The following is a 41263-nucleotide window of genomic DNA, read 5'->3' as shown; positions in this document are numbered from 1 at the left end:
GCGCCAGCGCGTGCTGGCGCCCCAGGCCGCCGCCGGCGCCGGTCACGATGGCCACGCGGCCGGTGAAGTCTAGGGTCATGGAAGTCTCCTGTTCTAAAAAATGAGAGCTGCAGGCCGTTGCGGGACAAGGGGTTGTGGCACTTTTTATGCCTGATTGCAGACGGGCGCCGCAGGCGCGGCATGCTGGCGCAGCACGGGCGCCCCTGCAAGCCCCCAAGCGACACCGCGGGTTATCCCTGGGTTGGCTGGACAAAATTGTGGATAAGTCCGGACAAGAGCTGTATGGCCTGCGCAAGCCCTTGATTTGCAAGACGCCGTCACGGCCTGCCTGTTTTTTGGGCAGGCGGGCCCAGGTTATCCCTCCATACACTGAACAATGGTGGGGATAACTTCGGCAAAGCCTTGAACGGTGCACGCAAGTGCTTGATTTTGCAAGGCTGCGCTCCGGCTGCCCAAAAAATGGGCAACCTTTGCCCGGTGGCGCGCGCGGGGTGCGGCCTGCGCGGCGCCGGCACGGGGCAATGCCCCCCGCCACCGGCCATGGATCGCGGGCGGCATAAAATCCCGCGCTTGCAGCCCCGCCGTGGGGCTGGTCCACCCCACTGCCGTGCGGCGCTGCCGCTGCCGCGGCCGCTCTTTGTGCATGCAGTCCTGTCTGCCGGAGCGTCCGCCGCGCGACCCGCACACCTGAGCCGAGCACCCACGCATGAACACCCCCACCCCGCCCGCTCCCATTTCGCCGGTGCAGGACATCGTCGCCGAGCTTGCCGCCGGGCGCATGGTCATCCTGGTCGACGAGGAAGACCGCGAAAACGAAGGCGACCTGGTGCTGGCCGCCGACCACGTCACGCCCGAGGCCATCAACTTCATGGCCCGCTTCGGCCGCGGCCTGATCTGCCTGACGCTCACGCGCGAGCGCTGCGAGCGCCTGCAGCTGCCGCCCATGGTGGCCAGGAACGGCACCAAGATGGGCACGGCCTTCACTGTCTCCATCGAAGCCGCCGAGGGCGTGACCACCGGCATCTCGGCGGCCGACCGCGCCCGCACCGTGGCCGCCGCCGTCGCCCCGGGCGCCCAGGCCAGCGACCTGGTGCAGCCGGGCCACATCTTCCCGCTGCAGGCCGTCGATGGCGGCGTGCTCATGCGCGCCGGCCACACCGAAGCCGGCTGCGACCTGGCCGCCATGGCCGGCTGCAGCCCGGCCGCGGTGATCTGCGAGGTCATGAAGGACGACGGCACCATGGCTCGCCTGCCCGACCTGCAGCAGTTCGCCGCCGAACACGGCCTGAAGATCGGCACCATCGCCGACCTGATCGAACACCGCGGCCGTACCGAGTCGCTGGTCACCCGCGTGGGCACGCGCACGCTGCGCACCGCCGCGGGCGAGTTCACCGCGCACGCCTTCCGCGACACGCCCAGCCAGGCCGTGCACCTGGCCCTGGTCAAGGGCCAGTGGGCCCCCGAGGAAAGCGTGCCGGTGCGCGTGCACGAGCCGCTGTCGGTGCTGGACGCGCTGGAGACGGGCCGCTCCATGCACTCGTGGGGCCTGGACGAGGCGCTGCGCCACATCGACGCGCACGGCCGCGGCGTGGCCGTGCTGCTCAACTGCAACGAGGGCGCCGAGCAGCTGCTGGCGCAGTTCGAGGGCAGCGCGCGCGCCGCGCAGGCCCCCGAGCGCGGCCGCATGGACCTGCGCACCTACGGCGTGGGCGCGCAGATCCTGCGCGAATGCGGCGTGGCGCGCATGCAGCTGATGGGCCAGCCGCGCCGCATGCCCAGCATGGTCGGCCACGGCCTGGAAATCACCGGCTACATCACCCAGGAATGAACAGCACCGCTTGCGTGCAGGAACCACTTCATGTTTGACGCAGAAAAAGGATTGGCGCAGGACCTCGACGGCACGGGGCTGCGCATCGGCATCGTTCAGGCCCGCTTCAACGAGAGCATCACCAACACCCTGGCGGCGGCCTGCCGCGCCGAGCTGGTGCGCCTGGGCGTGGACGAGGGCGACATCACCCACGTGCTGGTGCCCGGCGCGCTGGAGGTGCCGCTGGCGCTGCAGGCCATGGCCCAGCGCGGCGAAGACGAGGACGACGGCGAGCCGTTCGACGCGCTGATCGCGCTTGGCTGCATCATCCGCGGCGAGACCTACCACTTCGAGCTGGTGGCCAACGAGTCGGGCGCGGGCGTCACCCGCGTGGGGCTGGACTGGCACATCCCGATCGCCAACGCCATCATCACCACCGAGAACATGGAGCAGGCCATCGCCCGCCAGAGCGACAAGGGCGTGGACGCCGCGCGCGTGGTCGTGGAGATGGCGCAGCTGCTCAAGGGGCTGGCGCAATGAGCGAAGGCAGCCCGGCGTCCCGCCGCCCCCCGCGCCAGTCGCGCACCGGCACCACCAGCACCGGGGCGCGCAAGGCGGGCTCCAAGTCCACCCGCAGCCGCGCGCGCGAGTTTGCCGTGCAGGGCCTGTACCAGCACCTGCTGGGCAGCGGCGATGCCCAGTCCATCGACATGTTCACGCGCGACCTGGCGGGTTTCCACAAGGCCGACGCGGCGCACTACGACGCGCTGCTGCACGGCTGCATCGAAGGCGCCGCCCAGCTGGACGCGCTGATCGAGCCGCACCTGGACCGCAAGCTCGCCGAGGTCTCGCCCATCGAGCACGCGGTGATGTGGATAGGCGCCTATGAATTCCAGCACTGCCTGGACGTGCCCTGGCGCGTGGTCATCAACGAATGCATCGAGCTGGCCAAGGAGTTCGGCGGCACCGATGGCCACAAGTGGGTCAACGGCGTGCTCAACCAGCTTGCGCCCCAGCTGCGCAGCGCCGAGGTGCAGGCCGACAAGGGCGGCGTGGGGCAGGCGCCCCAGGGCTGACGAGCCGCACGACATCTTTTGTCTTCCATTTCCCCGGCCCGCAAGGGGCGAGCGCATGAGGTCTGACCCGGCATGAAGTTTTCCACCCGCGCCGAGCGCATCGAACCGTTCTATGTGATGGAGGTCGCCAAGGCCGCCCAGGCCCTGGCGCGCGAAGTGGCCGGCACGCGCGAGCCGATGATCTTCCTGAACATCGGCGAGCCCGACTTCACCGCCCCGCCCCTGGTGCAGGAAGCGGCCGAGCGCGCCCTGCGTGCGGGCCACACGCAGTACACCAATGCCCTGGGGCTGGAGCCGCTGCGCGAGCGCATCAGCGGCTGGTATGCCGAGCGTTTCGGCCTGGATGTGCCGGCGCGGCGCATCGTGGTCACGGCGGGCGCGTCGGCGGCGCTGCAGCTGGCCTGCCTGGCGCTGATCGAGGCGGGCGACGAGGTGCTGATGCCCGACCCCAGCTACCCGTGCAACCGGCATTTCGTGAGCGCGGCGGAAGGGCGCGCGGTGCTCATCCCGACCACCGCGGAGGAGCGCTTTCAGCTCAGCGCCGCCAAGGTCGAGGCCGCCTGGGGTTTGAGGACGCGCGCCAGCGCCGGAAAAACGCGCGGCGTTTTGCTGGCCTCGCCCTCCAACCCCACCGGCACCTCGATCGCGCCCGATGAGCTGCGCGCCATCCACGAGGTGGTGCGCGCGCGCGGCGGCATCACGCTGATCGACGAGATCTACCTGGGCCTGTCGTATGACGACGCGTTCGGGCAGTCGGCGCTGGCGATTGGCGAGGACCTCATCAGCATCAACAGCTTCAGCAAGTACTTCAACATGACGGGCTGGCGCCTGGGGTGGATGGTGGTGCCCGAGGCCATGGTGCCGGTGGTCGAGCGACTGGCGCAGAACCTGTTCATCTGCGCGTCCACCGTCTCGCAGCACGCGGCGCTGGCCTGCTTCGAGCCCGAAAGCATCGCCGAGTACGAGCGCCGCCGCGCCGAGTTCCGCGCGCGGCGCGACTATTTCATCCCCGCGCTGCAAGACTTGGGCCTGCAGGTGCCCGTCGCCCCCGATGGCGCCTTCTACGCCTGGGCAGACTGCACGCAGGCGGCGCACAGGCTGGGCGTCGAAGGCAGCTGGGACTTCGCCTTCGAGCTGATGCGCCGCGCCCACCTGGCTATCACGCCGGGGCGCGACTTCGGCACTGCCGACACCGGCCGTTTCGTGCGCTTTTCCACCGCCAATTCGATGGCGCAGCTGCAGGAATCGGTCGCGCGCCTGCGCACCGTGCTGGACTGACGCGCGATGGCGGCATTCCACTGGCCGGTGCGCATCTACTGGGAGGACACGGACGCCGGCGGCATCGTGTTCTACGCCAACTACCTGAAATTCTTCGAGCGCGCGCGCACCGAGTGGCTGCGCTCGCTGGGCCTGTCGCAGCAGCAGCTGCGGGAACTCACGGGCGGCATGTTCGTCGTAGGCGAGGCCCGCGTGCGCTACCTGCGGCCGGCGCGGCTGGACGATGAACTGATTGTTACGGCGCGCTTGGCCGAGGCCGGCCGGGCATCGCTGACAATCGCCCAGCAGGCCCTGCGGCGGCCTGTCGCCGGCGCGGGCAATGCGCCCGAGCTGATGTGCGAGGGCGAGGTGCGCATCGGCTGGGTCGAGGCGGCGTCCCTGAGGCCCGCGCGCATTCCCGGCCATATCCTGGAACAACTGTCCCCTTCTTCCTGCCCATGAATTCCCAAGACATGTCCATGCTCAGCCTGGTGCTCAATGCCAGCTGGGTCGTGCAGTTCGTGATGCTGCTGCTGCTGGGCGTCTCGGTCGCCAGCTGGGCCGCCATCTTCCGCAAGCTGTTCGGCCTGAAGCGCGTGGGCCGGCTCAACGACGAGTTCGAGCGCGAGTTCTGGTCGGGCGCCAGCCTGAACGACCTGTACAACCGCGCGGCCGAGCACGCCCAGCACGCCGGCCCCATGGAGCGCATCTTCGCCAGCGGCATGCGCGAGTTCTTGAAGCTGCGCGAGCGCCGCATCCAGGACGCGGGCACGCTGCTGGACGGCGCGCGCCGCGCCATGCGCGCCAGCCTGCAGCGCGAGATGGACATGATCGAGTCCAGCCTGTCCTTCCTGGGCTCGGTGGCCTCGGTCAGCCCGTATGTCGGCCTGTTTGGCACCGTGTGGGGCATCATGCACGCCTTCACCGGCTTCGCCGGCATGGAGCAGGTGACGCTGGCCACCGTGGCCCCGGGCATCGCCGAGGCGCTGGTGGCCACCGCCATCGGCCTGTTCGCCGCCATCCCCGCCGTGGTCGCATACAACCGCTTCGCGCGCGACATCGACCGCGTCGCCACGCGCCAGGAGACCTTCATCGAGGAGTTCTCCAACATCCTGCAGCGCAACCTGGCCACCCACCCCGCGGCCCAGGCCGGGCACTGAAAGGGGAGCGCCGCCATGCCCGCCATCGCCTCGCGCAGCGGCAGCCGCCGCCGCGCCATGAACGAGATCAACATGGTGCCGTTCATCGACGTGATGCTGGTGCTGCTCATCATCTTCATGGTCACGGCCCCCATGCTCACGCCCAGCTCGGTCAACGTGCCCTCGGTGGGCAAGGGCAGCAAGGTGCCGAAGACGCGCGCCGACGTCATCGTGGACAAGGACGGCGCCATCCGCTTCAAGGCCGACGGCAGCGAGCGCACGGTGGCGCTGCAGCAGCTGGGCAGCACGGCCAGCGCCTGGCTCAAGGACCAGCCCGAGGACACGCCCATCCTGATCAGCGCCGACAAGGGCGTCTCCTACGACTCCGTCATGCAGGCCATGGGCGCACTGCAACGCGCGGGCGTGCAGCGCGTGGCGCTGGCGGTCAGGAGCGGCGGCTGAAGGCCGCCGGCAGGTGCTGGAAGACCCCCCGGCCATGAACGCCATCGACGAGCGCGACCAGTTCGCCCCGCCCCGCCCGCCAGGGCGCGCGCGCGCCGTGGCGCTGGCGGTGCTGGCGCACGCGCTGCTGATCGGCGCGCTGACCTGGGGCGTGCGCTGGAAGGCCAGCGACGATGCCCCGGCCGTCGAGGCCGAGCTGTGGGCCGCCGTGCCGCAGCAGGCCGCGCCACGCGCGGCAGCGCCCCCGCCGCCGCCGCCGGAGCCGGCCCCGAAACCCGAACCTGCACCGCCACCGCCGCCCCGCCCGGCGCCAGCCCCGCCGCCGCCCGCGCCGGCGCCGCCCCCGAAGGCCCAGCCCGACACGCGCGAGGCCGACATCGCCCTGGAGCGCGAGAAGAAACGCCGCGAGGAAGAAAAAAAACGCGAGCAGGAGCGCGAGAGACGCGAGCGCGAGCGCGAGCACGAACTCAAGGAAGCCGAACGCAAGGAACGCCTGGAACACGAGCGCAAGCAGCAGGAACAGAAGCTGGTGCGGGAGAAGGCCCAGCGGGAGAAGGCCGAGAAGGAAAAGGCCGAGAGGCAGGTGCGCCTGGAGCGGGAAAAAGCCGAGAAGGCCGAGAAGGAAAAAGCAGAAAAAGCAGAAAAAGAGAAGGCCGAACAGAAAAAACTGGCGGAAGAAAAGCGCAAGGCCGATGAGAAGCGCAAGGCGGAGGCCGAAGCCAGGCGCGCGGAAGAGCAACAACGCCAGGAGAACCTGAAGCGCATCGCCGGCCTGGCCGGCGCCACCGGCGCCGAGACCGCCACCGGCACGGCCCAGCGCAGCGCCGGGCCCTCGGGCGCCTATGGCGGCCGGGTGGCGGCCAAGGTGCGGCCCAACATCGTCTATCCGGACACGGTGGCCGGCAACCCGCGCGCCGAGGTCGAGGTGCGCGCCGCGCCCGACGGCACCATCACCAGCGTGCGCGTCGTGCAGTCCAGCGGCAACAAGTCCTGGGACGACGCCGTGGTGCGCGCCCTGCAGAAGACCGAGACCCTGCCACGCGACATCGACGGCCGTGTGCCGCCGTCGCTGGTCATCGGCTTCAGGCCCAAGGACTGAGGGCGGATTCGGCCTCCGGGGTTGACGCTACAAAAAATAGAGCATCATCCCGTTGTCAGGTAATGATTCCGGACAAATTTATCTTCCAAAGCATTGCCACCCCAGGGCTGCATGCTAGCCTTTTTCTAGCAAACCCGGCTCTGGCAGCTGCAGCGGCAGGCGCAGCACCACCCGGGCGCCTCCGCCGGCCAGCGGCTCGAAGGCCAGGCTGGCGCCCAGCGACCGCGCGCGCCGGCGCATGTTCTCCAGGCCCGCGCCGGCCGTGCCGGGCGCCTCGGGCGCGTGGGGCGCGCCGTCGTTCTCCACCACGATGACGGCCTCGTCGGCCCCATGGGCCCGGCCATGCACGGCGATGCGCGTGGCCGGGCCGTGGCGCACAGCGTTGGTCAGCGCCTCCTGCACGATGCGCAGCACGTTGAGCGCGTGCGTGGGCGTGACGCCCGAGATCTCCGGCAGCTGCGCCATGGTCCAGTCCAGCGGCACGCCCAGGCGCTTGAGCTGGCGCGCGCTGCGCTCACGCAGGCCGGCCAGCGCCACGACCAGCTCGCGGTCGCCGATGTCCAGCGAGTGGATGACGGCGCGCAGGTCGTCCAGTGCCTCGCGCGCGCTGTGCTCGATGGCCGGCGCGCCCTCGCGCTCGGCCAGGGCAATGATGGAGGCCAGGTGGCCGCTGACGCCGTCGTGCAGGTCCACCGTCAGGCGCTGGCGCTCCTGGCTGCGTACGCGCTCGGCGGCCTCGCGCCGCTCCTCCGCGTGCAGCCGCGCCAGCTGCGCCTCGCGCTCGGCCAGCCGCTCGCGCAGCCGGGCGTTGGCGCCATCCAGGCGCATCAGGCTCAGGCCCAGGCGGCGCATCAGCAGGACGGCGATGGCGATCGTCAGCACCATGCGGTAGTACGCACCCAGCAGGATGGCGCCGTCCAGCCAGCCCGCCACCAGCGCCACGTCGTGCAGCAGGGCCAGGGCGAACAGCAGCGCCGGCGCCAGCAGCAGTTGCGCCTCGCGCACACCGCGCAGCGCCCCGCGCGCGGCCACCAGCGCCGCCCCCCAGACCGCCGCCAGCGCCGCCGGGATGCTGAACGCCAGCATGACCTGCCAGGCCGGCAGTGGCGTCAGCAGCGCCAGCGCGATGCCCAGCGCCGGCACGGCCGGCACACAGGCGCGCAGGGCACGCGGCACCGGCATGCCACTGACCAGCAGGGCGATGATGGGCAGGATGAGGGTGGGTGCGGTGCCGACCATGAGCAGATAGGGCAGCGCCTCCTGCACCCCGGGCAGGTCGGCGCGCAGGCTGGCATACAGCGGCAGGCTGAGCGCCTGCATCAGCAGCAGCCAGCCAAACAGCGGCTCGGTGGGCCGGTACAGCCAGACCACCAGCAGCGCCACCACCAGCAGGAGCTGTCCGGCCAGCACCATCAGGCGCAGGTGCTCCAGCAGGAAGAGCTGCAGCCGGTAGTGCGGCGTGAGCGCCTCGGCGCTGCCCAGGTGCGGCGCCGCCAGGTGGCCGCGCACCACGCCGGCGGCCGCCACGCGCAGGTCCAGCGTATTGGTGCCCGGCAGCAGCCGGTCGGCCGGCAGGCGCACCAGCGCCGTCACGCCCGAGGTGATGCCCGTGGGCAGCGAGCGATTGCCGGTGTCGGCCAGCTCGGCGCCGTTGAGCGCCACCACCGCGCTCTGGCTGAGCAGCGGCAGGAACAGGTATAGCGCCTCGCGCGGCGCCTCGGGCAGTTCGAACTGCAGGCGGTAGCGGCGCTCGGCATCGCCCAGGTGGGGCGGCCAGGTGTGGGGCAGCTGCACCGGCTGCCAGGGCATGGCTGCACCCTCGCCGGCCGGGGCGACCAGGGCATGGACCAGGCGCTGCCCGCCTTCGAACGTCGCCAGCCGCGGCCACAGCGGGGCACCGGCCAGCAGCAACAGGCCCAGGCAGGCCAGCACGAGCGCAGCGCCCCGCCTCACAGCCGGATCAAACCGTTGCGCGAGGCGTTGAACACGGCTTCGGAGCGGTTCGTGGCCTCCAGCTTGCGATAGACGTTCTTGATGTGCACCGGCACGGTCTGGCGCGAGATGCCCAGCTGCTGTGCGAGTTCCGCATAGGTCAGGCCCCGGGCGATGCCCCACAGGATTTCGGTCTCGCGCGGGGTCAGCGCCTCGGCGGGCGGAACGGCCGGAGCGTCGGCCCCGGCCGCCCCCAGCCGGCGCACGATGACGCGCGCGATCGACGAGGAAATGGGCGATCGCCCGGCGCGCAGCTCCTCGATGGCCTCCAGCAGCTCGATGGAGTCGGCGTCCTTGAGCAGGTAGCCGGCCGCGCCGGCCTCGATGGCCTCGATCACGGTGGCGTCGTCGGCCAGCACCGAGATCACCATGGCCTCGGCCTGCGGGTGCAGGCTGCGCAGCAGCCGGATGGCCTGGGTGCCGTGGCCGTCGGGCAGGCGCAGGTCGGTGATCAAGAGGTCGATGCGGCCGCCCTGCAGCGCTTGCAGCGCCTGGCCCAGCGTGGCGCAGGCGGCCACCAGCTGGCCGCCCGGCCAGGCCGCGAGGAGGCGCGCGAAGCGCTCGCGCAGCGGCCCGTCGTCTTCGACGAGCAGCACGCGGCATGCGCCGTCCGGCGACGAAAGCTCTGCTGGCTGCGCTGGCGTGTGCGCTGGCTTGTCCATGGGCCGCACTCTGACACAGCCGGCGCCCGCAGCTGAATACCGCTTTCATGGTATTTGCAGCGCGCCGGCCACGACGCACACTCGGCGGCACTGGAGGACAGCCATGCCCACTCCCCGCCCCAAGGCGCTTGCCGCGACGCTGGCTCTGCTGCTGGCTGCCTGCTCCGGCGGCGGCGGTGGCGGCGACCCGGCCCCGCCCCCGCCCCCTGCAGCCCAGACGCCCAACATCCTGTTCATCGTGCTCGACGACCTGGGCGTGGACCAGCTCACCTCCTACGGCTATGGCGGCGCCGTGCCGCCGCGCATGCCCAACCTGGCGGCCATCGCCCGCGCCGGCCTGCAGTTTCGCAATGCCTGGGCCATGCCCACCTGCACGCCCACGCGCGCCAGCTTCTTCACCGGCCGCTATCCGTCCAGCACCAACGTGCTCAACGCCGTGGTCTCCACCGACCTGGCCAACTCGACGATTTCGCCCTACGAAGTCACCCTGCCCAGGCTGCTCAAGACCCGGGGCTACCGCAGCGCGCTGATCGGCAAGATGCACCTGACGGGCACCGACCTGGGCGGCGCACCCAACCTGCCCTATGGCCACCAGACCCTGTGGAAGCTGGGCTGGGACCACTTCGACGGCTACCTGGACGGCGCGCCCTACCCCATCGACACGCGCGCCGGCCGCACGGGCACGCCCGAGGGCACCTACCCCTGCGGCTTCGTGCCCAACGCCAGCATCGACCCCACGCACGGCGCCGACGCCGGCGCCTGCTACCTGGCCACGGGCAGCTGCACGCAGATCGCGCGCGGCGGCGCCATCACCACGCCGGGGCGCACCTGCATGGAGCGCGGCGGCCTGTTCGAGCCGCACCAGGCCTGCCGGTCCAGCGTGCCCGCCCACCTCGACTTCGCCGCGCAGAACGGCTACTACACCGCCGAATGGATCCAGAGCGACGCCGAGGGCAACACGCGCAAGATCGGCGCCGCCGACCCCGCCGCGCGTGGCTACCGCAGCACGCTGGAGACGGACCGCGCCATCGCCTGGGCGCGCCAGCAGCCGGCCGGCCAGCCGTGGATGCTGTCGCTGGGCTATTCGGCCATCCACGCGCCGCTGCAGCTGCCGCCGGTGGCGCTGCTGTCCGAGGACACGCCGGGGCGCAACGACAACCTGGTGTGCTACCCGCGCAGCGACGGCGAGAACGAGGGCGTGCGGGCCTCGCTGAATGCTGCCGCCGACCTGGTCGATGCCCACCTGGTCACCAACCTCATGGCCGAGGCCATGGACGCCGAGATCGGCCGCCTGCTGGTCGAGCTGGGCCTGGCCGCGCGCCGCGCCGACGGCTCGCTCGACTACCAGCCCGAGAAGACAAACACCGTGGTGGTCGTGGTGGGCGACAACGGCACCTACGTGAACAGCGTCAAGTTCACCGCGCCGGGCCGCTTCGATCCGACCCGGGCCAAGGGCTTTGCCTACCAGACGGGCGTGTCGGTGCCGCTGCTGGTGGCCGGCCCGCAGGTGCAGCGCGGCGGGCGCGAGGTGCCGCACCTGGTCAATGCCACCGACCTGTACCGCCTGTTCGCCGAGATCGCCGGCGCCGACGTGGCGGCCGCCATCGACCCAGCCCGCCCGCTGGACGGCCAGCCTATGCGCGCCTATCTGGAGCACCCGGAGCAGGCCGGCATCCGCACGGCCAACTTCACCGAGATGGGCACCAACCTGCGCAACCCGGCCGTGGCCGTCACGCCCCAGCCCTGCGTGGTCGAGGCGGCCAGCACCTGCTTCAGCATCTTCCCGTACAAGGCGCTGTGCGATGACCAGGGCGGCGTCTGGTATGGCGAGGGCTCGACCGAGCCGGGCGTGCCCGCCGGCGGCTACGGCAACTGCTGCCAGGTGCAGCAGTACCGCGCCGCGCGCGGCCAGGGCGCGGTGGACATGCTGCCGCACGCGCAAAAGGCCGCCGGCGACGGCCAGTACAAGCTGGTGCGTCTGAGCCGCAACCAGTGCGCCAGCAGCGGCCCCGACCCGATCATGGACTGGGTCCTTGGCCGCGATGCCGAGGGCGAGCCGGTATTCGACGTCACCGACGAGCTGTACCGCGTGGACATGGCCACGCCCAACCCGGCGCTGGACCGCAAGGGCACGGCGCTGGCGGCCGGGCGCAGCCCGCTGGCCACCTCGGGACTGTCTGCCGAGGCGCGCCAGGCGCACGCCGTGCTGCAGGCCGAGCTGGACCGGCGCGATGGGGTGGCGAGCCACAACCAGCGCTACGACAGCATCCACTGCCCGGGCGATGGCAACCGCGACGGCGTGGTGGACCAGCGCGACCTGGAACACTGGCGCGAGCTGAGCCAGCGCAATGGCGGCCAGTCCAGCTGGTACGACCTGAACCACGACGGCCGCACCGACGCGGCCGACCGGGCCATCATCGAACGCAACCTGGGCCGCCGCTGCGCGGCGCCCTGAACACGGCAAGGAACAGAACCATGCACCGCATCAGCAACCCCTGGCGCCTGGCGCTGGCAGCGGCTTGGCTGGCCGCCCTGGCGGCGGCGTTGTCCTCCTGCGGCGGCAGCTCGGGCGGCGTCACGCCTGCGCCTCCGTCGCCACCGGCGCAGCAGCCGCCCAACATCCTGTTCGTCGTGATGGACGACGTGGGCATCGACCAGATGGCCAGCTTCGGCTATGGCGGCGCCGACGCGCCGCCCACGCCGCACATGGACGCCGTGGCGCGCGCCGGCGTCAAGTTCCGCAACACCTGGTCCATGCCTGAATGCTCGCCGGGCCGCGCCGCCTTCTTCACGGGACGCTACCCGCTGCGCACCAACATGTACCAGGCGCTGGGGCCGAACGACCTGGCCAACTCGCAGCTCTCGCCCTTCGACGCCACCGTGCCCAAGCTGCTCAGGCAGGCCGGCTACACAAGCGCCATGTTCGGCAAGTTCCACCTGGCCGGTCCTGAGCACAACGAGGCCGGCAACACCACGCCGCTGCAGCTGGGCTGGGACCATTTCTACGGCTGGGTCGGCGGCCTGCCCGGCTCCATCGACACCACGGCCGGCGGCGCCTACGACGCGGGCGCACAGGCCTGCGGTTTTTATCCGCACCACTTCGCCGGGTCGTGCCACTTCGCCAGCGGCGCCTGCGAGAACCTGCCGCTGGCGCCGCTGTCCGAGGACAGCAACGGCCTGCAGTGCCTGGCGCGCGGCGGCGTCTTCGTGGACCGCCACCAGTGCGGCACGCCCCTGCCGGCCCGCACGCGGCTGGACTTTGGCCGCGAGAACGCCTACTACGTCTCGCCGCTGGTGGTCATCGACGGCGGCCGCACCGAGGTGGTGCCCCTGTCCGACCCGCGCGCACGCGGCTATCGCACGACGATCGAGACCGACGCTGCCATCCACTGGATCAAGGCGCGCCCGGCCGGCACGCCCTGGATGGCCACGGTGAGCTATTCGGCCGCGCACACGCCCTGGCAGCATGCGCCCAAGCAGCTGTCGCCGCAGACCAGCCCGCGCCTGTCGGGCAACGTGCTGGACTGCGCCAGCCCCGTGACCGGGCGGCTGATCCAGAACCAGATGACCGAGGCCATGGACAGCGAGTTCGGCCGCCTGCTGGTCGAGACCGGCCTGGCCAGGCGCGGCGCGGACGGCAGCCTGGCCTACGACCCGCGCGCGAGCAACACCGTCATCGTCATCGTGGGCGACAACGGCTCGCTGGGCTTTGCCGTGAAGCCGCCCTTCAGCCTGACGCTGGCCAAGGGTACGTCCTACCAGACGGGGGTGTGGGTACCGCTGATCGTTGCCGGGCCGCAGGTGGCCGCGCCCGGGCGCGCGGTGGAGCACATGGTCAACAGCGTGGACCTGTTCCAGCTCTTCGGCGAGCTGGCCGGCATCGACGTGCACCAGGCGGTGCCGCGCACGGTGGATTCGGTGGGCCTGCTGCCCTACCTGAGCACGCCCGGGCAGGCCAGCCTGCGCAGCGTCAACTTCACGCAGTCGGGCGTCAACATCCAGGCCAACGGCGCGCGCAACGGCCCCTGCGTCATGAGCCGCACCTCCACCCAGGCCGGCAGCTGCACGCAGATCCCCACCGCCAAGAGCGTGTGCGAGGACAATTCCGGCGTGTGGTGGGGGCCGGGCCACACCGACCCGTCCGTCATTGACCCGGGCGGCGCCGGCCACGCGCAGTGCTGGGAGGTCAACCGCGCCATTGCCGCCGCGGGGGCCGCGCCCGGCCCCGTGCTGGTGCTGCCCGAGCGCACCCTGGCCCTTCGCGACGAGCACTACAAGCTGGTGCGCAACACCACGCTGAACCACGACCCGGCCACCGGCGGCAGCCGCGAGGATGTGGTCACCGAGTTCTACGAGATCGACCAGGCGCCCGGCAACCCCAGGCTGGAGGACCCGGCCAGCAACGACCTGCTGCGCGGCCCGCTCAGCACCGGGCAGCAGGCCGCCTACGCCGCGCTCAGCGCCCGGCTGGACGAGCTGCTGGGGTCCGAGCCCGACTGCCCGGGCGACGGCAACCGGGACGGCGTGGTGGACGCGCAGGACCTGGCCCACTGGCAGCGCATCGCACGCGACTGGGGCCTGTCCAGCGTCTATGACTTCTTCTTCGATGGCCGCACCGATGCCGCGGACCGGCAGGTCATCGAGCGCCACCTGGGCACGGTCTGCACGAGGCGCCCGGGTGTCTACTGAACCCGCGCGACCGCTGCGCCGACGCTGGCTGCTGGGTGGCGGCGCCGCGCTCGCGGCCGTCGCCGGTCTGGGCGGCTGGCAGGCCCTGGCACGGCGCGCGCCTGCGCGTCCGGCGCCTCCCGCCATCGTGCTGGGCGACGGCGTGCGTGGCCCGCTGGGCATGGCCTGGGTGCCGGGCGGCACCTTCCTGATGGGCAGCGACCACGCCCTGGCCCAGGCCAACGAGGGCCCTGCGCACCCGGTGCGCGTCGGGGGCTTCTGGATGGACACGACGCATGTCACCAACGACCAATTTGCCGAGTTCGTGCGCCAGACGGGCCATGTGACCACCGCCGAGCGCAGGCCCGACTGGGAGACCATCCGCGTGCAGCTGCCGCCCGGCACACCGCGCCCGCCCGAGGACGTGCTGGTGCCCGGCGCCATGGTCTTCGTGGGCACCAGCGCGCCGGTGCGGCTGGATGATTACGCCCAGTGGTGGCGCTACGTGCCGGGCGCCGACTGGCGGCACCCCCAGGGTCCGGGCAGCTCCATCGAGGGCCGGGGCGACCACCCGGTGGTGCAGGTCAGCCACGACGACGCGCTGGCCTATGCCCGCTGGGCCGGCAAGCGCCTGCCGACCGAAGCCGAGTGGGAGTTCGCCGCGCGCGGCGGCCTGGAGCAGGCCACCTACAGCTGGGGTGACGAGGCCCGGCCCGGCGGCGCCCTGCTGGCCAACTACTGGGACGCGCGGGCCCAGCCCTTTCCGGTGGTCAGCGCCCAGGCGGGCGGCGCGGCCGGCACCGTGGCTGCGGGCAGCTTTCCGGCCAACGGCTACGGTCTGCACGATATGACCGGCAACGCCTGGCAGTGGGTGGCCGACTGGTATCGCGCCGACGAGTTCACGCGCCAGGCTCGGGGCGCGCGCGGCCCGGTAGACAACCCGCGCGGCCCGGCGCAATCCTTCGACCCCAGCGAGCCGGGCGTGCCCGCCGACGCGCCCCGGCGCGTCATCCGCGGCGGCTCCTTCCTGTGCAACGAGGATTACTGCCTGTCCTACCGCCCCAGCGCCCGGCGCGGCAGCGACCCGCACAGCCCGATGTCGCACGTGGGCTTCCGGCTGGTGCAGGGCGGCTGAGGCAAGTCTTGGGTGAAATGGGCCTCAAGCCCTTGCCCTGCAAGGGCTTACAGCTATCTTTTGAGTAGCATTATCAGCTGCGCTGCTCGATCAGCCGGTTGATGCGCAGCGCCGCCAGCGTGCACACCACGCCCGACAGCAGGTACAGCGTCACCGCCCCCAGGCCGAAGCGCGCCGACAGGCCCAGGGCCACCAGCGGTGCGAAGGCCGCGCCCAGCAGCCACGCCAGGTCGGCCGATAGTGCGGCGCCGGTGTAGCGGTAATGTGGCGAGAAGTTGGCCGTGACGGTGCCCGAGGCCTGTCCGTACGACAGCCCCAGCAGCACGAAACCCAGCAGCAGGAAGGTGTTGCTGCCGGCCACGCCGCCGCCCAGCAGCCAGGGCGTGGCCAGGCTGAACAGGCCGATCAGCACGGCCATGCCGGCCAGCAGGTTGCGCCGCCCCACCCGGTCGGCCAGTCGGCCCGACAGCATGATGGCCAGCGCAGCGAGAAACGCGCCCACGATCTGCACCCCCAGCACCTCGGTCATGCTGCGCTCGGAGCGCAGCGAGATCCAGGACAGCGGAAAGATCGTCACCAGGTGGAACAGTGCAAAGCTGGCCAGTGCGGCAAAGGCGCCCAGAAAAACGTTGCCGCCCTCGTCGCGCACCAGCTGCGCCACGGGCATGGGTTCGAGCTCTTTTTCCTCCAGCAGCTCGGCATACGACTGCCCCACAACCAGGCGCAGGCGCGCGAACAGGGCCACCACGTTGATGGCGAACGCCACACAGAACGGGTAGCGCCAGCCCCAGGCGAGGAACTCCTCCTGCGTCAGGTGGCTGTAGATGTAGGCAAAGAGCGCCGCCGCCAGGGCAAAACCCGCGGGCGCGCCCAGCTGGCCCACCATGGCGTACCAGCCGCGGCGCTCGCGCGGGGCGGCCAGGGCCAGCAGCGACGGCAGGCCGTCCCAGGAGCCGCCCAGCGCCACGCCCTGGCCGATGCGCAGGGCCACCAGCACGGCGATGGCGGCGGCGCCCATGGACTCATAGCCCGGCATCAGCGCCATGCCCACGGTGGAGCTGCCCAGCAGGAACAGCGCCAGCGTCAGCTTGGTGCCGCGCCCCCAGCGCCGCTGCACCGCCATCGACAGGGCCGTGCCGACGGGCCGGGCGATGAAGGCCAGCGTGAAGATGCCGAAGGCCGCCAGCGTGCCGGCCAGCGGCGAGAGAAACGGGAACATCAGCTGCGGGAACACCAGCACACAAGCGATGCCGAAGACGAAGAAGTCGAAATACTCCGAGGACCGGCCGATGATCACGCCCACGGCGATCTCGCCCGGGGTGGCCTCCTCGTGGGTGTTCGCGTGCGAGAGCGAGGCCTCGCCCTCGTGCCCGTACACGGGCAGCGCCATGGAACCGCTGGTCATTGACATTGCTCCTTTGTTGCCTGGCTGCAGCTGCAGCGGGTGCCGGCCGGCTTGACCGGGCTCAAGTCCGTTTCGTTCTACACCCAAGCAGGCCGGGCCACAAGGGTGCTTGTTCGACAGCTTGCGCACGGCCGCGCCTTGCTTTGTGTCAGACATGGGCGTTTTTCCGCTGGACGGACGGCAGATCGCTTGATCCAGGACAAAATGTCCCATAGCCTTGCGCGCTAGGCGTATTACATTCAAGGCCGTCCAGTAATCCGCGTTTTCCCGGGGATGCGCAGGCATGCTGTGCGTGTCGCTCGCGCCTTCCAGGAAAGCGTATCTGCCCACCCACAAGATGCCGAAGACCTCTCACTCCCGAGGGCTGGCCTGGCCGGCCGCGGCTGCCTGCGCGGCAGCCCTGGCCGGCTGCAGCAAGGCCGTCGTCCTCAACCCGGCCGGCGACGTGGCCGCCCAGCAGGGCAACCTCGTCGTCACCGCCACCCTGCTGATGCTGATCGTCATCGTGCCGGTCATCATCGCCACGCTGGTGTTCGCCTGGAAATACCGCCAGGGCAACAAGGACGCCGCCTACGAGCCCGACTGGCACCACTCCACGACGCTGGAGCTGGTCATCTGGACCGTGCCGCTGATGATCATCATCGCGCTGGGCGCCATCACCTGGATCGCCACGCACAAGCTCGACCCCTACCGGCCGCTGGACCGCATCGACGACGCCCGCGCCCTGCCCGCGGACGTGCGCCCGCTGGAGGTGCAGGTGGTGGCCATGGACTGGAAGTGGCTGTTCCTCTACCCCGAGCAGGGCATCGCCACCGTCAACGAGCTGGCGGCGCCGGTGGACCGGCCGATCCACTTCAAGCTCACGGCCACGTCCACCATGAACGCCTTCTACGTGCCCGACCTGGCCGGGATGATCTACGCCATGCCCGGCATGCAGACCGAGTTGAACGCCATCATCAACCAGCCCGGCGAATTCAAGGGCCTGGCTTCGCATTACAGCGGCCCGGGCTTCTCGGGCATGACGTTCAAGTTCCACGGCCTGCCCGAGGGCGACTTCGAGCAGTGGGTGCAAAAGGCCCGCCAGGAAGGCCGCACCCTGGACCAGGGCAGCTACCTGCAGCTGGCCAAACCCAGCGAGCGCGACCCGGTGCAGCGCTTTGCCAGCGTGCAGGACGGCCTGTACGACCGCGTCCTCAACCGCTGCGTGGAAGACGGCCAGACGTGCATGCACGAGACCATGATGGCCAAGGGCGCACGCGCCACCACGCCCCAGGCCGGCAGCCAATGACAGCCGCGCGTCGCAAGAGAAGAACCTATGTCTCCTGAACAACTGACTCCCAACCACTGGCTGCTGGGCCGCCTGACCTGGCAGTCCGTCCCCATGGCGCACGAGCCCATCCTGCTGTGGACCTTCATCGCCGTGGTGCTGGGCGGCCTGGTGGTGCTGGGCGGCATCACCCGCTATCGCCTGTGGGGCCCGCTGTGGCGCGACTGGATCTGCTCCATCGACCACAAGAAAATCGGCATCATGTACATGATCCTGGGCCTGGTCATGCTGCTGCGCGGGTTTTCCGACGCCATCATGATGCGCCTGCACCAGGCCATGGCCGTGGGCGAGAACCTGGGCTACCTGCCGCCGCACCACTACGACCAGATCTTCACGGCCCACGGCGTGATCATGATCTTTTTCGTGGCCATGCCGTTCGTCACCGGGCTGATGAACTACCTGGTGCCGCTGCAGATCGGCGCGCGCGACGTCTCGTTCCCGTTCCTGAACAACTTCAGCTTCTGGATGACCACGGGCGGGGCCATCCTGACCATGGTGTCGCTGTTCCTGGGCGAGTTCTCCACTTCCGGGTGGCTCGCGCTGTCCAACCTCGGCGCGCAGGACCCGGGCGTGGGGCTGGACTACTACATCTGGGGCCTGCAGGTGGCGGGGGTGGGCACGACGCTGTCGGGCATCAACCTGATCGTGACCATCATCAAGATGCGCGCGCCGGGCATGAAGCTCATGAAGATGCCCATCTTCACCTGGACCGCGCTGTGCACCAACGCGCTGATCGTCGCCACCTTCCCCATTCTGACGGCAGCGCTCGTGCTGATGACGCTGGACCGGTACCTGGGCACGCACTTCTTCACGAACGACCTGGGGGGCAACTCCATGCTGTACGTGAACCTGATCTGGATCTGGGGCCACCCCGAGGTCTACATCCTGGTGCTGCCGGCGTTCGGCGTGTACTCCGAGATCGTGCCCACCTTCACGCGCAAGCGCCTGTTCGGCTACACCTCGATGGTGTACGCCACGGTGGTCATCACCATCCTGTCGTACCTGGTGTGGCTGCACCACTTCTTCACCATGGGCTCGGGCGCGACGGTGAACACCTTCTTCGGCATCACGACGATGATCATCTCGATCCCGACGGGCGCCAAGATCTTCAACTGGCTGTTCACCATGTACAAGGGCCGCATCCGCTTCACGGTGCCCATGCTGTGGACCATCGGCTTCATGTGCACCTTCGCCATCGGCGGCATGACGGGCGTGCTGCTGGCCGTGCCGCCGGCGGACTTCGTGCTGCACAACTCGCTGTTCCTGGTGGCGCACTTCCACAACGTGATCATCGGTGGTGTGGTGTTCGCGGTGTTTGCCGGCATCCATTACTGGTTCCCCAAGGCCTTCGGCTACCGGCTGGTCGAATCGTGGGGCCGGGCCACCTTCTGGTTCTGGCTGGTGGGCTTCTGGGTGGCCTTCACGCCGCCCTACATCCTGGGCCTGATGGGCGTGACGCGCCGCGTGAGCCATTTCGAGGACCCCACCGTGCGGCCCTTCTTCATCGTCGCCGCCTTTGGCGCCGTGCTGATCGCCGCGGGCATCGCGTCCTTCCTGATGCAGCTGTACGTGAGCTTCCGCCGCAGGGATGAGCTGCGCGACCTGACGGGCGACCCCTGGGACGCGCGCACGCTGGAGTGGGCCACCTCCTCGCCGCCGCCGCAATACAACTTCGCCTTCACCCCCGTGGCGTATGAGATCGACGCCTGGTGGGACATGAAGAAGCACGGCTACCAGCGCCCCCTGAGCGGCTTCGCCCCCATCCACATGCCGGCCAACACGGCGGCGGGCTTCGTCATCGCCATGCTCTGCACGCTGCTGGGCTTCGCCATGATCTGGCACATGTGGCCGCTGGCGATCGGCTCGTTCGCCGCCATCGTGCTGGCGACCATCGTGCACACCTTCAACTACCAGCGCGACTACTGGATCCCGGCCGCCGATGTGGCCGCGGTCGAAGCAATGCGCACCCAGCAACTCGCTGCCGCAGCCCATGCCTGACACCACCCTCACTTCGCCCCACCCCGGCGGCGCTCTGGCCACCGCCGGCGCGCGCCAGTACCACCTGGCCCACGACCCGCACCCGGAAAACGGCACCTCGCTGGGCTTCTGGCTGTACCTGATGAGCGACGTGCTCATCTTCGCCGCGCTGTTCGCCACCTACGGCGTGCTGGGCCGGGCCTACGCCGGCGGCCCTACGGGCGCCGAGCTGTTCGACCTGAAGCTGGTGGCGCTGAACACGGCCTTCCTGCTGCTGTCGTCCATCACCTTCGGCTTTGCCATGCTGCACAAGCAGGCAAAAAACGTGGGCGGCACGCTCTTGTGGCTGGCCGTCACGGGCCTGCTGGGCCTGGCCTTCCTCGGCGTCGAGCTGTACGAGTTCGCCCACCTGATCCACCAGGGCGCGACGCCGCAGACCAGCGCCTTCCTGTCGTCGTTCTTCACGCTGGTGGGCACGCACGGGCTGCACGTCACCTTCGGCATCATCTGGCTCGTCACGCTGATGGTGCAGGTCAAGCGCCACGGCCTGACCCCCGCCAACGTGCGCCGCGTCAACTGCCTGTCCATGTTCTGGCACTTTCTGGACGTGGTCTGGGTGGGCGTCTTCACCTTCGTCTATCTGATGGGAGTGCTTTGAACATGAGCGCACCACACGTCCACGCACCGGCCGCCGGCCATGACACGCATGCCGAGGACGACCTGCACGTCACCCGCGGCGACTACCTGAAGGGCTTTGCGCTGGCCGTCCTGCTGACGGTGATTCCGTTCTGGCTGGTCATGGGCCGGGTGATCGAGGACCGCTCCACCGCCGTCGTCGTGCTGGGGGTGCTTGCCGCGGTGCAGATCGTCGTGCACATGGTCTATTTCCTGCACATGAACGGCAAGATCCAGGGCGGCTGGACGCTGCTGTCCACGCTGTTCGCCATCGTTTTCGTGGCGGTGACGCTGGCCGGCACGCTGTGGGTCATGTTCCACATGAACGCCCACATGATGCCGGACCACGCCAACCCCATGGCCCCGCAGAGCCAGGCGCCGCAGCACGGCGGCCCGGCCCCGCAGCACGGGCAGCAGCACTGACCCATGCCCGGCACGCAGGCTGCGCAGCCGCGCTCGCGCCTGGTGTTGGCGCTGGTGGTGGGCGCGGGCCTGGCCCTCTTTGCCCTGTTTGCCGCGCTGGGTGCCTGGCAGCTCGAACGCCGCACCTGGAAGCTGCAGCTGATTGACCGCGTGGAGCAGCGCCTGCAGCGCAGCCCCACACCCCTGCCCCCGCCCGGCGCGTGGGCGGGTCTGTCCACCTCCGACCTCGAATACCAGCCCATCACGGCCCGCGGCCGCTGGCTCGGCCGGCAGACCGTGCTGACGCAGGCGACCACCGCGCTGGGCGCCGGCTGGTGGGTGCTGACGCCGCTGGCGCTGGAGGGCGGCGGCCAGGTGCTGGTCAACCGCGGCTTCATCCCGGCCGAGCTGCGCGGGCGCTGGAGCACCGACGACCCGCTGGCGCAGGCGGCCGGGACGCAATCCGTGCAGGTCACGGGCCTGCTGCGCGCCAGCGAACCCGGCGGCGGCTTTCTGCGCAAAAACGACCCGGCGGCCGGCCGCTGGCATTCGCGCGACGTGCCCGCCATCGCGCAGGCCGCGGGGCTGGCGCAGGCCGCGCCCTTCTTCATCGATGCGGGCCTGCCTGATGCGTCCGTGTCCGCAGCCGCGCCACAGGTCGGCCCCGCCGCCGGCCCCTGGCCGCGGCCCGGCCTGACCGTGGTGCGCTTTCACAACAGTCACCTGGTCTATGTGCTGACCTGGTGGGGCCTGGCCGCCCTGGTGGCCGGGGGCTTGGCGCTGCTGGCGCGCCACGAGCTGCGCCTGCGCGCCCGCCAGCCCGGGCCCGCCACACCGCCATGACGCGCCCCGGCATCCCGGACGCCGCGCCGCAGCAGGCGCGCCTGGCCAGCAAGGCGCGCTCGGCCGACGCCGCCGCCGGGCTGAAGAACCTGCACCAGCTCATCCAGCTGCGCTGGCTGGCGGTGGTGGGTCAGGTCTTCACCATCGAGGTGGCGCACTACAGCCTGCAGCTGCCTTTGCCGCTGCCCGAGATGCTGCTGGTCGTCGGCTGCCTGGCGCTCTTCAACGCCGCCAGCCTGCTGCGCTGGCGCACCGGGCACGCGGTGCAGCCAGTGGAGCTGCTGCTGGCGCTGCTGGTGGACGTGGGCGGGCTCACGGTGCAGCTGTACCTGAGCGGCGGCGTGGGCAACCCGTTCGCCTTTCTCTATCTGCTGCAAATCACGCTGGGCGCGGCGCTGCTGCGCAGCAGCCATGTCTGGGCCATGGTGGCGGTGGCCACGGCCTGCATGGCGTTGCTCACGCGCCACCACCTGCCGATGCCGCTGGAGCCCGATTTCTCGCGCGGCCTGGCCAGCCCCTACGTGCTGGGGCTGCTGGTGTGCTTCGTGCTGAATGCTGCCCTGGTGGTGTTCTTCATGAACCGCATCGGCCGCAACCTGCGCCAGCGCGACGTGCGGCTGGCCGCCATCCGCCAGCGCGCGGCCGAGGAAGAGCACGTGCTGCGCATGGGCCTGCTGGCCTCGGGCGCGGCGCACGAGCTGGGCACGCCCCTGTCCACCCTGGCCGTCATCCTGGGCGACTGGCGCCGCGACCCCACCCTGGTGCAGGACCCGGTGCTGCTGCACGAGGTGGCGGAGATGCAGGCACAGGTGCAGCGCTGCAAGACCATCGTCAGCGGCATCCTGCTGTCGGCGGGCGAGGCGCGCGGCGAAGCCTCGGCGCAGACCACCGTCTGCCGCTTTCTCGACACGCTGGTGCAGCGCTGGCGCGCCACGCGCTCGGTGCAGGACTTCGCCTATGACAACCGTTTCGGCGCCGACGGCCCCATGGTGGCCGACACCACGCTGGAGCAGATGGTTTTCAACGTCCTGGACAATGCCCGCGAGGCCTCGCCCCAGTGGGTGGGGCTGCGCGCCGAGCGCAGTGCGGACGGCCACAGTCTGGTGATCAGCGTGCGTGACCGGGGCCCGGGCTTCACGCCCGCCATGCTGGCGCAGCTGGGCACGCCCTACCAGTCGAGCAAGGGCCGCGCCGGCGGCGGGCTGGGCCTGTTCCTGGCAGTGAACGTGGCGCGCACGCTCGGCGGCAGCGTGCAGGCCGAGAACCCGCCGGACGGCGGCGCCCGGGTGACCATCCGCCTGCCCCTGTCCGCCCTTGCCCTGGAGTGACGTGACGAATTCATCCGAAGAAGACCTTGCGCCGACCGCCCCGGCGCGGCAGCTGCTGCTGGTGGAGGACGACGAGGCTTTTGCCCGCACCCTGGCGCGCTCGCTGGAGCGGCGCGGCTACCAGGTCCTGCGCGCCGACAGCCTGGCGCGCGTGCAGGAGCTGCTGGCCCTGCACCGCCCGGGCTACGCGGTGGTGGACCTGAAGCTGCGCGGCGAGGCCACGGGCCTGGCCTGCGTGCGCGCCCTGCACGCCGCCCGCGCCGACATGCTGATCGTGGTGCTGACGGGCTACGCCAGCATCGCCACCGCCGTCGAGGCCATCAAGCTGGGGGCCTGCCAGTACCTGGCCAAGCCGTCGAACACCGACGACATCGAGGCCGCCTTTGCCCGCACCACGGGCGACGCCGACGTCGGCCTGAGCCCGCGCGCCAGCTCCATCAAGACGCTGGAGTGGGAGCACATCCACGAGGTGCTGGCCGAGACGGGCTTCAACATCTCCGAGGCCGCGCGGCGCCTGGGCCTGCATCGGCGCACGCTGGCGCGCAAGCTGGAGAAACGCAGGGTTTAGCCGTGGCACCCCCGAGATTCCCAGGCCAAGCGTTGGGAGCGTCCGTCAGCACGCCATTTCCAGCGGAATCAGCCTGCGCTCAGCCCTTCAGGTCACGATAGAAATTCTCGTGCGGCCCCAGCGCTTCAAGATAGATCAGGCACAGGGTGTCTTCTCGGGTATAGCCCAGCAAATAAAGCTGCCCCTGGCTGCGAAATTTGTACACCCACAACTGGGCCAAGTCGCCCTTTTTGCGCGCGCCCACATCCGGGTTGTCTGCCACCGCACCTACGGCGGCATCGGTATCCGCAATCAACGCAGCGTTCACCAGCTTTTTATAGGTGCGGGCAAAGCGCCGCGTCTGGCGCACTTCCCAGCTCATGGCTGGTCGGCTTTGCTGGAGCGGCTGCGGGGGACAAAAGGCACGCTGTCTTCGCGCGGCTCGGCCAGGCCCATCAGGCTTTCCGAGATGAAGGACACGGGCAGATCAGGGTTGTCCAGCGCGGCACGGCCGAGCTTGGCCCAGTATTCGATCTGGCCCTGCACGCTGCGAAATTCGGCCTTGGCGCTCACGCGTGCGGCCTCGACCAGGGCTTCATCGATCCGGACGGAGAGGGTTGTCATGGTGCTTCCTTTCTGATTTACCACAATTGTAGTCAAGCATCCCGATGAGCGAAACACAGCCCCCTCGGGCCTTCGCAGACCCTCCCTCTGGCATCATCGTTGCCCATGCAACCCACCCTCACCCTCGGCCCGGTGCGCGTTTATCTGGGCGCCAAGTCGGGCAAGTACCCCGATGGCAACCAGGTCGTCGTGCAGGGCGCGGACAGCCGCGCGGCGTTCGACACGCCGCTGGTCTCGCGCGAGATCGGCGCCGACCTGGATGGCGCCGACCTGCTCATCCTCAGCCACATGCACGAGGACCACGCCGTGGGCCTGGGCCGCCTGCAGCAGGCGCAGCTGCACGTGCACGAGGCGGACGTGCAGGCCGCGCGCTCCTGGGAGGGCTTCAAGCGCCACTATGGCTACCCGGACGAAGTGCTCGACGCGCTGCACGCCGCCATCGTGCGCGACTTCGACTACCAGCCCCGACCCGACGCCCTGGCCTACACCGACGGCCAGATGTGGGAGCTGGGCGGCGGCGTGCGCGTGCGCGCGCACCATCTGCCCGGGCACTCGTCCGGGCACAGCGCGCTGGTCGAGGAAAGCTCGGGCACGGCCTTCATCGGCGACATCGACCTGACGGGTTTCGGCCCCTACTACGGCGATGCGGGCTCGAGCCTGGAGCAGTTCGCACGCAGCCTGGAGCGCCTGAAGGAGCTGGATGCGCGCGCCTGGGTCACCTCGCACCACCGGGGCGTGCTGACCGAGCGCGCAGATTTTCTGCAGGCGCTGGCCCGCTTTGCCGCCAAGATCGACGAGCGCGACCAGCGCCTGTGCGCCTGGCTGGGCGAGCGCCCGCAGACCCTGGCCGAGCTGGCGGGACGCGGCCTGCTCTATCCGCCGGGCGTGGATCTGCCCTGGGTGACGATGGCCGAGCAGCGCACCATCGAGCAGCACCTCGCGCGGCTTCAGGAGGGGGGCGCCGTGCGCCAGGACGAGGACGGGCGCTACCACCTGGCCTGACACAGCGCCTGCGCCGGCTGACCCGGCTGGCGTTGCGATCTTTCCCCTTGGCGGACAATCGCCGGTTTCCTTCCGGCCCCCTGCCCCGCCATGAAAAGCCCCGAATTGCTGCTGCCCGCCGGCTCGCTCGACAAGATGCGCGCCGCCTACGATTTCGGCGCCGACGCCGTCTATGCCGGCCAGCCGCGCTACTCCCTGCGCGCGCGCAACAACGAATTCCGCCTGGAGCAGATTGCCGAAGGCATCGCCGAGGCCCACGCGCGCGGCAAGAAGTTCTTCGTCACCAGCAACCTGATCGCGCACAACGACAAGGTGCGCACCTATCTGCGCGACATCGAGCCGGTCATCGCGTGCAAGCCCGACGCGTTCATCATGGCCGACCCGGGCCTGATCATGATGGTCAAGGAGAAGTGGCCCGAGACCGAGGTGCACCTCTCGGTGCAGGCCAACACCACCAACTGGGCGACGGTGAAGTTTTGGCAGAAGATGGGCGTGTCGCGCATCATCCTGTCGCGCGAGCTGAGCCTGGACGAGATCGAGAAGATCCGCCAGGAATGCCCGGACATGGAGCTGGAGGTGTTCGTGCACGGCGCGCTGTGCATCGCCTACTCGGGCCGCTGCCTGCTCAGCGGCTACTTCAATCGCCGCGACCCCAACCAGGGCACCTGCACCAACGCCTGCCGCTGGGAATATAAGACCCACGACGCGCAAGTGGATCCCAACACCGGCGAGGCGCTGGCCTCCGGCATGGACAAGCGCTTTGACTTCGCCCAGGCGCGCGAGGAGGCCGACAGCCAGTTCACCAGCACGGTCCCGGGCACGTGTGGCAGCGGCCAGCGCCACCCCAAGGCGGACCAGGTCTACCTGCTCGAGGAAATGGGCCGCCCCGGCGAGCACATGCCCATCATGGAGGACGAGCACGGCACCTACATCATGAACAGCAAGGACCTGCGCGCCGTGGAGCACGTGGAGCGGCTGGTCAGAATCGGGGTCGACTCGCTCAAGATCGAGGGCCGCACCAAGAGCCTGTACTACGTCGCGCGCACCGCGCAGGTCTATCGCCGCGCGATTGACGACGCCGTGGCCGGCCGGCTCTTCAACCCGGCGCTCATCACCGAGCTGGAAGGCCTGGCCAACCGCGGCTACACCGGCGGTCTGCTCGAGCGCCGCCCGGCCCACGATTACCAGAACTACGAGACCGGCCACAGCGTGCTGCAGCGCAGCCACTTCGTCGCCGAGGTGCGCAGCTACCAGGACGGCATGGCCGAGGTGGAGACCAAGAACCGCTTCGCCGTGGGCGATCGGCTGGAGATCATCCACCCGGCGGGCAACCGGCAGATCGAGCTCAAGGAGATGTTCAACCTCGACGGCGAGCCGGTGCAGGTCGCCCAGGGCAGCCCGATCCGCGTGCGCATTCCGCTGCAGGAGCCGGCGGACGGAGCGCTGATTGCGCGTCTGCTTTGAAATAGATAGCTGCACACCGTTGGTGGGCGCCGGTTTCCCCGGTTTTCCCCCCTCTCCCGCAGGCGGGAGAGGGCGGGGGAGAGAGAGTTGGAGCCCTGCCGCGCAACAGCAGGCCGGTGTGGCAAATGGACACGGCACGCGCCCGGGCCAGATCGTCCTCAGGCCAGCTCCAGCGCCTGGGGCGCCGCAGTCCGTGGCAGCGCGGCCGGGCGCACGGCCACCGGCATTTGCGCACGCGGCGCCGGCTGCAGCCGCTGCAGCGCCCCGACCTTGAAGCGTTGCACCAGCGCGCGCAGGTGTTCGGACTGCTGGTGCATGCTCTGCGCCGCGGCCGCGCTTTCTTCCACCAGCGCGGCGTTTTGCAGCGTCATCCGGTCCAGCGCGCCCACGGCCTCGCTGACCTGGGCGATGCTGCCCGACTGCTCGGCCACGCTGGTGTTGATCTCGCCCATGACGGCGCTGGCGCCCTGGATGGCGCGCACCACCTCGTCCATGGTGCTGCCCGCACCCTGCACCAGGCGCGCGCCGTCGGCCGCGCGTTGCACCGAGTCCTGGATGAGCTGCTTGATCTCCTTGGCCGCCTGGGCGCTGCGCTGGGCCAGCTGGCGCACCTCGGCCGCCACCACGGCAAAGCCCCGGCCCTGTTCGCCCGCGCGCGCCGCCTCGACCGCCGCGTTCAGCGCCAGGATGTTGGTCTGGAAGGCAATCGAGTCGATCACGCCCGTGATGTCGGCAATCTGCTGGCTGCGCGCGTGGATGTCGGTCATGGTCGCCACCACCGTGCCGACCTCGGCGCCGCCGCGCTCGGCCACGCTGGAGGCCTGCTGCGCCAGGCCGGCCGCCTCTCGCGCGCCCGCCGCCGTGGCGTGCAGCGTCTGCGTCAGGCCGTGCAGGGCCGAGGCGGCGTGCTGCAGGTGGCTGGACGTCTGCTCGGTGCGCTGCGACAGGTCCTGGTTGCCGCCGGCGATCTCGGCGCTGGCCGCGGCGATGGTGTCGCCGCTGTCGCGCACCTCCTCGATCATGGCGCCCAGCGACGCGCTCATGGCCTGCAGCGACTGCAGCAGCCGGCCGAACTCGTCGTGGCGCAGCACCTGCACGCGCACGTCCAGGTCGCCCGCGGCGATCTGCGCGGCCACGCCGTTGGCCTGCGCCAGCGACCGGCGGATGCCGTTGATCAACAGCCACGCGCCCAGCGTGATGGCCAGCAGCAGCCCGACCATGTTCAAGGCCGCACCGCGCACCACGCCCTGGCGCGCCGTGCCCATCTCGGCGCGCATGGCGGCCAAGCCCTCGGCCTGCTGGCGCGCCAGCGTGGCCAGGGACTGCTGGTAGGCGTCCGACGCCTGCCGGTAGCCGGTTCGCACCAGGGCCCGGCCCTGCTCCGCATCACCCTGCTGCTTGAGCGCCAGGGCCTCGGCCCGCCGCGCCTGCATGGCCTGGCGCAGCGCCAGCGCCTGCTGCAGGCGGCCGCGCTCGGCTTCGTCGGGCGCGCCGGCCTGCAGGGCCTGCGCCAGCGTGCTGATCTCGGCCGACGTGCGGGCGATCTGGCCGGAGAACTCGGCCTCGTCCTCGGCATCCTGGCCCAGCATCAGCGCCATGGTGCGCACGGCGTTGACCTGGGCCAGCGCCTGCCACTGCGTGGCCTGCTCCAGCCGCAGGGTCAGCGCCCGGTCGCGCTCCTCGTGTTTCTTCTGGTGCCGGGCGGAGTTGACGCCCGCCAGCGCCAGGATGACCACCGACCCCAGCACGATGGTCGCGACGCCCAGCCACAGCTTTTGCGTCACGCTGATGTGTTTCATGCCCGCCCCTCCCGCCTTGCACCATGAAAAATAAAAAAGCACGATCGTGCTGAGCACGAAGTGGACAATAAACGAACGATCGTTCGCAACAGGGTATGTCCCGAGCCCGGCAGGGCAGGGCCCGTGGTTGGACAATAGGCGCATGCCCATTCCCGAAAAGATCACCGTCCTGCCCGAACTGCAGGCCTATATCGACCCCCTGACCCCCGAAGAGCACGAGGCGCTGGAGCGCAGCATCCTGGCCGAGGGCTGTCGCGACGCGCTGGTGCTGTGGGGCGACGTGCTGGTCGATGGGCACAACCGCTACGGCATCTGCCAAAAGCACGGCCTGCCTTTCCAGACCGTGCAGAACCCGCACTTTCGCAGCCTGGAGGACGTGCATCTGTGGATGATCGACCAGCACCTGGGCCGGCGCAGCGTGTCCGAGTTCCAGCGCGGCGTGCTGGCGCTGCGCAAGCGCGAGATCATCGCCGCGCGCCGCGCCGCCGCCGCGGCCGCCGTGGTGGCCGCGCGCGCCGAGGCGCAACCTGCCGCGCCCGAGGAAGCGCCCTGGGAGGGCGACACCGACCCGGTGGTGGCGCGGGCCCTGGCCAGCGTGCCCAAGGTGCCCGACGACGCCCTGGACACGCGCGAGGCCCTGGCGCGCGCCGCGCGCCTGACGGCCACCCAGGTCAAGATGATCGAGGCCATCCACCAGAACGCCGCGCCCGAGGTGGTGGCGGCCGTCAAGTCGGGCGAGCTGTCGCTCAACGCCGCCGCCGTGGTCGCGCAGCTGCCGGTCGCCGAGCAGCAGGCAGCCGCCAGCGGCGGCGCCCAGGAGCTCAAGCAGGCCGCACGGCGCGTGCGCGAGGGCAAGAAAAAGCCCAAATCGCAGGCGGACGCCGAAGGCGCCAGTGCTGCCGGCGAGGCCGCGCCAGCGCCCGACGCCCCTGCGCTGCAGGCCAGGGTGGCCGAGCTGGAGGCGGAAAATCAGCGCCTGCGCGAGCAGGTCAAGGCCCTGCAGGAGCTGCTGGCCGAGCACGGCGGCTGACCCTCGCTGCCCCCTGCCACGGCCTGGCCTTCAGGAAAGCGCGAAAAGAGCCGATAACACGGCCCTGTTCTGCTTTTTGGAGAGGAGAGTTCCATGGCCGCCCTGACCCCGACCGCTGCTTCGGCATCCACCACCGCGGCGCCTTCGCAGTCCGTGGACGAAGCCCGCCGCACTGCCGCCGCCAGCCCGGCGGGCCAGCGCGCCCAGCTCAACGCGCAGATCCTGCAGGCGTCCATGGACGTCTCCATCAAGGCCGGGGATGATTCCCTGGCCCTGCTCTACCGCTCGGCCATCGACCACATCAACGAGCTGCTGGCGCCGGAGTTCGGGCCAAACGCGCTGCAGACGGCCCTGCAGCAGGACAACAGCGCCGAGGCCACGGCTGGCCGCATCCTGTCGCAGTCCACGGCCTTCTTCGACGCCTACGCCGCGCAGCACCAGGGCAAGGACGCCGAGACCGTGCTGCGCGACTTCGTCGGCCTGATCCGCGGCGGCTTCGAACGCGGCTTTGGCGAGGCACGCAAGATCCTCGGCGGCCTGGGTGTGCTGGGCGAGGGCAGCGCCATCGAGGTCGACATCCAGAAGACCCATGCCCTGGTGCAAAAGGGCTACGACGACTTCTTGGACACGCGCCTGGCGGCGCTCAGGGAGGGGCAGGCGCAGAACGCGGCAGCACCCACCTGAGGCGGACACCCCACATTCAGCGCATCTGCTCAAGCGGACTGCTGCAGCAGCACCCCATGCTTCTGCTGCAGCCGCAGCAGGTCCTCCGGCGTGTCCACGTCGGTGGTGCAGCGCGCATGCGCCAGCGGCACGGCCAGCACCTGCTGCGGATGGGCGCGGCGCCACTCGCGCAGGCCCGTGCCGGCCTCGCCTTGCTCCAGCGCGGCGCGCAGCGCCGGCCCGAAGACCACGGGGTGGCCCGGCTGGCCGTCGTGCCAGGGCACGGCCAGCTCGACTTCGGCGTCGCGGCTGCGCCAGGCCGCGCGCATGGCCTGCAGATCCTGCAGCTGCAGCAGCGGCTGGTCGCCCAGCACCACCAGCACCTCGTCCAGCCCTGCGGGCAGCGCCGCCAGGCCGCAACGCAGCGAGCCGCCCGGACCGGCATCGGGTGCGGGGTTGACGGCCCTGGCCACGCTGGCAAACGGCGGGCCGGCGGCTTGCAGCGCGGCATTGAGCGGCCCGGCGTGGTGGCCCAGCACCACCACGCGGTGCTGCACGCCGGCCTCGTGCAGCAGGCGCAGCTGGCGCAGCAGCAGGGGCTCGCCGTCGCGGCGCAGCAGGCTCTTGGGCTGCCAGCCCATGCGCCGGCCGGCGCCGGCGGCCATGACGATGGCGCCGGCCTCCATCAGCCGACGGTGCAGGCCGAGCCGGCCGGTGCCAGCGCCTGGCGGTCCTTGACGTGGGCCACGTCCAGGTCGCGCGGCAGCTGCACCCCGTTCTTCACCGCCAGCACCTCGGCCATGATGCTCACTGCGATCTCGGGCGGGGTCTTGCTGCCGATGTAAATGCCCACCGGGCCGCGCAGGCGCGCCAGCGTCTCCTCGGTCTGCTCCAGGTGTTCGATCATGCGCTGGCGCCGCGCGGCGTTGTTGCGCCGGCTGCCGATGGCGCCGATGTAGAAGGCCGGCGTTTCCAGCGCCTGCAACAGGGCCAGGTCGTCCAGCTTGGGGTCGTGCGTCAGGGCGATGACGCAGGTGCGCGCGTCCGGCTGCATGTCGGCCACGGTGTCGTCGGGCATGGTCGCCAGCAGCCGCGCCCCGGGCACGTCGAAGCTGCCCCGGTATTCCTCGCGCGGATCGCAGACGGTGACGGCAAAGCCGCAAAACAGCGCCATGGTGGCCAGGTATTCGCTCATCTGGCCGGCGCCGATGATGAGCATGCGGTACTCGGGGCCGAAGGTGTTGACCAGCCGGTGGGCGTCCAGGCTCAGGTCGGCGGGGGCGTCGGCGGGAGCCAGCTCGACTTGGCCGTCCGTCAGGCGCACGCTGCGGTGCACCAGGCGGCCGGCGTCCAGCACCTGCACCAGCTCGCGCAGGCTGGCGGCGTCGGGGTCGAACTCCAGCAGCAGCTCCAGCGTGCCGCCGCAGGGCAGGCCGAAGCGGAAAGCCTCCTCGGCCGATACGCCGTAGCGTGCGAACTGCGGCGCGGATTCGCGCGGCAGCGCGTCCTGGGCGCCGGTTTGTGTGTAGCGGGCGATCAGGTCGTCCTCGATGCAGCCGCCCGAAACCGAGCCGACCACCGCGCCATCGCCGCGCAGCGCCATGATGGAGCCTACGGGGCGCGGCGACGACCCCCACGTGCGCACCACCGTGACCAGCAGCGCGTGCTGGCCGGCCGCGCGCCAGTCGCGCAGGGCGCGCAGCACGGTGACGTCGAGGTTTTCCATGGCGGGCCTTTCGTTAAGGTTTGCTGGTCAAATTGATAGCACACTGTCCAATGCGGACGCCGAAAAAACGGCTTTTTTGCGCGAAACGTAGGCATACGGCAACCAAACCCCCTCACCCCCGCCCTCTCGCCCTGAAGGGTGCGAGGGAGCTGGGAAGCCCACGCCTTGCGTCCTGCACGAAGCGGTAACCACCTCAGGCCTCGCCCTGCGCTGCCGGCTCGTCCTTTCCGCCGCCGGTCAGCTTGCCCCACATCTTCTTCAGCGCGCCGGGCTTTTCCCCCTCTTCCTGCGCATCCGCCTCGGGCTGCGGGCCATGGCGGCGCTGCATCTCCTCCTCGAAGCGCTTGAAGAAACTCTCGGCCATGGACTTGGCCACGCCGTCGATCAGCCGCTGCCCCACCTGGGCGATCTTGCCGCCGACGGTGGCGTTGGCGCTGTAGGCCAGTTCACAGCCTTCGCCCTGGGGCAGCAGCCGCACCTGCGCGCTGCCCTTGCCGAAGCCGGCCACGCCGCCGTTGCCCTCGAAAGTCAGCGTGTAGCTCTCGGGCGGCTGGATGTCGGACAGCTCGATGCTGCCTTTGAACCTGGCCGCGACCGGTCCGACCTTGATGGCGTTGACCAGGTCCCAGGTGTTCTCGCCCGTGGCCTCGATGCTGTCGCAGCCGGGGATGCAGGCTTTGAGCACCTCGGGGTCGTTCAGGCCTTGCCAGGCCTGTTGCTGGGTGACGGCGAGCTGGCGCGTGCCTTGCATTTCCATGATGGGTCTCCTTTTTCCTTGAAAAATTTCAACGCTGGCGCAGCAGTTGCGCCAGGGCGGCGGCCAGCTGCTGCAGCCGGGTGACGTTGTGTACCGCCAGCATGGCGTCGCAGGCGCGGTGCAGCGCGGCCGCGCCCTGGGCCAGCGGCTGGTAGCCATCAAAACGTAGCAGCGGGTTCAGCCACAGCAGGCTGCGCGTGTGGCGTTTCAGCCAGTCCAGCTCTTGCGCCAGCGCCTGGGGCTCGCCGGTGTCCAGGCCGTCGCTGACCAGCAGCACCAGCGTGCGCCGGCCCACCAGGCGGCGCGCGTGGCGGCGGCGCAGCTCGGCCAAGCTCGCGCCCAGGCAGGTGCCGCCACCGAAGTCCTGGATCAGCCGGCCGGCGTGCGTCAGCATGGCGTCGGTGTCGGCGTGGGCGAAGGCGGCGTGCAGGTCGGTCAGATGCGTGCCGAAGGCGAATGCGTCGCGGCGCACCGCCAAGCGCCGGCCGCCGACGGCCACGCGCGCGGTGGCGGCGTGCAAGAAGGCCAGCAGCAGCCGCGCGTAGCGCTCCATGGAGCCGGACACGTCCACCAGGATCAACAGCGGCAGCGGCTGGCGCCGCGGCTTGCGGCGCGCCAGCAGCGCCACGTCGCCGCCGGTGCGCGCGGCGGCGTGCAGCGTGCGGCCCCAATGGATGCGCGCGCCCCGGCTGCCGGCGCGGCTGCGGCGCGTGGCCACCGTGGGCACGGGCAGCGCGATGGCTTGCACCAGCTGCTGCACCAGGCGGTATTCGCTGGCGCTGAGCTGGTTGAAGTCGGCGTTTTTCAGGCGCGCGAGCTGGCTGGCGCTCATGGCGGCGTCCAGGTCGGTGGCCTGCTGCTCCTGCGCCGGCTGGGCGGTCTTGGCAGCACGCGGCGGCGCCAGGGCTTCGCGCACGCGCGGGCGCTGGCGCGGCGGCTCGGCGCGGCCATCGGCGCGCGGCAGCATCTGCGCGAGCAGCTTGTGCGCCAGTTCCGGGTCGCGGAAGAAGGCGGCGAACAGCTCGCGAAAGACCAGGCGGTCGGCCTCGCGGCTGACGAGCACGGACTCCAGCGCGGCCTCCATGTCCAGCCGCTGCGCCAGGCCCACGGCCAGCAGCGCCTGCTGCGCCAGGGCGATGCGCGCGGCGTCCACCGGCACGCCGGCGCGGCGCAGGCTGCGGCCGAAGGCCGCCAGGTTGGCGGCCAGCTTGCCGGTGCGCGCGTCTCCCAGCTGGGGGATGGGGCGGGACGGGGATGCTGGCGCTTGCATTTTGATAGCGTTATGTCGTGGATTGGCGCCGGCGTGGGCGGGTTTTCGTCAAAATCTGGTCCGAATGGGCCTGGGGGCGGTGGCGGGCGGCCCTCACCCCGCCCCTCTCCCGCCAGCGGGAGAGGGAGTGGGGGCGCTGGCAGGCGGGGCGGGATGTTCCCCCTGCCCCTGCTGCTCGATCCGCTGCTGCTCGCCGGCCCGCATGGCCTGCAGCGCCTCGTCGGCCAGCGCCAGGTTCAGTGCGGCCACGTCATCACGCTGCTTGAACAGGATGCCGGCGGTGTCCACCACCACCTCGGGGTCGAGGGCAATGGTGTCCAGGGCCACCAGGGCGCGCGCCCACTCGGCCGTCTCGGCGATGCCCGGGGCGCGCTGGAACCGGTCGCCGTAGGGGGCGCTGCGCAGCTGCTGCACGAAGGCAGCGACTTGGGCAGCGAGCTGCGCGGGCGCCTCGGGCACCTGCGCGCGCACGATGGCCAGCTCGCGCTCGCGCTCGGGGTAGTCCAGCCAGTGGTACAGGCAGCGGCGCCGCACGGCGTCATGCAGCTCGCGCGTGCGATTGCTGGTCAGCAAGGTCACGGGCGGCACGGCGGCGCGCACCGTGCCCAGCTCGGGGATGCTGACCTGGTACTCGCCCAGGTATTCGAGCAGGAAGGCCTCGAAGGGCTCATCGGCGCGGTCCACCTCGTCGATCAGCAAGAGCGCGCCGGGCTCGGGCGTCTGCAGCGCCTGCAGGAGCGGGCGGCGCACCAGGTAGCGGGGTTGATAGACCTCCTGCTCCAGCTCCTCGGCGGTGTTGCTGCCCTCGGCCGCGCGCAGGTGCAGCAGCTGCGCGGCGTAGTTCCACTCGTACAGCGCCTCGCGCTGCTCCAGGCCGTCGAAGCATTGCAGGCGCAGCAGCGGCCGGGCGAGCACGGCGGCCAGTGCCTTGGCCAGCTCGGTCTTGCCGACTCCGGGCTCGCCCTCCAGCAGCAGCGGGCGGCCGAGCTTCAGGGCCAGGAAGGCGGCCGTGGCCAGGCGGCGGTCGGCGTAGTAGCCGACAGTTTGCAAGGCGGCCTGCAGGGCGTCGATGGAGGCGGTGGGGCCGGACGGAAGGGTCATGGGGGCTATCCGGGAAAACTAGATGAATCGGGCCCTGGCCCTTGTGTTGCAACGGTCGTCAGCTATGAATTTTGATGTTCATGCATCGGGTTTTCAGTCCCTGAAGCTGGTCTGCACATCAGCAAGCTGGGCTTGACAACCCTGCATGGGCGAGGACGTGCCGTATCTCCTCTGTTGCTCCCTCGCCCCCTCGGGGGAGAGGGTGGGGGTGAGGGGGCAGTTCAAGCGCAGCGCCCCCGTCCGTCACCCTCACCCCAGCCCTCTCCCGCGTGCGGGAGAGGGGGCGGGGAGCGGGTCAGGCCAGCGCCTGCTCCACCGCGCGCCGGGCCATCACGCCCACCAGGTGTGCGCGGTAGGCGCTGCTGCCGTGCAGGTCGCTGCTCATCTCGCCCTCGTCGGTGGCTACGCCGGCGATCGCCTGGGGCGAAAAATCGCCAGTCAGCGCCTGCTCCATCGCCGTGTGCCGGAACACGCCGTTGCCGCCACCAGTGACAGCCACGCGCACTCCGCCAGCGGTCTGCGCGACGAACACACCGACCAGCGCGAAGCGCGACGCCGGCTGGCGGAACTTGACGTAGGCCGCGCGCCGCGGGATCGGGAAATGCACGGCGGTGATCAGCTCGCCCTCTTCCAGCGCCGTGGCGAACAGGCCCTGGAAATAGTCATCCGCGGCGATGCTGCGCTGCGTGGTCTGCACCGTGGCGCCCAGGCCCAGCACGGCTGCGGGGTAGTCGGCGGCCGGGTCGTTGTTGGCCAGCGAGCCGCCGAGGGTGCCGCGCGCGCGCACCTGGCGGTCGCCGATCAGCGTGGCCAGGTGCGCCAGCGCCGGGATGGCGGCGCGCACCGCCTCGCTCTCGGCCACCTGGTGGTGGCGCGCCATGGCGCCTATGGCCAGCTGGTCGCCTTCGCGGCGGATGCTGGCCAGCTCCTGCACGCCGGCCAGGTCGATGAGCTGCCCGGGCGCTGCCAGGCGCAGCCGCATCGAGGGCAGCAGCGTCTGGCCGCCGGCCAGGAATTGCCCGCCGGCGCGCGCCAGCGATTGCGCCGCGTCGCGGCTGGCGGGGCGCTCGTAGGTGAATGCGTACATGTTCGTTCCCCTTTCCTGCTCAAGCCTTGGCCGACTGGATCGCCTGCCAGACGCGGTGCGGCGTGGCGGGCATGTCCAGGTCCTGGACGCCCAGGTCCTTCAGGGCATCCAGCACCGCGTTCATCACCGCGGGCGGCGAGCCGATGGCCCCCGCCTCGCCGCAGCCCTTGGCGCCGATCGGGTTGTGCGTGCAGGGCGTGCACACGTGGCCCAGCCTGAACTGCGGGAAGTCCTCGGCGCGCGGCATCTGGTAGTCCATGTAGCTGCCGGTGAGCAGCTGGCCACTGTCCCGGTCGTACACGCCGTATTCCTGCAGCGCCTGCCCTATGCCCTGCACCAGCCCGCCGTGCACCTGGCCCTCGACGATCATGGGGTTGATGATCACGCCGAAGTCGTCCACGGCGGTGTAGCGGTCCACGCGCACCACGCCGGTCTCGGGGTCGATCTCGACCTCGCAGATGTGCGTGCCGGCCGGGTAGGTGAAGTTGGTCGGGTCGTAGAACGCGGTTTCGTTGAGGCCCGGCTCCAGCTTGTCCAGCGGGTAGTTGTGCGGCACGTAGGCGGCGAGCGACACCTGGGCGAACGGCACCTTCTTGTCCGTGCCCTTGACGGTGAATTCGCCGTTGGCAAATTCGATGTCGGCGTCGGATGCTTCCATCAGGTGGGCGGCGATTTTCTTGGCCTTGGCCTCGATCTTGTCCAGCGCCTTCATGATGGCCGTGCCGCCCACCGACAGCGAGCGGCTGCCGTAGGTGCCCATGCCGAAGGGCACGCGGCCGGTGTCGCCGTGCACGATGTCCACCTGGGACGGGTCCAGTCCCAGCCGCGCGGCGACCAGCTGCGCGAACGTTGTCTCGTGCCCCTGGCCGTGGCTGTGCGAGCCGGTGAACACCGTCACGCTGCCGGTGGGATGCACGCGCACCTCGCCAGCCTCGAACAGGCCGGCGCGCGCGCCCAGGGCGCCCGCGATGTTGGAGGGCGCCAGGCCGCAGGCCTCGATGTAGCTGCTGTAGCCGATGCCGCGCTTGAGGCCCTTGGCCTCGCTGGCCTTCCTGCGCTCGGCAAAGCCGGCCACCTCGCCCAGCTGCTGCGCCTGGTCCATGCAGGCGGGGTAGTCGCCGATGTCGTACTGCAGCGCTACCGGCGTCTGGTAGGGAAACTGGGTGATGAAGTTGCGCCGGCGGATTTCGTCCTGGGCGAGTCCCAGATCCCACGCGCAGCGCGTGACCAAGCGCTCGACGACGTAGGTCGCTTCCGGCCGTCCCGCGCCCCGATAGGCATCGACCGGCGCGGTGCTGGTGAACCAGCCATCGACCTCGACGTAGATCTGCGGCGTGGCGTATTGCCCGGCCAGCAGCGTGCCGTACAGGATGGTCGGCACGCTGGAGGCGAAGGTGGAGAGGTAGGCGCCCAGGTTGGCGTCGGTGTGCACGCGCATGGCCAGGAACTTGCCATCCTGGTCCATGGCCATCTCGGCGTGCGTGATGTGGTCGCGGCCGTGGCAGTCGCTCAGGAAGGATTCGCTGCGGTCGGCTGTCCACTTCACAGCGCAATTGAGCTGCCTGGCGGCCCAGGTGACGGCCACGTCCTCGGCATACAGGAAGATTTTCGAGCCGAAGCCCCCGCCCACGTCCGGCGCGATGACGCGCACCTTGTGCTCGGGCAGACCCAGCACGAAGGCGGTGAGCAGCAAGCGCTCCACGTGAGGGTTCTGGTTGGACACGTACAGCACGTACTCGTCGGTCGCGCGGTTGTAGCTGGCGTTGGCCGCACGCGGCTCGATGGCGTTGGGGATCAGGCGGTTGTTGACCAGGTCGATCTTGCTCACGTGCGCGGCATTGGCGAAGGCGGCCTCGACGGCAGCCTTGTCGCCCAGCGTCCACTTGTAGCACTGGTTATCGGGCGCTTCGTCGTGCAGCGCCGGGCCGTCCTTGGCGCGCTTCATGTCGATGACCGGGGCCAGCTCCTCGTAGTCCACCTGCACGGCCTCGGCGGCGTCGCGCGCCTGATCCACAGTGTCGGCCACCACCATGGCGACGTGGTCGCCCACGTATCGCACCTTGCCAATGGCCAGGATGGGGTGCATGGGCTCCTTCATCGGCGTACCGTCGGGGTTGCTGATGAGCCAGCCGCACGGCAGCCCGCCCATCTTGCCCTCGATGTCGCGGCCCGAGTAGACGGCGGCCACGCCGGACATGCCGGCGGCCTCTGTCGTGTCGATGTTCTTGATGCGCGCGTGCGCATGCGGCGAGCGCACGAACACGGCGTACTTCTGGTGCGCCTGGTTGATGTCGTCGGTGTAGTTGCCAACCCCGGTCAGGAAGCGCGCGTCTTCCTTGCGCTTGAGCGATTGGCCGATGTGCGGCAGCTTGGCAAAGTCGGTGGCACCCATGTCTGTGTCTCCTTGTGCGGGCGGCTGCTTCAGGCAACGGCGGTGGCGGTGGACTGCTGCGCCGTCTGCACCGCGCGCACGATGTTCTGGTAGCCGGTGCAGCGGCACAGGTTGCCGTCCAGCTGCTCGCGGATCTGGCGCTCGTCGGCACTCGGGTGGCGCTGCAGCAGGTCCACCGTGCTCAGCACCATGCCGGGCGTGCAGAAGCCGCATTGCAGGCCGTGGCACTCCTTGAAGGCCGCCTGCACCGGGTGCAGCGTGCCGTCCTGCGCGGCCAGGCCCTCGATGGTGGTGATCTCGCAGCCTTGCATCTGAACAGCCAGCGCGTTGCACGACTTGATGGCCCGGCCATCAGCCAGCACGGTGCAGGCGCCGCACTGCGCGGTGTCGCAGCCGATGTGCGTGCCCGTCAGGCGCAGGTGCTCGCGCAAAAACTGCACCAGCAGCGTGTTGGGCGGCACGTCGGCGCTCACCTGCTTGCCATTGACGACGAGTTCGACTTTCATGCGGGCGTCTCCTTGCGTTTCACGGGATCGGGGGTTGCGGTGTCAGAATCGGTCCATTCTTGGAACAAGGACTCGCCAGAAGTCCATGGGAAAACCCTCGATTGGCAGGCAACGGCGGACAAATTCTCAGAATGAGACGCCCCGCGCCCTGCCGTCGCACCGCAGGAGACACCCCGGCCATGCACGACGACCTTCGCCTCAGGCAGATCGCGCAGGCGCGCCAGAGCGTGCTGGCGGGCGGCGAACTGGCGCCGCCCCTGGCCAGTGCCTGGGGCGGCCGCGCCTGGCTCCTGCACAGCTGGCGCCGCTGCCTGGCCCAGGGCCGCAGGCCCGACGAGGCGCTGGTCTTCAACCCCGTGCCCGCAGGCGCCGCCGCGCGCCTGGCCGAGGCCCATGCCGCGCTGCTGTCCGCCGCGCGCGCCGAGCTGGATCGCCTGGGCGCGCTGCTGGCGCCCATCCACCATTTCGCGCTGCTGACCGATGCGGGCGGCACCGTGCTGGCGGCGGGCGGCGCCGTGGACCACGCCGAGCCGCACGCCCACGCCATCGCCCGCGTGGGCGTGGACCTGTCCGAGGACAGCATCGGCACCAGCGCCATCGGCGCCGCGCTGGCCGAGCAGGTGCCGGTCTGGCTGCACCGGGGCGAGCACTTCTTTCGCCACACCAGCGTCTATAGCTGCGCCGGCGCGCCGCTGCTGGGCCCGGCGGGAGAGTGCCTGGGCATGCTGGATGTGACCGGCGTCAACGTGCCCGAGCGGCCCGAGCTGAAACACCTGGTGGCGCAGGCGGCGCTGCGCATCGAGGATGCGCTGCTGCTGGCGCGGCCCCACCGCCTGCGCCTGGCCCTGTCCTGGCCCGCCGCCCGGGGCGAGGCCGCACCGCCCGGCCTGCTGTGCCTGGACGCCGACGGCGGCGTGGCCGGCGCCAACCGGGCAGCGCGCGAGATGCTGCCGGCTCTGGCCCGCCCGCCGGGCGCCGCCGCCCTGCATGCCAGCGACCTGTTCGCCGCGCCCTGGGAGGCGCTGTTCGACCAGGCGCGCGGGGAGGACGCGGCGCTGGTGCCGCTGTGGTCGGGCCTGCACGTGCGCGTGGCCGCCCGGCTGTCCGACCCGCGCAGCCGTCCCGTGGCGGCGCGCCCGCTCAAGGCACTGGAAAAGGAGCTGATCCACCAGGCCGTGCGCGACGCCGGCGGGCGCGTGGAGGTGGCCGCCCGGGCGCTGGGCCTGAGCCGGGCCACGTTGTACCGGCGGCTCGCGGCGCAGCGTGGCACCGAGGGCGATGGCACGCCCAGGGCCGACCAGGGTCTTGGGCACAACAAAAAAGAGCTCTAGACGGCGCCACGCCTGGGGCTGCAGCTATGAAAAAAGCGCAAAAAAGCCGGACCACCTGCTGGGGTGGCCCGGCCTTCCGGTTCACGGCCGTGGCGCCCTGGCCGGGCGCCCCGGGTGTCAGTGGAACTGCTCTTCTTCGGTCGAGCCGGCGAGCGCCTTGACCGAGGACGAGCCACCCTGGATCACGGTGGTCACGTCGTCGAAGTAGCCCGCGCCCACTTCCTGCTGGTGGCTCACGAAGGTGTAGCCCTTCTCGCGCGCCGCGAACTCGGGCTCCTGCACCATGTTGACGTAGTGCTTCATGCCTTCGCCGCGGGCGTAGGCGTGAGCGAACTGGAAGGTGTTGAACCAGTTGATGTGGATGCCGGCCAGCGTGATGAACTGGAACTTGTAGCCCAGCGCCGACAGCTCTTCCTGGAAGGAGGCGATCTGGCTGTCGTTCAGGTTCTTCTTCCAGTTGAAGGACGGCGAGCAGTTGTAGGAGAGCAGCTTGCCCGGGCAGGCGGCGTGCACGGCCTGCGCGAACTCGCGGGCAAAGCCGATGTCGGGCACGCCGGTCTCGCACCACACCAGATCGGCGTAGGGGGCGTAGGCCACGCCGCGGCTGATGGACTGCTCCAGGCCGTTTTTGACGCGGTAGAAGCCTTCTTGCGTACGCTCGCCCGTCAGGAAGGGCTTGTCGTTGGCGTCGTGGTCGCTGGTGATCAGGT

The 41263-nt window shown here is 70.4% G+C and carries 38 protein-coding genes; 23 read left to right on the top strand and 15 right to left on the bottom strand.

Features of this window, described 5'->3' with window-relative positions; translation table 11 throughout:
* Positions 1-706 precede the first annotated feature (706 nt).
* The 8 genes from ribBA (at position 707) to tolA (ending at position 6840) form a co-directional block, all read left to right on the top strand.
* Positions 707-1828 carry a bifunctional 3,4-dihydroxy-2-butanone-4-phosphate synthase/GTP cyclohydrolase II gene (ribBA, locus tag RT051_RS07890; RefSeq protein ID WP_313074675.1) on the top strand — a complete coding sequence of 374 codons (1122 nt, stop codon included), beginning with the start codon at positions 707-709 and terminating at the stop codon, positions 1826-1828.
* A 30-nt stretch (positions 1829-1858) separates the two neighbouring features.
* Entirely contained in the window at positions 1859-2347 is a 489-nt protein-coding gene (ribH, locus tag RT051_RS07885; RefSeq protein WP_313074673.1) for a 6,7-dimethyl-8-ribityllumazine synthase, read from the top strand.
* Positions 2344-2883, top strand: a complete 540-nt coding sequence (gene nusB / locus RT051_RS07880) for a transcription antitermination factor NusB (protein ID WP_313074670.1) — start codon at positions 2344-2346, stop codon at positions 2881-2883. The genes ribH and nusB overlap by 4 nt, the downstream gene beginning before the upstream one ends.
* 72 nt (positions 2884-2955) lie before the next feature.
* The gene (locus tag RT051_RS07875; RefSeq protein WP_313074667.1) at positions 2956-4161 is read left to right on the top strand and encodes a pyridoxal phosphate-dependent aminotransferase; all 1206 of its coding nucleotides are present in this window, start codon (positions 2956-2958) and stop codon (positions 4159-4161) included.
* A 6-nt stretch (positions 4162-4167) separates the two neighbouring features.
* The gene (ybgC, locus tag RT051_RS07870; protein WP_313074664.1) at positions 4168-4602 is read left to right on the top strand and encodes a tol-pal system-associated acyl-CoA thioesterase; all 435 of its coding nucleotides are present in this window, start codon (positions 4168-4170) and stop codon (positions 4600-4602) included.
* Positions 4599-5300, top strand: coding sequence for a protein TolQ (gene tolQ, locus RT051_RS07865; protein WP_313074661.1), 702 nt, complete (start codon positions 4599-4601; stop codon positions 5298-5300). The genes ybgC and tolQ overlap by 4 nt, the downstream gene beginning before the upstream one ends.
* Before the next feature lie 15 nt (positions 5301-5315).
* Positions 5316-5741: an ExbD/TolR family protein gene (locus RT051_RS07860; RefSeq protein WP_313074657.1), complete on the top strand. Its 426-nt coding sequence runs from the start codon at positions 5316-5318 to the stop codon at positions 5739-5741.
* 34 nt (positions 5742-5775) lie between these two features.
* Positions 5776-6840, top strand: a complete 1065-nt coding sequence (tolA, locus tag RT051_RS07855; RefSeq protein ID WP_313074654.1) for a cell envelope integrity protein TolA — start codon at positions 5776-5778, stop codon at positions 6838-6840.
* A gap of 114 nt (positions 6841-6954) precedes the next feature.
* Here the strand turns inward: tolA and RT051_RS07850 are convergent, their stop codons facing one another.
* On the bottom strand, positions 6955-8793 hold the full coding sequence (locus RT051_RS07850; protein WP_313074651.1) for an ATP-binding protein: 1839 nt from the start codon (positions 8791-8793) through the stop codon (positions 6955-6957).
* Positions 8790-9494: a response regulator transcription factor gene (locus RT051_RS07845; protein ID WP_313074648.1), complete on the bottom strand. Its 705-nt coding sequence runs from the start codon at positions 9492-9494 to the stop codon at positions 8790-8792. Before RT051_RS07845 ends, RT051_RS07850 begins: the two co-directional genes overlap by 4 nt.
* Before the next feature lie 103 nt (positions 9495-9597).
* Here RT051_RS07845 and RT051_RS07840 point away from each other — a divergent pair, with 103 nt between their 5' ends.
* The 3 genes from RT051_RS07840 to RT051_RS07830 are packed head-to-tail and all read left to right on the top strand — an operon-like array spanning position 9598 to position 15297.
* The gene (locus tag RT051_RS07840; protein WP_313074645.1) at positions 9598-11949 is read left to right on the top strand and encodes a sulfatase-like hydrolase/transferase; all 2352 of its coding nucleotides are present in this window, start codon (positions 9598-9600) and stop codon (positions 11947-11949) included.
* A gap of 20 nt (positions 11950-11969) precedes the next feature.
* The gene (locus tag RT051_RS07835; protein WP_313074642.1) at positions 11970-14183 is read left to right on the top strand and encodes a sulfatase-like hydrolase/transferase; all 2214 of its coding nucleotides are present in this window, start codon (positions 11970-11972) and stop codon (positions 14181-14183) included.
* On the top strand, positions 14101-15297 hold the full coding sequence (locus tag RT051_RS07830; protein WP_409520571.1) for a formylglycine-generating enzyme family protein: 1197 nt from the start codon (positions 14101-14103) through the stop codon (positions 15295-15297). Before RT051_RS07835 ends, RT051_RS07830 begins: the two co-directional genes overlap by 83 nt.
* Before the next feature lie 73 nt (positions 15298-15370).
* Here the strand turns inward: RT051_RS07830 and RT051_RS07825 are convergent, their stop codons facing one another.
* Positions 15371-16702: an MFS transporter gene (locus RT051_RS07825; protein ID WP_313074639.1), complete on the bottom strand. Its 1332-nt coding sequence runs from the start codon at positions 16700-16702 to the stop codon at positions 15371-15373.
* Positions 16703-17039: 337 nt separating this feature from the next.
* Between RT051_RS07825 and cyoA the strand changes: the two genes are divergently transcribed.
* Genes cyoA through RT051_RS07790 form a run of 7 tightly spaced genes read left to right on the top strand, consistent with a single transcriptional unit; the run spans position 17040 to position 23822 of the window.
* Complete coding sequence (gene cyoA / locus RT051_RS07820; RefSeq protein ID WP_313074635.1) at positions 17040-17990, top strand: ubiquinol oxidase subunit II; 951 nt, start codon at positions 17040-17042, stop codon at positions 17988-17990.
* A 27-nt stretch (positions 17991-18017) separates the two neighbouring features.
* Positions 18018-20027, top strand: coding sequence for a cytochrome o ubiquinol oxidase subunit I (gene cyoB / locus RT051_RS07815; protein WP_313074632.1), 2010 nt, complete (start codon positions 18018-18020; stop codon positions 20025-20027).
* Positions 20020-20664 carry a cytochrome o ubiquinol oxidase subunit III gene (gene cyoC / locus RT051_RS07810; RefSeq protein WP_313074629.1) on the top strand — a complete coding sequence of 215 codons (645 nt, stop codon included), beginning with the start codon at positions 20020-20022 and terminating at the stop codon, positions 20662-20664. Before cyoB ends, cyoC begins: the two co-directional genes overlap by 8 nt.
* Before the next feature lie 2 nt (positions 20665-20666).
* Positions 20667-21104 carry a cytochrome o ubiquinol oxidase subunit IV gene (gene cyoD / locus RT051_RS07805; protein WP_313074626.1) on the top strand — a complete coding sequence of 146 codons (438 nt, stop codon included), beginning with the start codon at positions 20667-20669 and terminating at the stop codon, positions 21102-21104.
* A 3-nt stretch (positions 21105-21107) separates the two neighbouring features.
* Complete coding sequence (locus tag RT051_RS07800) at positions 21108-21926, top strand: SURF1 family protein (protein ID WP_313074623.1); 819 nt, start codon at positions 21108-21110, stop codon at positions 21924-21926.
* Positions 21923-23254, top strand: a complete 1332-nt coding sequence (locus tag RT051_RS07795) for an ATP-binding protein (protein WP_313074620.1) — start codon at positions 21923-21925, stop codon at positions 23252-23254. Before RT051_RS07800 ends, RT051_RS07795 begins: the two co-directional genes overlap by 4 nt.
* 1 nt (position 23255) lies before the next feature.
* Positions 23256-23822, top strand: a complete 567-nt coding sequence (locus RT051_RS07790; protein ID WP_313074617.1) for a response regulator transcription factor — start codon at positions 23256-23258, stop codon at positions 23820-23822.
* A 79-nt stretch (positions 23823-23901) separates the two neighbouring features.
* On the opposite strand, the gene RT051_RS07785 is transcribed toward RT051_RS07790, so the two are convergent.
* Both RT051_RS07785 and RT051_RS07780 read right to left on the bottom strand, forming a co-directional pair.
* Positions 23902-24183: a type II toxin-antitoxin system RelE/ParE family toxin gene (locus RT051_RS07785; RefSeq protein WP_313074615.1), complete on the bottom strand. Its 282-nt coding sequence runs from the start codon at positions 24181-24183 to the stop codon at positions 23902-23904.
* Positions 24180-24425, bottom strand: a complete 246-nt coding sequence (locus RT051_RS07780) for a ParD-like family protein (RefSeq protein WP_313074613.1) — start codon at positions 24423-24425, stop codon at positions 24180-24182. Before RT051_RS07780 ends, RT051_RS07785 begins: the two co-directional genes overlap by 4 nt.
* A 105-nt stretch (positions 24426-24530) precedes the next feature.
* Here RT051_RS07780 and RT051_RS07775 point away from each other — a divergent pair, with 105 nt between their 5' ends.
* The gene (locus RT051_RS07775; protein ID WP_313074610.1) at positions 24531-25427 is read left to right on the top strand and encodes an MBL fold metallo-hydrolase; all 897 of its coding nucleotides are present in this window, start codon (positions 24531-24533) and stop codon (positions 25425-25427) included.
* A 90-nt stretch (positions 25428-25517) separates the two neighbouring features.
* Positions 25518-26891 (top strand): tRNA 5-hydroxyuridine modification protein YegQ, encoded by a 1374-nt coding sequence (gene yegQ, locus RT051_RS07770; RefSeq protein ID WP_313074607.1) that lies wholly within the window; start codon positions 25518-25520, stop codon positions 26889-26891.
* A gap of 158 nt (positions 26892-27049) precedes the next feature.
* On the opposite strand, the gene RT051_RS07765 is transcribed toward yegQ, so the two are convergent.
* Positions 27050-28690, bottom strand: coding sequence for a methyl-accepting chemotaxis protein (locus tag RT051_RS07765; protein ID WP_313074604.1), 1641 nt, complete (start codon positions 28688-28690; stop codon positions 27050-27052).
* 142 nt (positions 28691-28832) lie between these two features.
* On the opposite strand from RT051_RS07765, the gene RT051_RS07760 reads away from it, so the two are divergent.
* On the top strand, positions 28833-29720 hold the full coding sequence (locus RT051_RS07760) for a plasmid replication/partition related protein (RefSeq protein WP_313074601.1): 888 nt from the start codon (positions 28833-28835) through the stop codon (positions 29718-29720).
* A 93-nt stretch (positions 29721-29813) separates the two neighbouring features.
* Complete coding sequence (locus tag RT051_RS07755; RefSeq protein WP_313074598.1) at positions 29814-30404, top strand: DUF5610 domain-containing protein; 591 nt, start codon at positions 29814-29816, stop codon at positions 30402-30404.
* Between the two features lie 29 nt (positions 30405-30433).
* On the opposite strand, the gene RT051_RS07750 is transcribed toward RT051_RS07755, so the two are convergent.
* The 8 genes from RT051_RS07750 to RT051_RS07715 form a co-directional block, all read right to left on the bottom strand.
* Complete coding sequence (locus RT051_RS07750) at positions 30434-31069, bottom strand: NTP transferase domain-containing protein (protein ID WP_313074595.1); 636 nt, start codon at positions 31067-31069, stop codon at positions 30434-30436.
* Positions 31069-32109 (bottom strand): XdhC family protein, encoded by a 1041-nt coding sequence (locus RT051_RS07745; RefSeq protein ID WP_313074592.1) that lies wholly within the window; start codon positions 32107-32109, stop codon positions 31069-31071. The genes RT051_RS07750 and RT051_RS07745 overlap by 1 nt, the downstream gene beginning before the upstream one ends.
* Positions 32110-32302: 193 nt before the next feature.
* Positions 32303-32866: a carbon monoxide dehydrogenase subunit G gene (locus RT051_RS07740; protein WP_313074590.1), complete on the bottom strand. Its 564-nt coding sequence runs from the start codon at positions 32864-32866 to the stop codon at positions 32303-32305.
* A gap of 28 nt (positions 32867-32894) precedes the next feature.
* Positions 32895-34136, bottom strand: coding sequence for a VWA domain-containing protein (locus tag RT051_RS07735; RefSeq protein ID WP_313074589.1), 1242 nt, complete (start codon positions 34134-34136; stop codon positions 32895-32897).
* A gap of 93 nt (positions 34137-34229) precedes the next feature.
* Entirely contained in the window at positions 34230-35237 is a 1008-nt protein-coding gene (locus tag RT051_RS07730) for a MoxR family ATPase (protein ID WP_313074587.1), read from the bottom strand.
* Positions 35238-35532: 295 nt separating this feature from the next.
* On the bottom strand, positions 35533-36324 hold the full coding sequence (locus tag RT051_RS07725) for a xanthine dehydrogenase family protein subunit M (protein WP_313074585.1): 792 nt from the start codon (positions 36322-36324) through the stop codon (positions 35533-35535).
* 19 nt (positions 36325-36343) lie between these two features.
* Positions 36344-38716, bottom strand: coding sequence for a xanthine dehydrogenase family protein molybdopterin-binding subunit (locus tag RT051_RS07720; RefSeq protein ID WP_313074582.1), 2373 nt, complete (start codon positions 38714-38716; stop codon positions 36344-36346).
* A gap of 29 nt (positions 38717-38745) precedes the next feature.
* Positions 38746-39222, bottom strand: a complete 477-nt coding sequence (locus RT051_RS07715) for a (2Fe-2S)-binding protein (RefSeq protein WP_313074580.1) — start codon at positions 39220-39222, stop codon at positions 38746-38748.
* Between the two features lie 179 nt (positions 39223-39401).
* On the opposite strand from RT051_RS07715, the gene RT051_RS07710 reads away from it, so the two are divergent.
* A complete protein-coding gene (locus tag RT051_RS07710; protein ID WP_313074577.1) occupies positions 39402-40553 on the top strand; it encodes a helix-turn-helix domain-containing protein in 1152 nt (383 codons plus the stop codon).
* A gap of 117 nt (positions 40554-40670) precedes the next feature.
* Here RT051_RS07710 and aceA read toward each other — a convergent pair.
* Positions 40671-41263, bottom strand: a 593-nt coding sequence (aceA, locus tag RT051_RS07705; RefSeq protein ID WP_313074574.1) for an isocitrate lyase, incomplete at its 5' end; no start/stop codon positions are given.

Source organism: Melaminivora sp., from assembly GCF_032059615.1.
GTDB lineage: Bacteria > Pseudomonadota > Gammaproteobacteria > Burkholderiales > Burkholderiaceae_C > Melaminivora.
The sequence above is the reverse complement of the archived record's forward strand: the minus strand, read 5'-3'. Positions and strand labels throughout refer to the sequence as shown.

What these genes read in the sequence shown, in the direction of transcription:
- ribBA (WP_313074675.1), top strand. Translation starts at nt 707, where the DNA reads ATGAACACCCCCACCCCGCCCGCTCCCATTTCGCCGGTGCAGGACATC.
- ribH (WP_313074673.1), top strand. Translation starts at nt 1,859, where the DNA reads ATGTTTGACGCAGAAAAAGGATTGGCGCAGGACCTCGACGGCACGGGG.
- nusB (WP_313074670.1), top strand. Translation starts at nt 2,344, where the DNA reads ATGAGCGAAGGCAGCCCGGCGTCCCGCCGCCCCCCGCGCCAGTCGCGC.
- RT051_RS07875 (WP_313074667.1), top strand. Translation starts at nt 2,956, where the DNA reads ATGAAGTTTTCCACCCGCGCCGAGCGCATCGAACCGTTCTATGTGATG.
- ybgC (WP_313074664.1), top strand. Translation starts at nt 4,168, where the DNA reads ATGGCGGCATTCCACTGGCCGGTGCGCATCTACTGGGAGGACACGGAC.
- tolQ (WP_313074661.1), top strand. Translation starts at nt 4,599, where the DNA reads ATGAATTCCCAAGACATGTCCATGCTCAGCCTGGTGCTCAATGCCAGC.
- RT051_RS07860 (WP_313074657.1), top strand. Translation starts at nt 5,316, where the DNA reads ATGCCCGCCATCGCCTCGCGCAGCGGCAGCCGCCGCCGCGCCATGAAC.
- tolA (WP_313074654.1), top strand. Translation starts at nt 5,776, where the DNA reads ATGAACGCCATCGACGAGCGCGACCAGTTCGCCCCGCCCCGCCCGCCA.
- RT051_RS07845 (WP_313074648.1), bottom strand. Translation starts at nt 9,494, where the DNA reads ATGGACAAGCCAGCGCACACGCCAGCGCAGCCAGCAGAGCTTTCGTCG.
- RT051_RS07840 (WP_313074645.1), top strand. Translation starts at nt 9,598, where the DNA reads ATGCCCACTCCCCGCCCCAAGGCGCTTGCCGCGACGCTGGCTCTGCTG.
- RT051_RS07835 (WP_313074642.1), top strand. Translation starts at nt 11,970, where the DNA reads ATGCACCGCATCAGCAACCCCTGGCGCCTGGCGCTGGCAGCGGCTTGG.
- RT051_RS07830 (WP_409520571.1), top strand. Translation starts at nt 14,101, where the DNA reads ATGGCCGCACCGATGCCGCGGACCGGCAGGTCATCGAGCGCCACCTGG.
- RT051_RS07825 (WP_313074639.1), bottom strand. Translation starts at nt 16,702, where the DNA reads ATGACCAGCGGTTCCATGGCGCTGCCCGTGTACGGGCACGAGGGCGAG.
- cyoA (WP_313074635.1), top strand. Translation starts at nt 17,040, where the DNA reads ATGCCGAAGACCTCTCACTCCCGAGGGCTGGCCTGGCCGGCCGCGGCT.
- cyoB (WP_313074632.1), top strand. Translation starts at nt 18,018, where the DNA reads ATGTCTCCTGAACAACTGACTCCCAACCACTGGCTGCTGGGCCGCCTG.
- cyoC (WP_313074629.1), top strand. Translation starts at nt 20,020, where the DNA reads ATGCCTGACACCACCCTCACTTCGCCCCACCCCGGCGGCGCTCTGGCC.
- cyoD (WP_313074626.1), top strand. Translation starts at nt 20,667, where the DNA reads ATGAGCGCACCACACGTCCACGCACCGGCCGCCGGCCATGACACGCAT.
- RT051_RS07800 (WP_313074623.1), top strand. Translation starts at nt 21,108, where the DNA reads ATGCCCGGCACGCAGGCTGCGCAGCCGCGCTCGCGCCTGGTGTTGGCG.
- RT051_RS07795 (WP_313074620.1), top strand. Translation starts at nt 21,923, where the DNA reads ATGACGCGCCCCGGCATCCCGGACGCCGCGCCGCAGCAGGCGCGCCTG.
- RT051_RS07785 (WP_313074615.1), bottom strand. Translation starts at nt 24,183, where the DNA reads ATGAGCTGGGAAGTGCGCCAGACGCGGCGCTTTGCCCGCACCTATAAA.
- RT051_RS07780 (WP_313074613.1), bottom strand. Translation starts at nt 24,425, where the DNA reads ATGACAACCCTCTCCGTCCGGATCGATGAAGCCCTGGTCGAGGCCGCA.
- RT051_RS07775 (WP_313074610.1), top strand. Translation starts at nt 24,531, where the DNA reads ATGCAACCCACCCTCACCCTCGGCCCGGTGCGCGTTTATCTGGGCGCC.
- yegQ (WP_313074607.1), top strand. Translation starts at nt 25,518, where the DNA reads ATGAAAAGCCCCGAATTGCTGCTGCCCGCCGGCTCGCTCGACAAGATG.
- RT051_RS07765 (WP_313074604.1), bottom strand. Translation starts at nt 28,690, where the DNA reads ATGAAACACATCAGCGTGACGCAAAAGCTGTGGCTGGGCGTCGCGACC.
- RT051_RS07760 (WP_313074601.1), top strand. Translation starts at nt 28,833, where the DNA reads ATGCCCATTCCCGAAAAGATCACCGTCCTGCCCGAACTGCAGGCCTAT.
- RT051_RS07755 (WP_313074598.1), top strand. Translation starts at nt 29,814, where the DNA reads ATGGCCGCCCTGACCCCGACCGCTGCTTCGGCATCCACCACCGCGGCG.
- RT051_RS07750 (WP_313074595.1), bottom strand. Translation starts at nt 31,069, where the DNA reads ATGGAGGCCGGCGCCATCGTCATGGCCGCCGGCGCCGGCCGGCGCATG.
- RT051_RS07745 (WP_313074592.1), bottom strand. Translation starts at nt 32,109, where the DNA reads ATGGAAAACCTCGACGTCACCGTGCTGCGCGCCCTGCGCGACTGGCGC.
- RT051_RS07740 (WP_313074590.1), bottom strand. Translation starts at nt 32,866, where the DNA reads ATGGAAATGCAAGGCACGCGCCAGCTCGCCGTCACCCAGCAACAGGCC.
- RT051_RS07735 (WP_313074589.1), bottom strand. Translation starts at nt 34,136, where the DNA reads ATGCAAGCGCCAGCATCCCCGTCCCGCCCCATCCCCCAGCTGGGAGAC.
- RT051_RS07730 (WP_313074587.1), bottom strand. Translation starts at nt 35,237, where the DNA reads ATGACCCTTCCGTCCGGCCCCACCGCCTCCATCGACGCCCTGCAGGCC.
- RT051_RS07725 (WP_313074585.1), bottom strand. Translation starts at nt 36,324, where the DNA reads ATGTACGCATTCACCTACGAGCGCCCCGCCAGCCGCGACGCGGCGCAA.
- RT051_RS07720 (WP_313074582.1), bottom strand. Translation starts at nt 38,716, where the DNA reads ATGGGTGCCACCGACTTTGCCAAGCTGCCGCACATCGGCCAATCGCTC.
- RT051_RS07715 (WP_313074580.1), bottom strand. Translation starts at nt 39,222, where the DNA reads ATGAAAGTCGAACTCGTCGTCAATGGCAAGCAGGTGAGCGCCGACGTG.
- RT051_RS07710 (WP_313074577.1), top strand. Translation starts at nt 39,402, where the DNA reads ATGCACGACGACCTTCGCCTCAGGCAGATCGCGCAGGCGCGCCAGAGC.